Source organism: Rhodopirellula europaea 6C, assembly GCF_000338295.1.
Taxonomy (GTDB): Bacteria; Planctomycetota; Planctomycetia; order Pirellulales; family Pirellulaceae; genus Rhodopirellula; species Rhodopirellula europaea.
In genome coordinates this window covers 1-42,295 of the sequence record NZ_ANMO01000095.1, presented here as the reverse complement: position 1 = coordinate 42,295, position 42,295 = coordinate 1, and the positions used below count along the sequence as shown (strand labels likewise).

Sequence of the window (42,295 nt, the reverse complement as noted above, 5' to 3'; positions counted from 1 at the left end):
GTTTTCGAATGGTCCTAACGCGGTGCGGCTCATTAAATCAACAGGCGCTAGGACGAAATCTAATTCGGGACGTTGGAAGATTCGTTGGTCGTATCCGCGTCCATGCTCAGTTTGCCTCGCAATCCATTTTCTGGGGCTTCGCCTCCCAGAGCTCGAGTGATCAAGGTCACATTGTGATCGATCATTCCCAGGTAGGTGCCTTCGTACGTTCCCTCTTCACCGGCGGCATCCGAGAATAGTTCGCCGCCAATCTTGACCGAGTGCCCACGCGAATTGGCTCCGTCGATCAATGCTTGGATGCTTTTGCCGTTGACGCTCGTTTCGACGAAGACGGCAGGAACCTTCTTTTCAACGATCAAGTCAACCAGTTGATTGATGCGTTGCAAGCCAGCTTCTGAATCAGTCGAAATGCCCTGCACGCCCATCACATCAATCCCGTACGCTCGTCCAAGGTAGCCGAACGCATCGTGCGAGGTGATCAAGATTCGTTGGTCTTCCGGGATGGTCGCGAGGGCGGCTTTGGCATCCTCAGCCAGCAACTGCAATTCTGCTTGATACTTCTTCGAATTGGCTTGGAAGGTGGCTTGATAATCAGGCAGCTCCTGCCCCAAGACAGTCGCAACTTTGTCGGCCGTGAGCGACCAAAGTTCAACGTCGAACCAAACATGCGGATCGGGGTGGCCTGATTGTTCAGAATCTGAAAGGAGTTTGTTCTCGTCCAAGTCTTCGGTCACCGCGATCACTGGTTTTGACTTTCCAACTTTCGCGAACGCGTCGGACATTTTGCCTTCGAGCATCAGCCCCGAATAAAACACTACGTCCGCGTCGATGATCTGAGCCACGTCATCGCGAGTCGTCTTGTAGAGGTGTGGGTCAACACCGGGACCAAGCAGCACGGTGACTTCGATCTTATCGCCGCCGACCGCTTTCACGACATCGCCTACCATCGCCGTCGTCGCGAGAACTTGCAGCTTGTCGCTCTTCGCTTTGCCGGCTGAATGGGTGCATCCTTTGGTTGCTGCAAAAGCGAAGATCAACATTGCTCCGACCATCAACACGATTCCCCAGCGAGACGTTGTGGATCGGTTGGACGCGTGCGCTGAACGCTCGGTGGGAATCGCAGAATTCATTTGGAGGTCTTCTTTCGTTGTTGAAGCCATTGTTCCACCGCGATTCGATTGGATGGAAATGCCATGTTATTCAGTTCGCGTTTGGTTGGAACGCACCATTTGAACTCACTCAGTTCGCTTGGTTCCAATTCAATCTTTGAATTCGTGGGCACTTTGCAAACAAAGAACAAATCAATCACGTCAGCGGTCACGCCAGCGTAGGTGTAATTGTTCGGTCCAGTGGTCAACAGCGACAGTTCAGTCACTTTGAGCTGGGTTTCTTCGGTGACTTCACGACGCAGCGCCTCTTCGATGGACTCGCCTCGATCGACGAAGCCACCAGGCAATCCCCATTGGCCTTTGCCAGGATCGCGCGCCCGGCGGACGAGCAGCAATTCTTGGTCTTCGTTGACAATCAATCCACCAACGGCAGCAACGGGGCCAAAGAAGAATGCGAAACCGCATTCATCGCATCGAAACGGGATCTCGCCGGGATTGTCGTTGGGTGTTTGGCACGATGGACAATACCGAAACGCCTTTTCAATCGGTTCTTGAGAACGCTTTGGCGACGCGGTGCTCTTCTTGCGAACACTTTTGACAGCGGATTTCTTGGCCTTCTTCTCCGCTGATTTCTTCGGTTTCTTGGTGTGTAATTTTCCGACGCTGATCTTGCTTGTCGGGTGTGCCGCGGGATGAGACGCGCGAGTTGATTTGCGAGAAGACTTCTTCGCCGATTTTCGCGAAGCGGACTTCTTCGCAGATTTCTTGACGGTTGCTGCGCTGGGTTTTTTCTTCATGGTTCGACCTCCTCATCGGTCATGGAGAAGGCGACGATGGATTCGGTGTGGTAGTGCGCCGCTCGCAAAACCCCAGCACCGCTGAGACGCGTTCCGAGAGTCCGAAGTTCTTCGATCGAGTGAATTACACCCATCCCAAGTGACTCGACCACGTCGTCGTCTAGTTGGCAGTGCAGCAGCACGTGTCCATCGGCGATCAATTGATTCCACTGACGTGCCAAGGGCGTTGCTGCATCCCAGTTCTTGAACGCTGTGTCTTGGTCCAAATCGTCTGACGCGTTTGGTCGCGGATCCGCATCATCGGATTCCACTTCCTCCTCGTTTGACTCGATCCCGATCGGTGGCTGCCCAAGTTCTCGTAACCAAACTGGGCTGGGGGAAGTGTTGACCTGAGACCAAATGACGATCGTTCCGCCCGGCGTGACGTGACGTCCAGCAGCGATCGCGGCGCGTGCCAGGTTCGCCCAAGTCTGCGAGGTTTCATCTCCGTCCAGAGCGGCGACAACCATTTCAGCGGTCGGTACGGTCTCGCTGATCGCGGATGAAGTGCTCGCGGATTCTTCGCTGTCCCAAGATTCTTGGTCGGCCGTTTCGCCACTGGCGTACAAGTTGGTCAACTCGTGACGCAAGGCATCGGGCGTTCCCGCGATCAATCGACCAAGTTCGCCCGCGGCATCCGCAGAAACCAGCATCATGACTTGCACACCCAACAACCAAGACGCTTCGGATGGTTCGGTTGTCGCACCTGTTTGATAGCGGTGCTGGGTCGCGGCATCGGCGAACAGCGGGAAGATTCCAGTTGGATCAACGTTATTGATCGCATCGCGAGCTCGGGCCGAAAGGATCGGCAACGTGAAATCAGCGTCGACCAAGTCCTTTGCTAAATAGACCGCTTCGGCGTTTTCGTCGGCAACGATGTAACGCAGGCTTTCGCGGCGATGCGGTTCATGGCGAACGACTTCCACCTTCATTGGCTTCAGCGTTTCCTGGCCGTTCTGCACCGCCTCGAGTTCTTCTTGTAGTTGCGATGCCAAAGATTCGTCGGCTTCATGCCACAGCACCACGCTGACCTTCCCCGCGTTGGCCTTGGCCAGCATCGAAAGCACGCCTTGCAAGACGTCCGAGACTCGCGGCACGTTGGGATCAACCGCCAAAGCCACATGGTCACCGGGGACGATGGCTTCGACGACGGTTGGGAAATCCACCGGCGTCTGCAGCATGCTCTCAGCCAGTTTCGCGATCGCCTCGGGCGAACCATTGACAGGTTGTGAACGAGCCGAGAACGACCCCGCCACCGCGGCAGGTCTCAACTCCCACAATTCGCCTTCGACAGCGCCGCGGTAATCCTGGGCTGAGACGACTGGCAACGAAACACGTTTCATGGAACAAGTGGCTAAAATGAACGGGATGACCGATTGGATGAAAGCGACCCACGCGGCGCTGAGATCGAATGCGGTTATCGTATCGAATCGCGGTTCCTTGGGAGACCCCAGCGAAACGCAACCAGACCGCTCTCCTCCTCTTTTCTGGCAATTGCGATGACTCAACTCCTTGCTGAACAACCGCTCGTGGTTTCGATCATGCTGGGGGTTTTGGCCGCGGCATTGATCTACAGTTGGTTGCAGACCGGCAAAAAGGCGTTGGTCATCGCCGGATTGATTTGTGCCGCGTTGATTCCCGTCGCTTGGGTCATCGCGGGAAACTGGGTGACCGATGAGGAACGGATCGAGACTTTGATTTACGACGTCGCCAAAGCCGTCGAAGAGGAACGGTATGACGATGTGGTGGAGCTGATTGGTGCCGACCAAACCAAATCACAAGCCGGAAACGAACTTCAACGCTACGAATTTGAAGTCGCCAAGGTGGGCAACATTCGTTCTATCAAAATGGTCCAGGGATCCGTTCCGCCACAAGCGAATGTGGACATGACGGTGAAGGTAACCGTCAGCGAAAAACGCGGATCGATCAAGAACGTGTCGATCCCGCGACGGCTGATGCTGACGTTCGAAAAGAGCGGTGACCCCAATGCAGCCCATGGTGGTTGGCTGGTGTCGGAATACGCTCACATGCCGGTCATCGGCAAACCCGACGCCTATTCGACGGGGACCTTTTGATGTCGCCCGATCCTGGCAAAACAGACATGCCCCAAACGGCACCTTCGCCGATCGCTCACCCGTATCCCGGCCGATTGATCACGCTGGATGGAATCGACGGTGTTGGGAAATCATCCCAGATCGAAATTCTGGCTGAGCGTCTACGATCCGAAGGCCGCAACGTTCTCTGCGTGCGAGACCCCGGTTCGACCGATCTGGGCATGAAGCTACGAGCGATGTTGCTGGACAGCGATTTGGAAATGCATCGTCGAACGGAGGCGATGCTGTTCATGGCCAGTCGCTGCGAGATGATCGAATCCACCTTGCGATCGGCGCTCGCCGATGGTGTGACGGTGATCAGCGATCGTTTCCTTTTGGCCAACGTGGTCTATCAAAGCGTCGGCGGGGAAGTCGACGCGCAGACGTTGTGGCAACTTGGACGACTCGCGTGCGGCGGGGTTCAGCCGGACGTGACGCTGTTGCTGGATCTACCCGCTGAGATTTCGATGAAACGAGTCGGTGGCGAAGCTGATCGCATGGAATCACGAGGCGTCGATTACATGGCCAAAGTTCGGCAAGCCTTCTTGGACGAATTGCCCAACGCCGGTGGTCACACGCACGTCATCGATGCATCAGGAACGATCGAAGAAGTCGCCGAAACCATCGCAGCGATCGAGCTGTTTTGATTCGACCTGTAGGTCTCTCGTTCCCGCACACCTGAACGGCATCGATCGTTGCAATGGCAGCCGCCGGGCGACGGAACGATTCAGAATGTGGCTAGCATCTTGCATGCTGTTTCTAAATGCGCCGAAGAGGCCGGCTCACAAAACCACGTTCACTTCAGCCGCAGGCCGTTAGGCCCGGTTATCACGGCAGCATGCAAGCCAATCCAACCTTCCAGCCAACCGCGAAATCGCCCACCACTGTCCACGTCAACCGCAACGCTGCTCACAAAATTTTCGCTCGCATGCTTTCACGGTTCAGAGCGTGATGCAGTCCGCCCGCTTCGTCGGCTCGAGATGGCTCGGTCCCCAGGTGAGCTGAGACCGGATTGCAAGCATCAACGAGAACTCATAGGAGCCTGCCCCCTTTGCAGGCTCTGACTGTCTTCTGCGTTTACTGCAGGCAAATCTGTCTCTTAGGGCTCTCTTAGAGCTGCCAACGTTTTTGACGGATTTCTACAGAAGCACTTGAATCACTCGCGTTGCCCTTTGTTTTTGAGCGGTAGAGATCGGTGGCGGTGCCCCCTGCCTTCGATGAAACTGGCCGTTGGCTAGTAGTCCTCCACCTTGGCCAAAGGCCAAGCTCAACATAGCCAGCGGGCAACGCCCCTGGTCTTGTGCCGCGCCACCAGCGTGCTTTGGCCAAAGGCCAAATTCATCCACTCAGGAAGCGTGTATTCCGGGTTGGCGGGAGCGGCTTCGAGTCCGTCAACCGCACGTTGCGGTCGTTTGGCTGTGTCGATGGGTGACGGCGGCATCCCGACCGACGGTCGGCGACGAGTTCGCCGAGCCGGTATGCCACGTGAATCACTGGCCAGTGAGACCACACGCAAAAAGGTGATCTGAGACCAGGGTGTCAAAGAGGGCCAACGCCAAAAGGCACCGCCCGAACACGTGTCGGCCGCGCTCGAGCAAGCCGGTTTTTTACCTGATGCCGTGACCCTTTGAGAGAACCCTAGATAGTGCATCAAAGAGACCTTGGATGCGTTTGGTACTTTTGTTCGACGATCCCCACCGTGGCGAACGCGGGGCCATGAGCAGGAACAGCCCGATCAATCGCCGCATGAATTCGAAAGGGCAGGTGCCTCCCTCGATTAATTCAACCGCCTCCAGCGGAACATTGCCCCCGCTGCGTGGGAGCGGTACGATGGCTCTCCAGCAACTCAAGTGATGCTGGTCAATCGTCCCAAATCACTTACGTGGCATTCCGCGATTTCCCGAATGTCACCCTGCTGAGTAGGGTTGGATCTATAGCTATACCGCACCAATGGAGTGATACATTTGCATGGCTAAGAAGCCTCAGATACAGTCCGGCCCCGAAGCGCCTCCGCCAAAGGATCCGCAGCCCAGTGTTGACCGAATAGACGACTTGGCTCGCCGCGTCCTCATAGGTGACATCCTATTGCCAAAGTTCCAACGCGATTTGGTATGGAAGCGTCAGCAGATTCTTGATCTCCTCGACTCCGTTGCACTGAACTATCCAATTGGAAGCTTGCTACTTTGGCAGAGTCGCCAAGAGTTGCGCAGTGAGAACTGTATTGCGGATTTGGAAATCCAACTCCCGAAGCCGGACTATCCAGTCAACTATCTGCTTGATGGTCAACAGCGTTTGTCAACGATTTGCGGTGCATTGCACTGGCATGGGGACGATCCAAACAGCGTTTGGAACATCGCATACGATCTTCGCCATCGTGATCTCGTTCAACTCGATTCACTGGATGATCCGCCGCAACATTTTGTCCGAATGAACAAGTTGGCCGATGGTGCCGCGTTCTACAAGTATTGCGCAACTCTCGACTCGCTAAGCGCACCGGACAAAGATGCTCTCAAGGAGAACGCAGATTCGCTGTTTAATCGCTTCAAGGACTACAAGGTCGCCACCGTCACGTTGGGTGATATGTCTATCCAAGACGTGGCGCCCATCTTCGAACGCATCAATAGTACCGGTACAAGATTGACGATCGTTGACCTCATGCGAGCTGCAACGTGGAGCCAAGAGTTTGACCTGATTGACTCTATCGACGACGTTCTTGCCGTTCTCACTGCAAAGAATTTTGGTGGCATCGATCGCAAAGTAGTTCTGCGCGTAATGTCCGCCGCTGCTGGCGGCGGATTCTCCGTCGAAAGCATCGACGCGCTTCGCAACTACGACGCAGATTTGCTGAAAGCGGCAATGGACGACTCGCAGGCCGCGTTTGAAAAGGCGGTAGATTTTCTCGTAACGCAGATCTGCATACCGGGCGATTCTGTGGTTCCCTACGCAAACCAAGTTGTCGTACTGGCTGAACTGTTTCGCAAATGTCCCAAGCCCACTGCTGCACAATATGCGGCAATCGCGACTTGGTTCTGGCGTTCGGCGGTCAGCGGGTACTTCTCAGGATGGAACACCGGAAACATGTCTCGCGACAAGGAAGCAGTTGCTGAATTTGTGGCGGGCAATACGGCTGAAATGGCCGTGGTTGCCTACAGACCAAATTACAAAATCTGGCAGCAGAAGGTATTTCGTGCTGATAACGCCCACGCGAAAACGCTCGCCATTATTCTGGCCCATAAGGCACCGGTCGATCTACTGATCGGACAACAAATCGACGTATCCAAATCACTTGCATGGACAAATTCAAAAGAATACCACCACTTCTTCCCACGTGACTATTTGAAATCGGTTGGTGTATCGGCTAGCTTGTCGAACTGCTTGGCAAATATCGTCATGCTGACATCCGTCAGCAACAAACAAATCACTAATCGTCCACCGTCCGATTATCTTAAAGACGTTCAAGCAGCGGCGGGGGCCAATCTTGAGCAATGGCTTGCGTCCAACTTGATTTCCGACGCCGCATTCAAAGCCGCATTGGCAGACGACTACCAGACATTTATTGAAGAACGTTCCCTGACAATTGATGCTCGCGTTTCTCAACTAACTGGTTGGTAACGTCAGTGTAACCATCCATGCACCCGGCGAAGTCGGGCGTTTTAAAATGGGCGGTCTTTCGTCGCCGCCGGGTGGATGGTGTCGGAGCTATGAAAGGGGACGGTTTCATAAACGGACAGATGGAAACACTCAGGCAACGCCGCCCCTTTTGATTTTGCCCAACGGCTTGAAACACAAAACGCCCTTCAAGCGAAGAGGATAGCACCTTCCCTGGCAGGACGCAGCGATTCAGCGTCCTGGGAGCAAGCATTGATTCAAGACCCACCGCATCACGGTGAACCCATGTGTGCCGGCAATGAGATGGTTGCCGATTGTCGGGCGAGGTTCTCTATCTCGGCCCTGTCAGGGCTGGCAGCTGAAGCGGACGACTCGCTCGATGGGGATGACTTCGACTTGCCCGTCAACGTGCGCGATGATGAGATAGTCCGAGCCGAGAACGGCCGACTCAACCTCCAGGTCACTGAACGTCGACACGCCACCGAGACCATCGTCGACCGTGTACTGAACGGTCACCTCGTGAAAGGTGTGACGGTCGGCCAGAGGCAAACCCTTCCAGAACAAACCACACGCCATAAAACCGCAAGCGAAGCTGGCAGCGGCAATGAGAATGAGTTTGCGTCGATCATTCATTTGGATGTTCATCGGCGATCGGAAATGACGTGGGGCACTCAAAAGGGAGCGGGGCAATCGTGAGCCAATCGAAATCGCAATGCCCCGTCCCCTTCGATCTCAAGTAGCTCAATTCTGGTCATGATCAGAGTCGGTCGACATTTCCTTTGGGGCAGTCGTTCTTGGAAGCAAACGAAGCATGGACTCGACCTGCCTGAGCGCTTCTTGCGTTTCGGGATCCGACAACAGTTTGAGTGTCTCGTTCGCCGAACGAAGGGTAGACGGAAGTGACGAGATCCCTTTGGCTACGTCGTCCCCGACAATGTTCGAGTCCTGAAGTGTTTTCTGGAAATCATGAAACAATCGGTACACAAATGATTGACTCAGCTCGACCGTGGTTGTGCCCTGTCCCGTCGCTACGGCCGCACCGTCGATGACCACGTTGTACGATCCCGAAAACTCGAAGCGAATGACTCCCTCACTTGGATGAGGATTGGTCTCAATCGTTGGTTCGTCAGCGTAAGTGGTGGGCGAACAAAGAACGGATGCAAGAACAAGCAATCCGGAAAACATGGAAATGGTGTGTTTCGGCATTTTTAGCAACCTGCATATCGAATGGTGAATCTTGATGTGTTCGCAAACGTCTCTGTTCGAGGAACGTCAAGCACCACGGGGGACGGAGAGTGAGTTGTCCGTTCGAGCGAGCACCTCGCGCCATTCGTCCGTGAATGTCTTTGTTCTGCTCGCCTTTACAAACTGCCAGCCTGTTTCTGTCTTCCACTGGATGCGAAATCCGGCATCTTTGAGAGTCGTGTCCTTTGGAAACCAAAATGCGAGGTAACGCATGCCGATGGACCTTACAGGCTCCGGGGCGAAACAGTAGGCGTTGCTGATTGGATGATAAACGAATCGAAAGACGTTTGTCGTCGAAGGGGATGTCTTCTCGTCGACGCGAAAATGGACCATCGCAGAACAGATGGGGCCAAGGCTCAGAACGAGAAACACGAAAGCCAGTTGAATCGATACGACACACGGCAACAGCAATCTTGCAACTTTGTGATCGCGTTTAAGCAACAACGGGCCGAGGCACAGGAGGCTCGCGAACGCGGCTACAGGAATTGCGAGCGTGCCGGTCAAAGCCAAAAATTGCCCAAGGCTGATGGCGAACGCAATACAGGCTGTTCCCAGGAGTAGAAAGCGGAGGGAGAATTTCGGTCGCATTACGTATTCAACTCCAGTCACCAGAGCGTTAGGCATCACGGGGCACGGCGAGCTGACGATCCATTGCGAAAAACGCCACAACCCGTGCTCCCGTGCATGTCATTGTTCTGCTTTTTCGCTAAGCAGGGCCTTAGTGAGCGAGCTTGAGTCCTGGTTCGCGTGTCGGCCCGTGAACATGATTGCAGTAGCCGCGATCGTAAAGAGCGACCCAACCGTCACTGTAGCCCATGCGGTGTTGTGAGGAACAGCGATATCCTCGGGAAGTGCCGCATAATAGGAAGCCATGCTAAGGTAGCCGTGTAGGACACCAACCAGGCCGATCAGTGCGGGCAAGAAGACGATCCACCGTGTCCTCAGGATTCGGCTTCCTGGTGAGTTCCATAAGTCGTTCATGAACGCGGCAAGAATTGCGAACAGGCCTGCCCCAAATATCATTGCTCCGTAAAGCATCCCTAAGCTATCGACGGTGTCAGCGATGAAAGATGATGGCAGGTGACTTGCTGCTATTTGCAACAGTGAGAAACTGGCGAGTCCACCGAAAGCGGACAGAATCAACAGTCGTGAAAGTCTCATTAGGTGTCCTTGTAAGAAGAGATACTGCGTTGTGGTGCCTTCAGTCAGCAGAGCGGCGGCCGTAACCGGGCGTTGAAGAAAGATTGTCCATTTCAAAACCGCCAAATTTCGCCGCTCCAGTTCACTGTTGGGTTATCAGTTTGCCACGCTCAAGACAGGAGATGGATCGCGATTCGGAATGCGCCATAGCCCAAAAAACATCCAAGAAGGGACGTGAGGATAGCCGAACGCCACCACCCACGCAGCCATCGGCGAAACGCAAGAAAAAGCAAGCCCCCACCGGACGCCATGCCAACGGCTATTGCCGGCGTAATCAATCGGGATGGAAAGTCTTGAACCGAGCCAAACGTCGTGTTCCAAGTCGTGTAAATCCAAAGGAGCGACATTCCAACCAATGAGTAGCCGAGAATCAAGCAAACCACTGCGGGTATGACACGAGTACTATCACGTCGGGCAGCGGGGCTAGCGTCTTGACGCTCGCGATTGAGCCAAAGACCAGTCGTTGATTCCACCTGGAATGGCGTTTCGTAAGGGTTGGTTTCAACCATCAGCATATTTCAGAGGGGAGCGTCTGCCGTAACTGGGCACGAACGGAAGGCTTTGATTTCAGTTGCCGCGTGATTGAGTGCGCCGGTTCACGGATTGGTAATCCCATTGCATGTGCGGTGAGACAGCGCAACAGGAAATGTGGCAGATCAAACTTTTGGTAGAGTGCTACGACTGGCAATATCCCCATCGTTGTCGGTGGGCAGCTTATCACAGCAAGAACGCGGTGGCATGTTGAAGTAGGCCCACGAGGCAAGCACAGACCAAACGACGATCATCGGTGTAAATGTGCGATAAAAAGTCACAACGCCCTTTTGTCCTGCAACATTTTCCGGCATGAAGGCGTCAGCAACAGCTATCGAGGCCACACATGCAAGAACGACGGTAACGCCCACGCAGACGAATGCGATTGCTTGCAGGCGAGTTTTGAATGGATTCATAGTGACTCTCTCTGGGTTTGCAGCCGTTCGGTTCTAGGCGGAAAACGCCACCCGTCACCGGGTCGCGTCGAAAAAGCGTACCATCGTCAAAACGCTTGACACGCGACTCCGGGTACGCGGGATTGTTATTTGTTGTCAGCTGGGTCACCAAAACCGCCACCATGGCCTCTGCACAGTTGGAGGCGCGGGCGTGATGACGTCATACAAATGCGATGCATCGACGTCTGCCATCCGTTTCAGTATTGCGTCGTCTCGTCCGCGATAGTGGATGCACTCGAACTCCGCGCAAGATATTGTCTTGATCATGCAGTCGATCTCGGTTTCGTCAGAAGGTTGCCGAGAGACGTAGCAGTGATGCGAACCGGAAGCGTCAATGTCGTAGGTAAACAGTTCCGGCGCTTCGACCATGGGGACATCGCAGGATGTGCAGCAACCGTCTTCAACATAGAAGTCGCCTGGAACGTTCTTGCGGTGCGGAGTCACCATGTCGCGTTACAAATTGGGTCGAAGTAGCGGGCGGTCAATCACGTACGGAGACGCAGCGATTTAAATCAAATAACGGTACCGACCACCCGGTCGCCACGAGAGATCTTCCATTGTCAAAACGCCCGGCTCGGCGACTCGGGTGCATCGGAAGGTTCGTCGGCGTTGTCATAGTGCGGAAATGCGTACATCGGAATTAACACCGTCTGATTATGGAAGCAAATTCACGCGGCACCGGCATTTCTTCCGCTCCTGATTCTAATGTATCCAACCCTTACCATCGCAAGCCACCCTAATCCAAACACTGGGACGGGAAGAACCATTAGCGCATAGATCGTCGCCGAAATCACTCCCTCCTGCGTCGGACGAAGTAGGTATGGATCACAAACGAACAACAGGGAAACGCAAACGTATGCGATTCGCCAGGCGTAGCCGCGGTCGCATGAAAAATATGTGCCCAGCGTAAGCAAGAACATCCCAACCGAAATCACGCCATGCCCGATGTAAGTGACATCGCTACAAGCTATCAACCAATCACTCTGGGTTGATTGCGGTGAGAGTTCACCGACGTAAAGGCGTAACGCTGGATAGGACAAGACGCAGAAAAAGGAAAACACACCAAGCAGCACAGTATTCCAGCCACGGCGAAGCCACTGGGGCTCCACCGGTTTCGCAGGATCATTGGGCGGCAAATATGGATCTAGATTCAAAGCAACGTTGTTGATGAGGATCGTTGGCGTCACGTGAGTCTGCTCGACGAACGATATGATTGTCCCCGGTTTGTCCGGAGAGAAGTCGGATGGAAGGGGTTTCTCGCCGGTTGCGTTGTCCAGTCTCGGGTTCGTAGTCTCGGATTTATCGCCGGTTGGAAGGAACTTATCGCTGGTTGCGTTTCCCTCACCTAACGTGGTGGTGCAGCACGCTGATGTCAAGCATTTTGTGCGTTTGCGAACCAGTGTTCCCTGGGTGAACGCAACTTTTGCCCGCCAAAAGCTGGTTTTCGATTCGTCAGGGGCAACCGGGCAGGAACAGCAGGCAACCCAAGCAATCAAAGCGACAGCGGAATAGATGCATCCCTGTCGCGGAACGATCCATTGGATCGCAGTGGGCTGCTGACCGAGAAGCCGAACCGAAAGCCCGGCGGATGCCTTGAAGGAGTGCTGAGCGTAGGTAGATCAAGCACCTGGGCGGGGACAGATCACGTGTCCTTGAGCGATCAAGGACGTCCCTTATTTGGGGAAATCTCGATGCGTACCCGTGAGTAGGACTGAGGTGGCCTGGGTTTTGGGGGCCACGCGAGTCCTTAAACTGAAAAGAACTCAAGGAACCTCAGATGCCCAGAAAGACCAAGCCTTCAGCGAATCCTGAACGACGTACTTACACCGACGAATTCAAACGTGATGCAGTTGCCATGTTGCTCGATGGTCACTCAGCGAAATCGATTGTTGAGCGTCTGGGGATCTCCGGAACGAACCTTCTTTACCGCTGGAAGAATCAACAGGTCGAGTCGGCCGGGCCGGTTGGCGAGGTGCTCGATAGCCGCGTCGTCGAACTCGAGGCAGAGCTGCGACGGGTCGAGCGTGAACGCGATGTTTTAAAAAAAGCTTTGATCATTTTCGGCCGAAACGAGTGAGCCAGCTCTACTCCGCCGCGCTGAGCATCATTCGCGATGGCACTGCATCGCAGCGAGAAGTCGGCGAGATCCTCGGTTTCTTGCGATCCGCGTTTCAGCGATTTCAAAGCGAACCTCCAAGCCAAAGAGAACAGAGCGACATGGATGTCCTGCCGATGGTGATCACCACGTTTCATCGACACCGCAGACGCTACGGTGCCCGACGGATCGCTGCAGACTTGAAACTACAAGGAGTTGCAATCGGACGTGAAAGGGTCGCCAAACTACTGCGAATTGCGGGGCTATCGGCGTTGCAGCCAAAATCGTTCAAGCCGCGAACGACCGAAAGTCGACACACCCTGGGCTACAATGAGAACTTGTTGCTTGAGCGGCCTGAGCCAACGAGCGTCAATCGTTTGTGGGTAGGCGACATCACCTACATTCCGATCGTGCGAACTGGATACGCTTACATGGCGACCCTCATGGATCGCTTTTCCAGACGGATCATCGGCTGGTCTTTGGAAATGAATATGACCGATAGCCTCGTGATCAAGACGCTCCAAAAGGCGATTCGAAGTCGACAGCCTTCAAGAGATCTCATCCACCACACCGATCGCGGCGGTCAGTACGCAAGCAAGAAATACCGAGCGATCATCAGGCGCAGTTCGATGCGTCAAAGCATGAGCCGAGCTGGTGACTGCTACGACAACGCGTTTATGGAATCTTGCTTTGGAACGATCAAGACGGAGTTGCAAATGACCGAGTATGAAAGCTATCGCGAGGCGTTGAGTGAACTCACAGAGTTCATTGCCTACTACAACACATCGCGACTTCATTCATCGCTCGGCTATCTTTCGCCGACCAGATTCGAATCAACCGTCCCCTGCTAAAATAAGAGGACGCGTGGCCCCCAAAACCCAGGCCACCTCAGACTTGCCCGAAAGGTGGGGCGGAATGCGGCAACGTATGCCCGTGCAAAGAGATGTCAGCAGAGGGCCCCATCGATCGATTGCTGAAGGCTCCGTAGCGACCCACGAAGACTATAGCTTGAGCTCTGGGGGAGATACCGCGCACCACACTCCCTTTTCGTCAGCGGTAGTCATTCCATCGCGATTGCGGTGACGCTTAACTGAATGCGAATGGTCTCGCGCTGGTCGGATGGCAATCGGTTGTCCAAGTGTTCAAAATCGCGAGTCTCGTCGATGAGTGTTACGGTTTCGCCCTCGGAAATCTTTGCAAAGCTTCGGGATGCACCCGGGTTTTCGCTTCTTGATGTGTAGGAGCCAATGCTAGCAGGATAGATCTCCTTGATTGGCTTCCGTATTGTTTCCCTGACGGCTCTACGACCTATCCCTCTGCCACTTGTCGGATCATACCCCAGTTTCGTCGTGATGATTAGATCCTCCTCAAACTGCTCCTCCGGAGATACGGGGTCAGGCAAAAGGAGGACAAGGGAGCCGAACGCGTCCTTGCTCGAGTCCGTTGAACGGTTCTTCGTGTAAAATGACTGCGAGGATTCTAAGTAGTTTCGTTGAAAGACAATTCGACTCCTCCGATTTTTTCCTTTTGGCCGATGGGAAATCGTTACTTCCCACGTCCAAGGTACGCCAGTCACTTCGAAAGCCCATGCGTCCAATCCTAGGTCCGCTAGGATAGTCTCGGCGTCCAGATTGCGTCTAACCGTCAGCTGTGCTCCGGATTGCTCCGGGTCCTTTGACAGTCGCTGGTTCTGCGGAATTTGGCTTGTCTCAACCGGTCCCGAAGATTCTCCGCAACCACAAGTCATTATCGCTAGAAACGCGAGCGACGAAATGGTTTTTGGGAGAGATCGCATGCGTGAAAGCTTCCTGTTGTTCACTGGGTAGCGACCGCGATGACCGATGTCGCGGCCAAAAAACTCACCGTCAGGAAGCGGCCTAACCGCGACTTCAGTGCATCGCATTGTTCGCCATAATCGTAAGTCGATATGCCAGTCGACGTCAATGCGTTGATATTATCCTGGGCATTAAGCGACAATAGTTATCCAGCGGATTCATTCAGATCAGTGTATTCCCACGCAATCCGAAACGTACCGTTCTCACTTGATTTATCTCTGTCTAACAGATAAACCACATCGTGATTGTTAAGCTCGGTTGGTGGATCTTTAAAACTGATTCGAACCAAGTAGCGATCGTTAAGATCTGACATGACCGTAATAGCTTTTAACCGCTCTAAGTCATAGTCATCGGTTTCACCGTGTGTTGCTGGTTTCCAACGGTCTCCGACAGTGCCCAGCCAATAGCGTCGATAAATGGTTTCTTTCTCCGACAACGCGGGCCAAAATGAGTCTTCGTCTGCGCTGGGATATTTTCTGTTTACCAAGCTGATGTCGCGGTAATAGTGAAGCACCAGCCTCGCAATAGCTATTGCGGTCTCGTCTTTCGAGATGAACGTTGACAGAAGTCTCTCAATGGAGTGTTGCGGGTTCGAGCTCATGAGATTTCAGGTGGCGAACGGCGGTCATCACGGGGGACGGACAAAAGACTTGTAAGCATACGAGAAAACGGACCACCCGTTCTCCCGTGCAATTCATGGTTCGTCGTCATTTCCAGGTTGATACTTTGCTGACCGTTTAGTTTGCCAATTTGAGCATTTCGGTTGCTCGGGCTTGGGAAAGCGACATTCGCATCGCGGGCATTGGCCGGTCAGCTGAGTGGATGTGAATCCGTGATCGCATTGTGGACAGACATACTTACTCGCGTACATCCGCTCGATTGCGCATTGCATTCTCCGGTCGTGTGTCGAAAACGTGTCAGCGAACAGGCCAGCAGCCGGTCCGAGCGTCAGTCCGACTAGCAATATCAACATCGCCGTGTACTCGCTCTGGCAATAGCTTGCCGCAAGTCCCGCAATACAGACGCTCATGGCCGTGCATGCGACCAAGGGCGTTCGCATCTTGTTCCAGGCCAGGATGGCTAAGAGGAGTACAATCCCATATCGAATCCAGAACGCAAACGTGGTTGAAGGCAATATTTGACTAGCGAGGTTCATGTTGGCGCAACCAAACGTTGAGCGTGTGAAGCATCTCAGGAATTGCGATTCGATTGAAGACAGATCGACGAACGGTGGACATGAACGAGTACGCGCGGTTGATTTTCCATATGTGATGACTCGATCGCGTACTTCGGTCCATGTCATGGTTCTGCCGACTACGATACCCAGCTGACACCGTTTGATCGCACAATCCACCGGCCATTTTCGCGTCTAGCTACGTAAAAAAAGCCGCCCCCGTCCAACGGCCCACGCACAACGCCAGTTGTGATGTTGACTGTGTCCTTGTCTTTGAATCTCATCGACATAACGCGTGGATCGAGGGATTGGTGAGTCTTGAAATACTTGACGATTGCAGCTACGTCAGTTGGCTCAATGCGAGAATCAACGTCGAACTCTCGATTATCTAGCTTGCCGATTGCCGCTTTTCTTTGCTCTGCCGTTACAGCCGGATGACGGCGTTTCGCCATCTTCTCCCAGTCCAAGAGCGCTTCCATTACAACACGCCTGACACGAGCTTCCTCGTCGGCCGTCAATTTCGACATATCGATGTCACGAAAGGGCGGTGGGTCGTTTCGGTCGCGATCGCTGCACTGCTCTGATTGCAACTCTTGAAACCGCGAGAAAAGATCACCTAGTTCAGGGAATCGTTCCTCCGCGATTGCCGTGAAGGAAAAGCTAGCGACCATGCACGATAGAAGTGAAACGCAAATTTTCATGGCAGAACGTTAACGACCACGTGGCCGCCGCGAAAGACTCACCACCTCAATAAATTCAACTCGGCGGCTCACGTGCATCGTCTGGTTCGCCGCATTCTAATGGAACAACTCAGAGGGGGAAGTCAGGCGTCTCGGCAACTATAGTCACATCGTTGTCGGCAGCAAAAATCCCACGGATTGCACGGTGAAGTCTATCAACCTCCTCAGTTGTGTCGACAAACCTGAATCGGGCCCAACTCCATTTTTTGCCTCGAGGCGTTTGCACCGTGACGCACAGATCAAGATCATCCGTATCATCGATCCGCAAGCCGTATATCCCAACACCGCAGGAAAATGGAAGCGCCGCGATCGTCATCCACCACCCCCAGTCTTCGCACACTACCTGAGTTGCTTGGTAGCCAAGCTGACCCAATTCATCTCTCAAATATTCAGCGCACGCCTTTCCGTACATGCCCTCGTTGATCAGTTCATCGGCCTCACCGGGCAGCACCCGAAGTTTTGTCGATCGAACGTGCAGAAACGGATTTGATCCCATGAAGTGGGTTTCAGTGCTGGCCTGTCGGCGAACGTCTACGATCAGCCGGCGGCGACGAAAGATCTTCCATTGTCAAAACGCCCGACTTCGCCGCTCGGTTGCATCGTTTGGTTCCCCGCGTTTCCGTTAACGGCAACCACGTTCGATCATTGTGAGTCAATCCAATCGAAGAAGCAACCAATTAGAAGCGGCAAAGTTGATGGACCACCGGCGGCACAGAATTGATCGTTCTCGATGTAGTACGCCGTCCAAGTTCGTTTTGCACCGGAGGTGCCATTCTCGACCATTGCCAGTTTACGCCCAGAGTATTCGGTGCCGGATAGGTCGATCCGCAGCGACCAGCCTGGATTGTCGAGTGTCTCGATGCGCACTCCGTACGAATGTTCCCAATCGCCGTTGCAGTGATTGTCGTACCAGTCCTGTAGTCGCGTAAGTGCGTCGGGCATCAGCTTGTAGTGACGTAGGCGCTCAATTCAGTCGGGGAACGATTGAGTTCACCTGCTTAGCAACGAAAAAAATTTTACCTTGCTAGCCGGCGTGACGCTAAGCGGGTGCAACGACTTGGTTGTACTGTGCCGCCGGGGCCTGTGCTACGTGGACCCGCCATCGCCTTCGTGTTTTATCGGTGGCGCGTCCTGTTTCTCTGGACCAAGGCAGCGTTCTGGAGAGCCCACCGCGTGCCGCGATTGGACCTTCGGTAGCGTCGGTGGCGATGTTCGGTTGTGTCGAAGAACGCTTCATGCGATCTGTCCAAGGTTTCTCGTAACAAACGCGGAGCTGGGAGGGGAACGTCCCGGCTGAAAGGAATGATGGCTGACCAGCAGAGAGCCGCACGCCGGACAGCGACAAGCCTCGTCCATCCCTGCCGCATCACAAAGCTCCTGCCAAGTCTTGGCTTCCTGCACACTGCCATCGTATCCGCTGCCCAGTGCTTGATGCGCCTGAACCAGGTCAGAATGCTGATTGCCGCTGTACAGGCCAAAGCCTCGCACGCACTGGTAGCGACGCGGCGGGACATGCTCCAGCCAACGCATCAAGAAGGTGTCAGTTGGCAAAGAAGTCACACCTTGTCGTTTGCCATCGCCACCTTCGAGTTCACTGAGCCGGTACCGAAAGACAACCCGCCCATCACCTTCTTGAAGCAACCTGGAATTGCCGATGGGGCCGCCTCGCAAATAGCGTGCGAGATAAGTCACCACGCTGGCTCCGCCTTCGTATGCGTCAAACACTTTGACGTTCCACGCTTCGCTCAATCGATACAGCAACGCATACAGCTGGTTGATCGTCCAACCTGGAGGGAGCTTGATCTTGCCGTTTCGAAAGGCTTCTTTGAGCAGTGCCTTGAACTTCCCTCGGAACTTGGTCATCAGCACCTTGCGGGGCAGCAGGCACTTCTTTTTGGCTACGATCCAGGTTCCGTTTTCCGTCAGTCCGCCGGCGGTGACCAGGACATGCAGATGCACGTGCACGTCCAGTTTCTGGTTCCAGGTGTGCAGTGCGGCAAGGATGCCCGGTCTCGCACCCATATAGTCAACAGAGCCGAGCAACTGCATCAGTGACTGCGACGCGGCTTGGAAGAACACGTCGGCGAAGGCCCGCTTGTTGAATCGCCAGATGGGGTTGAGCGAATGCGGGATGGTGAAGATGAGGTGGTGATGGGGGACCGGCAGCAAGCGTGCTTTCCAGCCATCGAGCCACTTCTCGCGAGCGAGCCACGCGCACTTGGGGCAGCATCGGTGCGAGCACGAGTTGTAGGCGACCTGGTGGAAGTGCCCATGCGGGCAACTGTTGACGTGGCCTCCCATCTCGCGAGTGCGACAATGGGTGATGCACCACGCGGCCCGGTGCATATCACCACTGAGGGCACGTGACTTCGCAAGCCTCGGGAAGTGCTTTCGCATCAACTGTTGCAGGTCGAGAGGCACGGTCACAACCTATAAGAAAACTCGACGCTCAGGAACTTATACCACAGGCCAGTACAACGATATGCTTATCCCCGGTTGGTCCGGAGGTAAGTCGGATGGATGGGTGTTCTCACCGGTTGCGTTGTCCCGTCTCAGGTTCGCAGTCTCGGACTTATCGCTGGTTGGGAGGGACTTATCGCTGGTTGCGCTGCCCTCACCTAACGTGGTGGTGCAGCACGCCGATGTCAAGCAATTTTTGCGTTTGGGAACCTGTGCTCGCTGGGCGAACGCAACCTTTGCCAGCCAAAAGCTGGTTTTTGATTCGTCAGGGGCAACCGGGCAGAGTCCCAGGGGCGAATCAACTGGCTTCGATGAAACTGGCCGTTGGCCAGTCGTCCACCTTGGCCAATGGCCAAGCTCAACATAGCCAGCGGGCAACGCCACTGGTCTTGTGTTACGCCACCCGCACGCTTTGGCCAAAGGCCAAATTCATCCACTTCATCGGGCCTAGCGTATCCGTGATCAATCGCCTCACTCGGGAAACGTGTAGTCCGGGTTGGTTGGATCGAAATCGAGGTCGGTCAACGCCGGATTGATGACCAGATCGTGGTACTCGTACGATTCGATCAGGGGCGGCGTTTCGCCTTCGGACTCTGGCCAACCAAAGCTGCGGAAGCTGACGATCAGTTTCTGCTCTTCGTCGATCACGACTTCGGCCAACGAAAAGTCATCGGGTTGATCGGTGGGTTTCGAACGTTGGATTTGCAACAGCGTCAGCGATTTTCCGTCGAAGTCATGCCCTTCTGTGCGAGTCACGCGGACGTCGGGGTTATCGATGTCGCGTGAGCCACGTTCGATCAGCTTGCGAACCAAGTTGGTCAGCCCCAGTTCGGTGATTGGGTAGCGCTGACCCCGCATCGCCAGAAAGTTGGTTGGATCCAGTTTGGCGGTCATCATGCTGCCGATGAAACCTGCTTCGCGAACCAGCAGTTGTCCATCGTTTTGATCTTCGATCCAAATCACCTCCCGTCCTTTCGCGGACTCGGGTGTTTCGAATCGCAAGTAAGCACGCAGGCCTTGGCCGGGCTCGCCACCAACGTGTCGCGTTCGGATCTTCATGAACATCTCCGACGGTTCTTGCAGAACGCCGTTGCGGTCTTGTTCGTGTTTGATCATTCGCGTCGTGTAGCCGTCGACGTTGTCGATCAAGTGCTGGAGTGATTCCTCCGCCAGTTTCAAGACATCCTCCATGGGGACATCCGACGAAGCGATGTTCGTTTGGCCGTCTGATGTTTCACCTGATGCCGTTTGCTTGGATCCGACGACGGTCGGTGGAGTTGCCACGGAGGATGGTGATTGCTTGCCTCTGAGTATCCACCCCAAACCAATCCCGATTACTAAACACGATAGTCCAACCAAAAGCGATCGGCCTGGGCCGCGGGAAGGAGCGTTGGCATCGGACTCGGTTGATGCGGCAGAGTTGGACGCGGCAGAGTTCGGAGAAGATTCAGTGACCATGAGATCAGGAATTTGTGGAGGGCAAGAAAAAACCTCCCTGGATCCACCCGGCAAACGGGCCGGCCCAGAGAGGTTTGAAAGCAGTGTCGATTTCAATCATCTGGCGAGCAGGCGATCGAAACGAAAATCACTCAGAAGCCTTGGTTCATCTTGGCTTGCTGAGCTTGTCGAGCGGCCGCACCGATGGCTTGCAGCATGCCATCACCGATGACGAAGCGGCTGATTTGACCATTGGCAATGGCTTCGGAAACGATTCGCAGTTCGCCCGCGTCATCGGCTCGTGAAAGAGCGTCGATCATGGCGGCGATCGCGTCGTTGTTTTCGACCGATTGAGCGAACTGAAGGATCGGCATCAGGTTGACTTGAATTTGCATCAACGTGTTGCCTGATGGAGCCACTGGAGTGGCTTCTGAATCGATCAATTGTTTCATCAAAGGCAGGCTGTCGTCACCCAGTGCAACGTAGATTGCTTTGGGGCCCGTTCCGATGTGAACGCGAACTTGTTCGCCAAAGATCTTGCGAACTTCGTCTTCGTCAGCGGGCACGTCGGCTTCCACCAAGTGCATGTTGACGCCTTTGTAGTTGTTGACGTCGAACTCGAAACGAGGTGCGTCGCCACGGCCTTGGACTTTTGCAGCGACGTCTTTGACGATGCTAGCTGCTTCTCCGCCATCGGATACAAACGCACCCAGAGCGAATTGAAGTTTGTTGGCGTCGGTCAGCAACAGAGCACCGAAGTCCGATTTGCCTTCTTTGGCCGAATCCATCATCAGTTCCACCACACGGCGGATCATGTCCGTCGCTTCGGCTTGCTCGGATTCACTCAGCTTGTCGGTTTGGCTCAAGGCCGAACCCAACATTTGCATCGCGCCGTCGACGCTGGTTTGTGCTTGTTCAAGAGCTTCGGGGCCGATCGAGCTGGCGAAGTGAACATAGCCAGCCGCATCGTCGCGAACGACGCTGCTGTAAGCCGATGGAATGGGCTTTTGTCCGTCGTACATGCGAGCCAGCTTGGAACCTGGGACGGCGGTGAATTCCGTTTCCAACAACACGCGACGATTGGCGGAATCGATGTCGATTCCAATCATCAGTTCTTTGGTTTGATCGATGACTTGTTCGAGTTGTTCGATCGATTGGGCAGCGTATTCCATTGCGGCTTCGTCGCCGTTTTGTTGCTGCTTCATCGCTTGGTCAAATCCTTGGCGAATTTGTCCAATCAAAGCGTCGCGCATTGGCGGTGGGACTTGTTGAACGTCCAACCGAACCGCGATGTCGTATTCAGCTCCCATTTCGCTGATCAGGGCCGATGGGTCGGCGGGAGCACGGTCCAAAACGGCGCGGTTGCGAGCCAGGACTGCCCAGTTACCAACCTGGCGAATGAACACTGTGTTGGCACCGATGGCGATCACCATTGTGCCGTCGTCCAGCTCGTCGGCAGGACCGACTTGAGCTTCCATGCGTTTGAGCACGGTTTTGACATTCGATGTTGGCAGCAAGGCGATGGGTTCGGGTGCACCGTCAATCAATGGCACGACAATGCCAACGGGCTGGGATGTGTCGAGACCTTGTGTGAAGGTTCCGGCCATCATGGCGAACATACCGCCCAATTGTGGTTGGCCGATCGCACCACTGAAGTAGTTCAGGTCGCGAGTCAATTGATCAATGCTGCCCAGCGTGACCACGACGACTGGTTCAGTGGATTGTCCCGCAACGGCACTGCCGCCACCGGGAATCAGTTTTTCTTGAGCCGTCACCGAAGTGAACGGTGATGCGATACCCGCAATAGCGACCAGAGCGGCCAACGCGAACGTGGCAACTCGGGAAACGCCTGGGCGGGCGGGTTGGAAACGGGCGTACGACAATCTCACGGGTGCGTCCTTTGTCGGATCAAATTGGAAATTGAAAGGCAAGAGCTTCAACTGTAAGGCCGTGTCATCTCAAGAACAGGGCGCCTACGAAGAAAGGTACCCAGGCGGATTCGCCGAAGTTTCAGCAATGTTGGCAATTTAGGCGAGATTCTTTTCGGATAATTTCGCGTCGCCGTGGCTGCCCGGATCGTCGACTCCCGCCGCGATCTCGGCTTCGTCGTCCGCTTCCTCCTGGATTTCCCGCTCCAATCGAGCGATCGCGAGCCGGATCAATCGCGTTTCCCGACGAGCGACCGCCAATTCAGCTTGCAGCCGTTCGATTTGGCGTTTCTTGTCGGTTTTGAACAGCCGCGTTGCGACGCCCAAGATCACCAGGGCCCGAAACCCTTTTAGAGCGGTGCCTCGCAAGCGATAGGCCCGCGCGAGCTTTGCAATTTGCGGGATTTTCGCGAGCTTCGCCAACCGGGTTCCGCGAACCGCTTGCATCGATCGCAAGAAAGAGAAAAACGGCAGCAAGATGATCGCGAGATCGACCCAGTTCTGGCGGATGTAGTGGATCTTTTTCTCGGCGATGGAAACCATCAGGATGAATTCAGCCGCGAAAGCGAACCAGATCACGCCGGTGCCGACGTGCAATGCGATTCGCAGCCATTGATGCTGAGCGACTTGTTCTTTGAGAAAGAATTCCGTGACCAACACGGGCAAGATCAGCAACGCGATGCCAATCATGGGAACGCTGAAGTGTTGAGCTAAACGGCGACGCAGTCGTTTGTTGGTGCGTTGCCATGACATGACCGGCAACCAAAGCTGACCGTGCATTTCGTAGCTGCGAGCACACATCCGCAGCGACGGGCAAATGCAGAACATCAACGTGAAGAAGTGAAACCATCGCATCGAGCGAGACTTCGGCCGGATGATCCAGTGATAGATGGATTCGATGATCACGATCGGCCAAATGGCAGCCATCGAAAGAATGGCGAGTCGTTCGAACCACATCCCTAAGTAGGTGGAATCAACCCGGAGGACGTAATCTTCCGCGTGAGCTTGGGTGGTCGTTTCGCGAAGATTGGGGACGTCGACCCACATCACAATCAAGATCGCTTGGCACACCAAGAACCACACGGAAATCGCAAACATCCACGGCGCCGTGATGCGTGCGATTTTGGTGTGAATGGGGGAGTGCAAATGCGAGGTCATGAAGTGCGGATGCCACCAGCGAAGACTTGCCATACGGAACTGGCGGCCTCGACATCATTTTTCGCGGCCGCTGCACGACCATAAACGATTCGGTTGTAAGCATCGACGACCTGGATCGCAGATTGACCCAGCGTGGGGAATTGCACCGCGACTCGTCGAACAAATTCGGACGGAGTTTCATCCGGCGATCGTTCGACACCCTGTTCGCGGCACCAAGCTTCCAAGGCTTGGAAAGTCACCACCACCACCTTGCGCGGATCGGGATCGCCCACCGGATTGCGGAACGATGAGAACGGTCGCGGCGGCGTCTCGGGTTGGAGCTTCTTCGGGGAAGGTTGTTGCGCGGTCGTTTCTCGATCTTCCTCCGCAAACAGGCTGTCCCACCACGCCATGATGGCGTCCAAGTTGCGAAAGATGAAAATCGCGATGAATGCAAACAAACCAAGGAAGATCAACCATTTCAGCATTCCCGCGATGGTGCTGAACACGCCACTCAGTGGAGGCGAACGGTCCGGTGGCGGCTTGGACCGAGCCGAAAGTGGTTCCTTCTGCTGATTCGAGTTCTGGTTTTGGTTCTCTGATGGCGGCCGGGACTGCTCGTTGTTTTGTTTCGATTGATCAGATTCTTGCTTGGATTGTTCAGCGGATTCGTTCTTGGACGATTGAAATTCGTTCGCCGAGTCGGATTCAGCGTTCGAGGAATCTTGTTCGCCGCTTTTCGAATCATCGCCTGCGGAGTTGGATGCGTCCGATTTGGATGCGTCCGATTTGGATTCGCTTCCTGGACTCGAATCGGAAGAGGATTCGTTTGCTGATTGAGGGGACTGGTTTTGCTGCGATTGGCTTTGCGACGGTTGGCTGTTTTGCTCGGTCTTTGTTTGTTGTTGGTTGCCTGAGTTCTTGGAGTCGCTGGACGTCGATTGACTTTTAGAGTTGTTCTTTTCACCGCCAGCAGGTTGATCGCTGCCGGGGTCTTGTCCTTTTCCCTGTTTCTTTCCGCCAGGGTCACTTCCTGCCGGTCCGTCTTCGCGATTGCCCTTTTGCCCGCCCGCTTTTGCCCCGGATTGAGTTTCGCCGCTGGGCGATCCGTCCGGACCGGTCTCAGATGATTTGGCGTCGTTTTCGTCACTGATCTCCGCTCCTTCATCACCCCAGCCATATTCGCTGGCGGACAACGGCGATCGGTTGGTGAGGAACTCAGGTGCCTTTAGCGACGCAATTGCTTTGCCGGGCAGTGGAGCGACGTAGGCGATCATCAAAATCAGCCCGATGATGACGATGCCGCCGGCGAGCCAAGCGATCGTTGCATCCAGAGGCATTTCCGTTTGGCGTTGCCGCAGATAACGACGAAGGTTCAGAAACGATGTCACGACCAACAGCGACAACGCAGAGAACAGATACAGCGTCAGCAGGATTCTGGCGAGGTTCCACGATTTGGAATCACCGCCAAGAAAGAACTGGCCCAGGCCAAACAGCGGCAATGCACCGAGTGCCAACCACAACACCGTTCGACCAGGTTGATGGCCGGCGGCAGGATTCTTTTTGGTCCGTTTGGATTTGGCCGACGCATCTGTGTCGTCCGATTTCGGTTTGGATGGTGAGGCCGCGGTTTGGTGTTGCTGCCGCCGAAGCTTGAGAAACGACAAACCACTGTCGACCAAACCTTGGCCACTGCTGTCGATGGAATCATCCACGATTGTGCAATCGTGAACGATTTTGTCGGCCAAATATCCGACGATCCACACGATCCCAATCGAAAAGATCGGGTCACCGACGTACGCGACCAAGACGTAGACCGTCGCGAGACCGAGCGCGATCGCGTACAGAGACGAGTACTGACGGTCATTTTCGATGGTGATTCGAGCGACCGCGGTGGCTCCCATCGAGTACATCAGCATCGTCCACACCAACGCGCCCGAGTATCCACCCGAATACAGGACGATGCACAAGAAGCTCGCCAGGCTGAACAGCATCACGAAGATCAGCACCGGCGCGATCGCGATGGCGGCGTAGTCGGCGGCGGTGTGATGCAGTCGGCTCAAGAAGATGCCGTTTTGCTAGCTGGCCTGCCCGTGCGCGGCGTCACCGGCTTCGTTGGGATGCGATTGTTTCCATCGCCGCATGGCAGGTTCAATCGTACTCATTGGAACCCAACGCTGCCGAGTCTTTGAGCTCTGCACCAGCGTTTCGGGAGAGATTTTCCCCCGGTCGATGCGAAGCAATAACTCGGGTTCGCTAATTGGACCGATCCGTTTTGTCGTATGAAACCATCCGTGGCTCATGTAATACCATTGGGCACTCATATGCTCCTCCACTGGGTTGCGGAACTCCCTTTATCTTAGTGATTTTGTCACATCGATTACAGCTGATTTCGGGGTGATTCTTACGCGTCAAGGGTGGTGAGTATGCCTCTATGGGGGCGATTTTTGCGTGCGCCCAGCCACCGAAAACCGTCTTGTGACAACGGTGATGAAACCAGTACTTTGGCGTTGGACGGTCCAAGGTGGATGCCGTTGATACCCGCCGAATCAACCACTCAGATTGGTGGTGGTTTTCACGAAAACTGGTTTTTAAGTGATGGGGCAAGGCGAAACGAACGCTCGAACGACATGGCGGAACGACTTTGGTCGCGACGTGTGGCGACCTTTCTGCGATCCTTTCGCAATCGCGGTTTGGCGATGTTTGGTTGGTTTCGTGGTTTGCAGTTTTGGCGTGACAGACGCCCTCGCGCAAACCAGCGAAAAAATCGTCGTTTTGCCGCGTTTTGGCACTCCTTCGTGTGAATTGAATGAGTCAGTCATACGATTCCGAATCGAAAGCGAAGTGGACTCGACGGATGACGAATCCACCTCCGTCGACGGCCCCGTTGGTCAATTGACTTTGTCGGGACGACTGGACATCCGATCCGCCGACACAAATGACTTGATCGGGCAAGTTGCCATTTCGCCAGACACGGTTTCAGAACCGATCACGATCACCCAACCAGGAATCTATGACGTGCAAATGCGCGTCCCACGAGATCATTCCGGTTGGCAACGTTGGCTGCGATTGGATTCGCTGACCGAAAGCGACGCGACTGATGTTGTTCGCAGTTGGACAGTCGTTGCCTTGCCCGAGAACAAGCCCACAGAAGCAGCATCCAACAAAAGCAACGTCGGCAAAAGCAACGCTGGCAAGCTTGCCGCGAAGAAGATTCCGACGCGTCAAGTGATGACGCATGTCGATGTGCCCACGTTGCGATCATGGTGCTCAACCGCGACAGCGGAAGCGTCCGAAGAGGAACGCTCGCTGTTGAGTTGGAAATGGCGAAGTGAAGGTGCACCGCTTTCTCAAGACGCAATGATCTGGCAAGCACGTTTGAAGTGCGTGAAACGGGAAATCAAAGCTATCCGTGAACAGGGCGTGGATGGTATTGTGTTGCCGATCGCAACCGTATCGCCGAGCGATCCATCAGAAACAGAGACAAACGATTTTCATCCGACGGACGACGCGTTGCTCGTTCGTTTAGCCGCCGAAGAAATGGTCCAAGCGGACGGCCAGGTTTGGCTGGAACCACCGCGTTTGCCATGTGGTGCGCCGGTGGACGAACTGGTGGGAATTTGGAATCAGTTTTGGGGTGATGGCCGAGCGACAGGTTTTGTCGTGCGATGGCAATCGGACACGATTCATTGCCGGCAATGTGGGCATCATCATGGAACCGATGCCTTGCTGCCGATCATCGCCGACTTGAATGATCAGCATTTGATCTTGGTCGAGAACGCGACCGCGGATTCTTCTTCGACCGAGGATGCAAATCAAATCGCCGCGGAAGTTCCTTCGCTGCAACAAGCACTCACTGAGATTCGCAGTTCCCAATCGGAGCGGGCGATCGGACAAGTTTGGCTTCTGCGAGATCAGCGACGACAGCCCCCACCGCGTTTGAGCAGTCACTTCCAAGTCGTTGATGGTGGAGCCTTCGGTCCAGCGGACGCGGTTTGGTTGGGGCATCGAAAATCCGCAACGACAGAGCTGTCCTCCTCTTTCAGTCACGATGCAGCGTTGACGGAAGAGATGGACGAGCAATGGATCCGATGGTGGGACGGAGTTTCAGCATCGGGCAAGCAATCCAGCGTTTTGTCAGCATCACGATTCGTGCTGGCGGATCTGGAAATGCTCGACACATCCAGCGGAGTTGCCGCATGTCATGCATGGAAAAACTGGAGCGATGAGCTGTCGTTGGTTTCCGCCGAAGCGTCCGCAGGCAAACAGAAATCGATCGATGGTTTGGTGACAGTAGCGACGCATTCCGCCAGCCAATCGTTGGTACTGGTCAATCGTGCACCGTGGTCAATGAGCATCACGCTCACCACAACGGAAGCAACGAATTGGTCAAAAGATGCGGGTGACGATGCCGGTCGTCTGACGCTGACGGTGCCCGAGCAAACACCGCTGGGAGCGAGATTGAAATTGCCACCAGGTCAGATGGTGATTTGCCGGAGCGAGTCGCCGCTGCCTCGCAATTTGGCGTGGACGGGTTACGTATCCGACCCCGCCACGATGATTCCGCGAATCACCGAACAAGTCACGATGGTGGTCGAGCATGTTGGTTTGCTGAGTGAGCTGGATCGGTTGCCTCGATCATTGAACGTCACCCCTGAAGCAAACGATACTCAGGGCGCGCCCGCGAGATCTTCCATTGATCGTTGGAATCCCGGTCGTGTGATTCAAGCCAGCACCACTTTGTTGCGTTCGCCAAAGCCATCGGCGCCGCAGCCCAAACTCAAGACCCCCGAGTCCTTGCTCACCAACGGTGGTTTCGAACAAAAAAGTCTGACGGATGCGAGTACGCGGTTGGGCATTCCCAATTGGATGCACGCTCAGCATCCCGCCGATGCGGTCAAACTCGATCCTCGATCCGCGTTCCGTGGCGAACAAAGCGTTCGATTGGCTGCGCGTGATTCGTCGGGAACTCAGGCTTGGTTGATCAGCAAAAACATTGCCACTCCAAACGCCGGACGCGTCGCGATCTCGATGGCACTAAGAGGTTTTCGCGAACCGAGCAAAGAAGTTGCCAAGCCGAGCGAGAGCACTTCGCCGATTGGCAATCCGGTTTCGCGGAATTCCGCGTGGGCTCAAGCAAACCAGCCCGGAACCGGCAATTTAGCTCGCACAAATGCGAATGAGAAACAATCCAACACGCTGACGTTGCGGGTCGCTTTGGAAGGCTCGCTCGACGGACAACCATGCCGTCATTCTCGCGAGGTCGAGGTGCCGGTCGATGGCAAGTGGCAAGACTCAACCGTGGTCCTGGAGTGGTTGAACATCGATGTTGAGAACACGCGGGACTTGCGAGTGACGATCGACAATTTGTCGGACGGAATCATTTGGGTGGATGACGTTTTTGTGACGGACTGGTTCGCCAGCCGTTCCGAACGAGCTGAGATTCAAAGCTTGGCTTATCTGGCTGTCCAAGGATTGCAGCGTGATGACATCAAAGCACCCGCCCAGCTGTTGAACCAGTTTTGGGCCAAGCAGTTGCTTCAATTTGCCAAGCGTCGATCGACGGATCCCCGACGCGCTGAGGTGAACCGACCTTTGGTTGAGCCGGGGTTCAGCGGAGCGACCGCGACAACGGTTTCGGCCACCCCCCGCACGTTCGGAGCCGCCGACCGTGGAGCATCTTTGGCGGCGGTCAACACAGCGGGTTTGTCAGCGACTTCACCATTGTTCAATAACATGCCGGCCCAAAAACCGGATGGTGAACGCCCCCCCGTTGAACCGGCGAATTCGCCACCTGTGGTGGATTCGCCCATGCAGAACAATGGTGTAACCGACAGAATTCGCAACTGGTTACCGCAGTCGTTAAGATTTTGAGTCCTACTTGATCAGTCGAACGCCCTTCCGAGGTTTGGCTTATGTCCCAATCGCATCGATCAGAAACTGCGAACGCTAAGAAGAGCAGTCGGTCATCCCTTCGTTTTTGGGGGCGACTCGTCGCCGTGGTGTTAGCCGTGACTTTGGTCGTTGGCGGGATGGTGAGTTATTGGGCCGTGTGGCAATCGCGACAGGTGCCTGATTTCTACAAGCGGGCGTTCAATCAATCTGATCAAGCGATGCAGGTCGCCAGGAATCAGCTGCAGTTCGATGTCGAACAATTGCAGTCTGATCTTTCGCGACGTGGTTCTTGGAACGCTTCGTTCAGCGAAGACGAAATCAACGCTTGGTTGTCCGATCAGTTGCCGGAACGTTTTGATCGATTGTCAAAACGTGGCGTTCGCGAACCAGCCATTGCGATCGAAGACGGACAAATTCTGGCTGCCGTTCGTTATCAGTCATCACGTTGGGACACGGTGGTGTCTTGCCGGTTGTCGGTGGAGATGACCGAAGAACCCAACCTGCTGGCCATTCACTTGTCAGATCTCAAAGCTGGCGCGCTTCCGCTGCCACTCGAACCGTTTGTTCGTCGTATCAGTCGTGAGGCCGCTCTGGGGGATTTGGATATTCGTTGGGACTTCACCGAGGATGGACCGATCGCTTTGGTGCATATCCCACCAGAAGACCCGCACTACGCCTTTGCACCCTTGGTCATCGAGCTGGTGAGTTTGACCGCCGGACGCTTGCGATTGTCTGGCCAAGCCGGCCAATTGGCGCAGGATTTCTACTCACCTCGTGGTCCACTGCATCGGTTTGTGTCGTTTCGCAAACAGACACAACCTTCGAATGAAACAGAAAACGAAACCACCAAATCGCAAAGCAAACCGACGGATGGTCGTTCAGCTTCCGCAGACGTCGAGCTTGAACAAAGCTCCGACGAAGAGCTCATGACAAGCGACCGGGGCTTCGATCAGCGTCACGCTGATTCTGGTGCCTCGGGAACGAAGGCATCCGGTCAACGTTGGATGGTCAGAAAGCCATCCCACACAACGCCCGCCATCTTGCGGACTCGTTCAGACGAATCGCTGTCGCAGTTCCAGTGATCACGCTGGAAGGTGAGTTGGAACTTTTGCATCTTGCTTGACGAGACTGAGTCGACGACCCGTTCCAATTCGACACTCGTGCGGAACACAGCCCGTTCCGCGGCGGTCTCCAGTGCGGCAGTGACCACTCGATGCGTTCCGCGTGCGATCTGAGTGACGCTGCCTCGATTGTTGGAAATGGGACCTTCGTAATCCAAGTATCGACGGCGATGGTCCGGCAACCAAGTCATCGGAATCTGATGATCGGTTCTCAGTTTCGCAAAGTTCAGGTCGATGACCGGAGTCGCGAACGTCCATAGCTCGCCACCGTCTGTAACTTCGAACATCCAATCAAGGTGATCACCACGAGAGACGGTGTCGTTCGTCAATGAATGTTCGGTCGCGGGTTGTGGAACACGGTGATGCAACACGACGCATCGCAACGGGATTGCTGTGTCCGATCGTGTTGAGCTTTCCGTGGAGGGGCTCACGACAACGGAGGCAATTGGTGACCCATCTTTTCGCGTTTCGTTTCCAAGTAGCGAACGTTGTGTTCGTTGGTTGGTGGAACGATCGGCACTTGGTCAACAACTTTCAGGTCAAAGCCACGAAGATTGAACGCTTTCGTTTTCTTCGGGTTGTTTGTGAGCAAGCGGACCTCCGACAAACCGAGGTCTTTTAGGATTTGCAGTCCGACGCCGTAGTCACGCATGTCGGCTTTGAATCCGAGTGCGTGGTTGGCTTCGACGGTGTCCATGCCTTTGTCTTGCAATGCGTAGGCACGAATCTTTTGTGCCAAACCAATTCCGCGACCTTCCTGCGGCAAGTAGATCAACGCACCACGGCCTTCGCGGCTGATCATGTCCAATGCCATGTGAAGTTGGTCGCCGCAATCGCAACGCAGCGACTGGATCAAATCGCCGGTGAAGCAACTGCTGTGCATTCGAACCAGTGGTGGTGTGCCGGGAGCGGTCAGGTCACCAAACACGATCGCGATTGGTTCTTGTGCTTCGTAGTTGACTTCGTAAACGATGATTTCAAAGTCGCCGTATCGGGTCGGCAATTCCGACGTGGCGGCGCGGCTGACGAGTTTCTCGCTGACGCGTCGATGTGCGATCAAGTGTTCGATGCTGATGATCTTCAGATCGTGTTGTTTGGCCAGTCGAGCCAGGTCGTCGCGGGAGGCGCGGTCGCCGGTTTCGTTCAGCACCTCGCACAGAACACCAACGGGAGCCAGCCCGGCCATGCGAGAGAGGTCGATCGCGGCTTCGGTGTGTCCGGCGCGACGCAGCACGCCGCCTTCTTTGGCCAGCAACGGGTACACGTGACCGGGACGCACGAAGTCTTCTTGGGTGGCTTCTGAGTCGGTCAAACGACGGATGGTCTCGCTGCGTTCCGCCGCCGTGATTCCCGTTTTCGCCGTTGCGATGTCGATCGGCGTCATGAAAGCCGTCTGCAGCGGGGCGTTGTTTTGCGGCACGACTGGGGTCAATTCCAAGCGTTTGCAGACTTCCGGCAGGACCGAAACACACAACTGTCCACGCCCACCGAGGATGAAATTGATTAACTCCGGCGTGGCTTTTTCGCCCGCACAAATGAAGTCACCTTCGTTTTCACGGTCTTCCGCGTCGATCACGATGATGACTTCGCCTCGCGCAATGGCTTCGACGGCTTCGGGAATCGTGTTCAACTCAATCGAGGATGACATATTGGGCAGATCAGGTCGGCGATGGGGGGAAGGTGGAAGCCACTGCGTCGAAATGGCAATGACTCGGCAATGGACCTAGCTCTATTATACGTGTTGTGCAAACCTCGCCTACGGACCCAAATATGACGCAGATGACTTCTTCAATCCGTCGCTCGACCTCATTGGTGCATTTACGGGGGGCCGTCCCACGGAAGTGCTCGATGCGGAAACTTCTGCTGGCTCAAGTGGGTGGCTTGGTTGCCTGGGGATTGGTTCTGGCATCCACTCCGGCTTGGTCCGCGGATGGTGGAAATGCGGATCCCGTGGCTGAAGCCGCCACCGAAAAGAACACGACCGACCCGGTACCCGCCGTTCAAACCAGCGACGCAGTGGAAGACCCGGGCCAGTCCGTCGAAGTGCGGCAATTTCTCGATCTTCGATACAGCGAGTCAGACGGAACCGCCGGATTGTTTGACTTGCACATTCCGGTATCTGACCAGCACACGATCACGACCAGCGATGCCGGTGAAGTCATCGTGGAAGGTGAGCCTCGGCCGGCGGTGTTGATGATTCACGGTGGCGGTTGGGCGATCGGTGACAAGTGGACTCTGCGAGCGTATTGCGATCGGCTGGCCCAGTTGGGCTTTATCGTGGTCAACATGAATTATCGATTGGCACCACAGCACCAATTCCCTCGGCAGGTTGACGATGTTCGGCAGGTCCTGCTGCAATTGGTGGAGCATGCTGACGATTGGAAAATCGATTTGAGCCGCGTTGGCATGTTTGGCTATTCCGCGGGAGGCCACCTGTCGGCGTTGATTGGAGTGTTGGGAAACGAAGAACGCTCCACGCAAATGCTGGCCAGCGAGTGGCCACGCGACGACCCACGCTGGGAACTCTTGCCACCCATCGCCGCGGTGTGTGCCGGTGGTCCTCCGTGTGACTTCCGAATCGTTCCCGATGACAACGCGGGGTTGAGCTACTTTTTGGGTGGCACACCGCGGGAAGTCCCGAACAACTACGTGGCAGCTTCGCCGACCGCGCACGTGTCACCGGGCGATCCGCCGACGCAGTTGATTCACGGCGAAAAGGATTTGTTGGTGCCGATTGAGAACAGCGAAAAATTCGCGGCTGCGTTGATGGAAGCTGGTGTCGCGGTCTCGCTGACTGTGGTTGAGAACCAAGGGCACATGATGACCTTGTTTCATCCGAAGACGAAACAACACATTAAAGACTTCTTCACCAAACACCTTCTGCAGCGTTAGTTTGCCAATCGGCAAAGTTGTCTTATCCGAGTTGGTTGTGATCAGCCCAAGACGGCCAAGGCAACGGCCAGGGTCAGCAACGCCGCGCCGGACAAACGCGTCAACAGGAGTTTGCCGCTGAGGTTGGCTTCGTCACCGCCCCAAATTTTCGCGGCCGCATAAGCGAGCAGCACACCCCATAGGCCACGAAGCGAATAGACAACGTTGAGTCGCGCCGCATCGCCGAACAGCGAGACCGCGATGGTGATGCAGAACGCTTGGCTGGCCAGCAAAATGACGGCCGGAACCATCAGCTTCCAGTTGCCGTTGGAAACGACCGGTTTCCAACGAACCCAAGGCAAAGCCAGCAACGACAAACCCGCGACGATCACGAACACGGCAGGCAGGAACCGTGTTGATCCCCAATCGGGAGACCAGCGTTGGACCAAGATGTCAAACGTGGCGTAGCAGCACGCCGCCGAAAGAGCGAGCAGAATCGTCAGTCCGATTCGCCTTGGGTGATGTTGTCCCGTCCACTGGATCAGAGCGATGCCGGTCGCGGCCAGCAACGCCGCACCCCATATCGCACTGGGGACTCCGTTGGCCGATGACAATGCAAGCAGGCAGGTGACAAAGACGACCTTCACGCCGAACACCGGCGTTGCGATCGACACGTCCCCGACTTCCACGGCGGTGAACGTCAATAGCAACCCCATCATGAACAGCACTGCCACGATGGCGGGTTGCCACCAATTCAGCCAATACGTCTCCGGTCCGTCGAACAACCACAGCAAGGACATCAAACCGGCGCTGCCCATGTTCACGCAGAACAACAACGCGACTTGGCCCACGCCATCGGGGCGGACGTCGGATCGGCTGACTCGTTTGACAAAGATCAGGCCGCACACGAAGAGGATGCTGGCCAGCAAAGGAAGTAATAGGTGCATGGCGGAAACGATACCGCTCGTCGCCCCGACGCGATAGTTGAAACGCGGGGCTGAGCTCTTGATTCGATCGCATGGATGTGGCAGGTCACCATATCGCTGACCTTCAGTTTCAAGTGCGTCCTGTTTGGGCGAAATTTGCCGGCGTTCTTGTGCTGTCGAGATTCCCGACGAGAATTCAGGGGGATGGTATCCGCTCCTGTGATATTGGCCTAAGAATCGCACGGTGTTAATCATTGGCCGCGAAGCGAATTGCAGGTATTCCCTGACTTGCTGCGACTTCCTAAATTTTCGTTCTGCTCAAACACTTCGTATGGAAAAGAACACCGACCTGACCAGCGACGATCAACGCACCCGGGATGACACCGGTGCGGATTCGGAAGCGACCGTTGTGGTCGGGGAGTCATCGTTTTTGCTCAGTGCAATCGACGCACCCCAAATTTGGTCCGCTCGTCAGATTCAGGGGCATGTTGGCGGCTACGAATTGGTGCGAGAGATTGGCCGCGGCGGGTTTGGAATCGTTTACCTCGCGCATGATCAGAAACTCAAACGTGATGTGGCGATCAAAATTGCTCGTCCCGAAGTTGTCCGTGACAAGGTTGCGGTTCGGCGATTTCAGGAGGAAGCTCAATCTGCCGCTCGCTTGGATCATCCCGGCATCATTTCGATCTACGACTGTGGTGTACAAGACGATTTGCACTACTACGTGATGCCCTATCTGACCGGGCAACACTTGGGCGATTGGTTGGCTGGGCTATCTGCTCCGATGTCTGAATCGCAAGCGGCCGAGTTGATGATTCAGATTGCAAACGCCGTTCAGTATGGTCATGAGTCGGGGATCATCCATCGAGATCTCAAGCCGCAGAACATCCTGATGCAGCAAACCTCCAGCGGCGAATTGCGAAAGCCAGTGGTGTTAGATTTTGGGTTGTGTGCACACACGGATTCGACCGTCGCCACGACGACTCGAATCGCGGGCACGCCTCGCTACATTGCGCCTGAACAAGCCATGTTTGGCAATCGTCAAATCACACCGAAGAGCGATATCTATTCGCTCGGCGTGATGCTGTATCAGATGCTGACGGGGACCACGCCTTTAGCACCGGAAAGTTTTGCCGAAGCGGTCCTGATGCTGCATCACACTTCAATCGAAGGTCCGCAAAAACATCGACCGAATTTGTCCAATGCGATGCAGGCGATCTGTTTGAAGTGTCTGAGACGTGATCCGGATCTGCGTTATGAATCAGCCTCAGCTTTAGCCGCCGATTTACAACGTTTGATCGATGGTGAACCCATTGAGGCGAAGAGTCCCGGACTGATGGAACGTTTTGGGTACGAGCTGTACCATGGATCCCTGGCGAAGGTTTTTGGTTGGGCCGTCATCGGCATCAACTTCTTTATTTGGGCTTGGGCCGCGATCGGCGCGATCTTCGTTTGGCAGCGACATTTGCATGTCCCCGGTCTGGCGGAGTCGCTGCCGGAGTTCATCTTCTTTGTCGTGTTGGTGGTCATGCCTTTCCACCTGCTGGGTGCTCACGCCGGATACATGATGATTTGCAAGACCAAAAACTATCGATGGTTGGCATTCATGAGCGCCATCTCGTTGGTTTGGTCCATAGTTCAGGCGACCAACTTGTTCAGCGACGGGACCACGCTGAGACTCTACGAGGGGAGAGTGGTGGCGACGACCCTCGTGTTTCTGGTGATTGCGCCCGCGTTCTTTGCTCAAAGCTGCATGCTCGCTGCGGGAGCCTGGACCGCTTGGCGTCGAAATCGAGCTAGCGTTTGATGGAAAACTCGATTTCGTTCTGGCCATACTTCTTGCCGTGAACGTCCTCCATCGTCAAACGCAACCGATAGCTTCCCGGTTCCAAGGACTCAGGCAAGTACATCTGGTAGGCGATGAAGTAGTCACGAAGTTTGTTCTTTGAAAGCTGTTTGTCGACGGGCAACGATTGGCTAGCGACTCTGCGTCCTGAATCGTCAAGCAGATCGTAGCTGCCCTGCAACATGGTTTCGAAGCCTTCTTTGCCGGCATCGCTGCTCCGCTTGGCCACAAAGTTCTCAATCTCGCAGTACAAGATGACTTGTTGACCGGGATCAAACTGCCGTTTCGGAAACGGTTTGACTTGGCCGTACGCTTCGATCTCGGTGCAGAATTCCAAGGCGCGAACATCAAGTGAATCGGTAGCCGCCGCGAGGAACTCGGTCGCTTGACGAATTTGCGGAAGTGCCGAGCTGAAGCGTCGCGATGAAACGGGGTGCCCATTCGGATCGATGATGGTCCAAAGGCCGAGCAATTGATGACGCAGGTACTCTTGTTCTTGCGTGGTCAAACCTTCCAGTTTGTCGACCGCACGATCTGGGTCACCGGACAGAACCATCAAGTGACGCTTGATGATTTGGCGGCGTTGTTTCTGAGCCTCTGATTCGTTTGGTTCGGCTTGTCCCAGTCGCTTCAGCAGAGCGTCATAAAGTTCGGAGTCGCTGAGCGATTCAACGTTTGCCGCTGGAGCAACCGCGGACGATGCTGGCGTCTTGGGCAGTTCGGTTGCCGAGACTTGTTGGACTTTGACGACGTTGCCATTGTCGGTCGTTGTTTCAATGTGGTCCGACAGAGTGTGTGTGGCTTCCGGTGTGGCAGCGGTCTTGTCAGAGAAGTTCCATGACGCGGGTGCCTCGGACTGTGACGATGAGTCCTCGGTGTCGTTCATGCTGAACGACTCTTCGTCGAAGATGTCTTCGAGAACTTGATCGGTGAAGTTGAACTCAGAGATTGGCTGAGCTGCTTGGGCCACGTTGTTGGTCGCAGATTCCAATGGTGATGCGGGTGCACCGGGTTCGTTTGCTGCGATTGTGTCGGACGCGGGCTCGAGGGAAGTCTTGGGATGGTACTCCGCCGCGATCCGTTGTGGTGTCAGGCCTCGGTCGACCACTTCGTCGGGAAGTGCTGGCAGCGAATCCAATGACGCTTCCAAAATGTCATCGATGCTGGCGGGTTGGTTGGTTGGTTTTGCCTTCTTGTAAGACATCGCCATCAGACGGCGGATCGCTTCACGCTGCACTTCAGGAGGGTGATTCTTCAGCGCGTCTTGGATCATGCTGACGTCAACGCCCGCATAAGTGTCCGGTGAGCTGGCTTCTTTCGCGGCGGGGTGGTTCTTCGGTTGAGCGGCTCGGTTCGCGTTTGCGATTGACGGTGAATCGCTGACGTAACTGACCTGCCGAGTTGCAGCGCCGAGTTGATTTGACGACATGTCGTCTGAACCGGGTGCCGGGGCGGTCGCCTGCCTGGACTCAGGTTGCGCAGTGTTTGCATTGGGCGCGGATGTCGATCCCGAATCTTTTCGTGTGATCGGAGTCTTCGCGGTTGCGAGTCGTTGCGGGACTTCTTCCAGGAGCGTCTCGGGTGTCGCGTCTTCGCCCGAGATGAAAATGTCCGATGGTCCCTGATTGGCGTGCCTTTCGAGACTGGACCTGCCGTTCAGCGGTGAGAACAATCGCGAACGATGGCATCCCAGGCTGGTGAGTCCGGCGGCCAACAAGGCAACAGCCAATCCCGAGCGTGTCAGCGACGATGGTCGCAAGGACCATTCGGTGAACGTGTGCGGGAGGAGGAGACGTGGCGAGGACATGACGAACCTGGCATCGGAGACGGGGGACAATCGACCGGCCAGACGCTACGAAATGAATGCCGTCGGGAACAACGTCAATTTGAATGAGCAATTCTTCAAGGATTCCTTGAAAATCCAGCGATTCCCTGAATTCTCCCCCCAATCGAGCTTGTCCATTTGAAGCATGTCGGTAGGATTCAGCGAAGATCGTTGATCGATTGTGGACGCACCCGACCCTCGCGTTGTTGCTAGCAAATGGTCAACGTCGGAGCCTATGCCGACGGATGGGCATGATGGATGAGCATTTCACGTGAACATGTTTCCTTGCTGCTCCCCTCAGGAGGGGATCGAATGAACAGTCGAGTGTTGTTGGTAGCGTTTGTCTTTTTGGGTGCAGCCCTTGGTTCGTCTGCGAAAGCGGATTGGACTCAGACTGTGTTTCCAGTGAAAAAGCACGACTTCGGGACCGTCGCGGTAGCGTCGAAGACGGAATTTCGATTCCCGGTCGTCAACACGTTCACTTCGGATCTTCACATCCGGTCTGTCCGTGAGAGCTGTGGTTGCACCACGGCGATCATCGAAACCGCGACGATTGCTCCCGGCCAATCGGGTTCCATCTTGGCTCGGTTCAACACCCCCACGTTTCGCGGCAAAAAAGGCGCGACGTTGACGGTCGTGATCGACAAACCTTTCTACAGCGAAATCCAATTGCGAGTGGATGGTTACATCCGCAGCGACATGGTGTTTCACCCCGGTGCAATTGAATTGGGAACGATCAACCAAGGCGAACCGAAATCGGGATCGACCAAGTTGTTCTACGCCGGCCGAAGCGATTGGCAGGTTGTTGACGTCCGATCGAACACACCTTGGTTGGTTCCATCCTTCAAACAAACCGAACGCGGTGCCGGCAAAGCCAACTACGAATTGTCTGTCCAAGTTCGCGAAGACGCTCCCGAAGGCTACTTCCAAGACGAGCTGATTGTTCAAACCAACGACCGCAGCATGCCGAACGTTCCTTTGCGTGTGATCGGCACCGTCGAATCGGCTCTGTCGATCGCCCCGCAATCCATCGCCGTCGGAACAATCAAACAGGGAGACAGTGTCTCGCAACGTTTGGCTATCCGAGGTCGCAAGCCATTCGCGATCGAGTCGATCGAATGCGAAGGTTGGAAAGTGGAATTCTCGGCCAGCGAAGATGAGCGAATGATCCACATGGTCGACCTGACATTGACCGCTGACTCCGCTCGAGGCAATCAACGAGTTCCCATGGTGATTCGCACTCGTGGCGAAAACGCCGTGACCGCGAAAGCCATCGTGACGGCGAACATCGCCGCAGAACAAGTCGCTCAGGCTCAGTAGCAGCGCAAGCTCGAGAAATGTCGGGCCCGTCAGCTGCGAAGCAAAACAAAAAGCCTGCGATCGGAAAGTTTCGATCGCAGGCTTTTTTCATGCGTTCAACGAACGTCTTGCCAAGAACCGTCCGCGAGTCATCACTCGGTTGTTGCCCCAGCTTCGACGGGCAGCAGTTGCACGGCGTCCAGGATTACGAACCCGGACGTGTCAGCATTCGTGATACGGATGATGGTCTCGGTCTCGGCCGATAGAGCAACGGTGCCGATGGAGCGGAAGTGTTTTCCGGATGGCATCGGGATGGTCTGGTCCACGTGGAAGGACACTTGTTCGTCACCGCTGGAGATCGTGAGAGGAACGTTCTTTGATCGGCTCTCGTGAGCCGAGTATGCCATCAACACTTGATACCGTCCTGACTTGGGGACTCTGAAGTGAAACGTGGCGGTCGTGTTCCCGTCGCCCTTCGCTCGAGAGTCTTTCTCGCCGCAGTAGAGATAGCCCGTTCCGATGTGAGGTTTGAAGTTTGTCGAGCGTGACCAGTGGCCGGTTCGTTTCGCTTGCGAATCATCGAGCACGATTCCCGGCAACGAATTTTTGTCGATTGACTCGCTCTGAGTCGCGGGTTCTGGCACTTCTGGAAGTTGCAAAACCTGACCTTGTTCGATGAGACGCTTGCGAAGCTTTTCGTAAGCCAGATCCTGGACAGGCAAATCCGCATCCGCCGCTAGCGCCGCGGCGACACCGGCGCCTTGGCCGATTGCCATCCAAGCTCCTTCGATTCGCAATGATGAGATCCCGACGTGCGTGCAAGATAGCGCGACCGGCACCAACAGGTTGTCGCACTGTTCCTTACGCGGCAGGATCGATCGGTAGGGAACATGATAGGCGTAGCCTTGTTTGGGATTCGTTCTTCGGACGGGAAAGATTGTCCCTTCATTGATCACGCCACCGCCTGGAAGTGCAATCCGTTGGCAATCATGCGAGTCGATTGGAAACGACGAGATCGCGATCGGATCCACTTTCTCAGGAGTTTCGAGGATGTCCTTTTGGCTGATGACATACTGCCCCTTCATTCTGCGAGATTCGCGGACGTAGAGGGCAGGCGAGAAGTGGTCGTGACTGGCGAATTCGTCTTTGCATAGTCCGAGCTTCGCGTATCGTTCCCGCATCGACTTTGGTACGGCAGGGTCGGTGGTCAGAAAGTGATAGAACTCAAGCGTGTACTGTTTATGTGCTTCCCAGATCTCTTTTCGTCCAGCTTCATCGGCGGCGTGCCAGTCGTTTCCACCGCCAATCAAACCGATGGAAAATTGACCGCCGATTGAGTTGTTTCCGTCGAGTTTGTTCCCGGGCAGCGGATACAGGTCGAAGCCGATACGAGTTTCACCAGCTTGGATCGCCCGACGGACAATCTCGAACCTGGCCGGGTCGTAGTTGGTTGGTTTGGGCATCGGAACCCGGTTGTCAGCTTCCTTGGTCAGGCACAGCCGAAAGCTGTAGGTCATGACATTCTTGTCACCGACGTTTTCATCACCGATATCAGTCGCGGTGATCAGCGGAAGCGGTTTGCCTTGATCGTCGAAGCCGTTGATGTTCATTCTCGGCTTTGGCGTTTGTTTGCCTGCTAAAGACTCGCTGTATTCCTCGCGTCCTTCTCTGCCGATGGTCCAATCGACTCCCGCGGCGGCCATCAGATCGCCTTCGTAGGTGCCGTCCACGAAGACCTTGGCAGTGAAGATTTCATTCGCCGTGCTCAATGAAGTGATGCGTGGCCCATCCTTCGTGACCGATTGCAGAGCACGCTTTGTCTGGACCGTGACCCCGGCTTCGTCCAGCATTTGCATGGTCACGCGCATGGCCACATGTGGTTCGAACGTCCACCGCGATTGGTCTTTCTTGGCCGGGTTGTACGGTGCTGGCAAACCACGGTCGGTGTAATCCTTCACGATGCGTGTGTGCCACTCATCAAACAACCCTATCAGCGTGCTGCGAACCATTTGGTTGGAGTCGCAGTGACTCAAGCCACCCGTGTTCAAACCGCCAACATGATCGGTCGGTTCGAGCAAGATGACCGAGGCTCCCTCGCGAGCGGCAGCGATCGCGGCACAGAATCCGCCGGGAGTCGAGCCGTAGACGATCACATCTGCCGACGTTTCATGCGAAGGTTTGCCGTTGGTTTCCGGCTTGGCTGCTTGGGCGGGAAACGTTGCGAGGAGCGTTTGGAAGCCAATCGCAGCGACAGCGAGGAAAATTCGGAAATCAGGAAGCGGATCTGGGCGGTTTGACATGGGGCTTTCCTTGGGGCAGGCTCGCTTCGAGCTGGTCTCAGGACTTTGTGCTCGGTTCGGAATGGATCCAGAGCCGAATTCCTGGGGAACACGCGTGACCAGTCACGGAGCGACGGTTAGGTGCGGTTCATGAAATGTAGCACCGGATGGAGCCGTCGGTGGCACGCCTCGGGTTTTCAATTCGACGGGCTTGGAAGCCCATCGTACGGCGAGCACGAGCACGAGCACGAGCACGAGCACGAGCACGAGCACGAGCACGAGCACGAGCACGAGCACGAGCACGAGCACGAGCACGAGCACGAGCACGAGCACGAGCACGAGCACGAGC

At 55.2% G+C, this 42,295-nt stretch carries 33 protein-coding genes; 10 read left to right on the top strand and 23 right to left on the bottom strand.

What is annotated here, in order from left to right:
• Positions 1-59: 59 nt before the first annotated feature.
• From RE6C_RS08370 to RE6C_RS08360, 3 genes are read right to left on the bottom strand one after another with little or no spacing between them, the layout of a single operon-like run.
• Positions 60-1,130, bottom strand: coding sequence for a metal ABC transporter solute-binding protein, Zn/Mn family (locus RE6C_RS08370; RefSeq protein ID WP_008655593.1), 1,071 nt, complete (start codon positions 1,128-1,130; stop codon positions 60-62).
• Entirely contained in the window at positions 1,127-1,906 is a 780-nt protein-coding gene (locus tag RE6C_RS08365) for an NUDIX hydrolase (protein ID WP_008655592.1), read from the bottom strand. The genes RE6C_RS08370 and RE6C_RS08365 overlap by 4 nt, the downstream gene beginning before the upstream one ends.
• Positions 1,903-3,288, bottom strand: coding sequence for a hypothetical protein (locus tag RE6C_RS08360; RefSeq protein ID WP_008655591.1), 1,386 nt, complete (start codon positions 3,286-3,288; stop codon positions 1,903-1,905). The genes RE6C_RS08365 and RE6C_RS08360 overlap by 4 nt, the downstream gene beginning before the upstream one ends.
• 156 nt (positions 3,289-3,444) lie before the next feature.
• Here RE6C_RS08360 and RE6C_RS08355 point away from each other — a divergent pair, with 156 nt between their 5' ends.
• The 3 genes from RE6C_RS08355 (at position 3,445) to RE6C_RS08340 (ending at position 7,650) form a co-directional block, all read left to right on the top strand.
• Positions 3,445-4,020 carry a hypothetical protein gene (locus RE6C_RS08355; protein WP_008655589.1) on the top strand — a complete coding sequence of 192 codons (576 nt, stop codon included), beginning with the start codon at positions 3,445-3,447 and terminating at the stop codon, positions 4,018-4,020.
• Positions 4,020-4,685 (top strand): dTMP kinase, encoded by a 666-nt coding sequence (gene tmk, locus RE6C_RS08350; RefSeq protein ID WP_008655588.1) that lies wholly within the window; start codon positions 4,020-4,022, stop codon positions 4,683-4,685. Before RE6C_RS08355 ends, tmk begins: the two co-directional genes overlap by 1 nt.
• A 1,321-nt stretch (positions 4,686-6,006) precedes the next feature.
• Complete coding sequence (locus RE6C_RS08340; RefSeq protein WP_008655585.1) at positions 6,007-7,650, top strand: GmrSD restriction endonuclease domain-containing protein; 1,644 nt, start codon at positions 6,007-6,009, stop codon at positions 7,648-7,650.
• Positions 7,651-7,992: 342 nt separating this feature from the next.
• Here RE6C_RS08340 and RE6C_RS08335 read toward each other — a convergent pair whose 3' ends face one another.
• From RE6C_RS08335 to RE6C_RS08310, 4 genes are all read right to left on the bottom strand, one after another.
• On the bottom strand, positions 7,993-8,280 hold the full coding sequence (locus RE6C_RS08335) for a hypothetical protein (protein WP_236616155.1): 288 nt from the start codon (positions 8,278-8,280) through the stop codon (positions 7,993-7,995).
• 1,299 nt (positions 8,281-9,579) lie between these two features.
• A complete protein-coding gene (locus RE6C_RS08320; RefSeq protein WP_236618034.1) occupies positions 9,580-10,158 on the bottom strand; it encodes a hypothetical protein in 579 nt (192 codons plus the stop codon).
• A 590-nt stretch (positions 10,159-10,748) separates the two neighbouring features.
• The gene (locus RE6C_RS31505) at positions 10,749-11,039 is read right to left on the bottom strand and encodes a hypothetical protein (protein WP_144054701.1); all 291 of its coding nucleotides are present in this window, start codon (positions 11,037-11,039) and stop codon (positions 10,749-10,751) included.
• Positions 11,040-11,183: 144 nt separating this feature from the next.
• The gene (locus RE6C_RS08310; protein WP_008655576.1) at positions 11,184-11,525 is read right to left on the bottom strand and encodes a ferredoxin; all 342 of its coding nucleotides are present in this window, start codon (positions 11,523-11,525) and stop codon (positions 11,184-11,186) included.
• A gap of 1,330 nt (positions 11,526-12,855) precedes the next feature.
• On the opposite strand from RE6C_RS08310, the gene RE6C_RS08305 reads away from it, so the two are divergent.
• Complete coding sequence (locus RE6C_RS08305; protein WP_008655570.1) at positions 12,856-13,155, top strand: transposase; 300 nt, start codon at positions 12,856-12,858, stop codon at positions 13,153-13,155.
• On the top strand, positions 13,152-14,024 hold the full coding sequence (locus RE6C_RS08300) for an IS3 family transposase (RefSeq protein ID WP_008655568.1): 873 nt from the start codon (positions 13,152-13,154) through the stop codon (positions 14,022-14,024). Before RE6C_RS08305 ends, RE6C_RS08300 begins: the two co-directional genes overlap by 4 nt.
• Before the next feature lie 1,129 nt (positions 14,025-15,153).
• On the opposite strand, the gene RE6C_RS08290 is transcribed toward RE6C_RS08300, so the two are convergent.
• The 10 genes from RE6C_RS08290 to RE6C_RS08240 form a co-directional block, all read right to left on the bottom strand.
• Positions 15,154-15,609: a hypothetical protein gene (locus RE6C_RS08290; RefSeq protein WP_039961581.1), complete on the bottom strand. Its 456-nt coding sequence runs from the start codon at positions 15,607-15,609 to the stop codon at positions 15,154-15,156.
• 713 nt (positions 15,610-16,322) lie between these two features.
• Positions 16,323-16,709, bottom strand: coding sequence for a hypothetical protein (locus tag RE6C_RS08285; RefSeq protein WP_144054699.1), 387 nt, complete (start codon positions 16,707-16,709; stop codon positions 16,323-16,325).
• Positions 16,710-16,992: 283 nt separating this feature from the next.
• Positions 16,993-17,418 carry a hypothetical protein gene (locus tag RE6C_RS08280; RefSeq protein ID WP_008655561.1) on the bottom strand — a complete coding sequence of 142 codons (426 nt, stop codon included), beginning with the start codon at positions 17,416-17,418 and terminating at the stop codon, positions 16,993-16,995.
• A 146-nt stretch (positions 17,419-17,564) separates the two neighbouring features.
• Positions 17,565-17,864 carry an immunity 53 family protein gene (locus tag RE6C_RS08275; protein WP_039961578.1) on the bottom strand — a complete coding sequence of 100 codons (300 nt, stop codon included), beginning with the start codon at positions 17,862-17,864 and terminating at the stop codon, positions 17,565-17,567.
• A gap of 291 nt (positions 17,865-18,155) precedes the next feature.
• On the bottom strand, positions 18,156-19,343 hold the full coding sequence (locus tag RE6C_RS08270; RefSeq protein ID WP_236618033.1) for an IS91 family transposase: 1,188 nt from the start codon (positions 19,341-19,343) through the stop codon (positions 18,156-18,158).
• A 510-nt stretch (positions 19,344-19,853) separates the two neighbouring features.
• The gene (locus RE6C_RS08260) at positions 19,854-20,840 is read right to left on the bottom strand and encodes a DUF1571 domain-containing protein (protein ID WP_008655556.1); all 987 of its coding nucleotides are present in this window, start codon (positions 20,838-20,840) and stop codon (positions 19,854-19,856) included.
• Positions 20,841-20,971: 131 nt separating this feature from the next.
• Positions 20,972-22,759, bottom strand: a complete 1,788-nt coding sequence (locus RE6C_RS08255; RefSeq protein ID WP_008655555.1) for a hypothetical protein — start codon at positions 22,757-22,759, stop codon at positions 20,972-20,974.
• 87 nt (positions 22,760-22,846) lie between these two features.
• On the bottom strand, positions 22,847-23,905 hold the full coding sequence (locus RE6C_RS08250) for a hypothetical protein (protein WP_008655553.1): 1,059 nt from the start codon (positions 23,903-23,905) through the stop codon (positions 22,847-22,849).
• The gene (locus RE6C_RS08245; protein ID WP_008655550.1) at positions 23,902-25,947 is read right to left on the bottom strand and encodes a DUF4129 domain-containing protein; all 2,046 of its coding nucleotides are present in this window, start codon (positions 25,945-25,947) and stop codon (positions 23,902-23,904) included. The genes RE6C_RS08250 and RE6C_RS08245 overlap by 4 nt, the downstream gene beginning before the upstream one ends.
• A gap of 15 nt (positions 25,948-25,962) precedes the next feature.
• The gene (locus RE6C_RS08240; protein ID WP_007324422.1) at positions 25,963-26,187 is read right to left on the bottom strand and encodes a hypothetical protein; all 225 of its coding nucleotides are present in this window, start codon (positions 26,185-26,187) and stop codon (positions 25,963-25,965) included.
• 430 nt (positions 26,188-26,617) lie between these two features.
• Here RE6C_RS08240 and RE6C_RS08230 point away from each other — a divergent pair, with 430 nt between their 5' ends.
• Positions 26,618-29,758 (top strand): hypothetical protein, encoded by a 3,141-nt coding sequence (locus tag RE6C_RS08230; protein ID WP_236618030.1) that lies wholly within the window; start codon positions 26,618-26,620, stop codon positions 29,756-29,758.
• Positions 29,759-29,799: 41 nt separating this feature from the next.
• Positions 29,800-30,861 carry a hypothetical protein gene (locus tag RE6C_RS08225; protein WP_008655544.1) on the top strand — a complete coding sequence of 354 codons (1,062 nt, stop codon included), beginning with the start codon at positions 29,800-29,802 and terminating at the stop codon, positions 30,859-30,861.
• Here the strand turns inward: RE6C_RS08225 and RE6C_RS08220 are convergent.
• Together RE6C_RS08220 and RE6C_RS08215 are read right to left on the bottom strand one after the other, a co-directional pair.
• Positions 30,774-31,229, bottom strand: a complete 456-nt coding sequence (locus RE6C_RS08220; RefSeq protein ID WP_236618029.1) for a hypothetical protein — start codon at positions 31,227-31,229, stop codon at positions 30,774-30,776. The genes RE6C_RS08225 and RE6C_RS08220 overlap by 88 nt on opposite strands.
• 98 nt (positions 31,230-31,327) lie before the next feature.
• The gene (locus RE6C_RS08215; RefSeq protein ID WP_008655542.1) at positions 31,328-32,548 is read right to left on the bottom strand and encodes a bifunctional 3,4-dihydroxy-2-butanone-4-phosphate synthase/GTP cyclohydrolase II; all 1,221 of its coding nucleotides are present in this window, start codon (positions 32,546-32,548) and stop codon (positions 31,328-31,330) included.
• 200 nt (positions 32,549-32,748) lie between these two features.
• Between RE6C_RS08215 and RE6C_RS08210 the strand changes: the two genes are divergently transcribed.
• Positions 32,749-33,792, top strand: coding sequence for an alpha/beta hydrolase (locus RE6C_RS08210; RefSeq protein ID WP_008655540.1), 1,044 nt, complete (start codon positions 32,749-32,751; stop codon positions 33,790-33,792).
• Positions 33,793-33,833: 41 nt separating this feature from the next.
• Here RE6C_RS08210 and RE6C_RS08205 read toward each other — a convergent pair whose 3' ends face one another.
• Complete coding sequence (locus RE6C_RS08205; RefSeq protein WP_039961586.1) at positions 33,834-34,718, bottom strand: DMT family transporter; 885 nt, start codon at positions 34,716-34,718, stop codon at positions 33,834-33,836.
• Between the two features lie 310 nt (positions 34,719-35,028).
• Here RE6C_RS08205 and RE6C_RS08200 point away from each other — a divergent pair, with 310 nt between their 5' ends.
• Positions 35,029-36,504, top strand: a complete 1,476-nt coding sequence (locus RE6C_RS08200) for a serine/threonine-protein kinase (RefSeq protein ID WP_008655537.1) — start codon at positions 35,029-35,031, stop codon at positions 36,502-36,504.
• Here RE6C_RS08200 and RE6C_RS08195 read toward each other — a convergent pair.
• Entirely contained in the window at positions 36,494-38,302 is a 1,809-nt protein-coding gene (locus RE6C_RS08195; protein ID WP_039961584.1) for a hypothetical protein, read from the bottom strand. The genes RE6C_RS08200 and RE6C_RS08195 overlap by 11 nt on opposite strands.
• A gap of 378 nt (positions 38,303-38,680) precedes the next feature.
• On the opposite strand from RE6C_RS08195, the gene RE6C_RS08190 reads away from it, so the two are divergent.
• Positions 38,681-39,688, top strand: a complete 1,008-nt coding sequence (locus RE6C_RS08190) for a DUF1573 domain-containing protein (protein WP_008655535.1) — start codon at positions 38,681-38,683, stop codon at positions 39,686-39,688.
• A 131-nt stretch (positions 39,689-39,819) separates the two neighbouring features.
• Here RE6C_RS08190 and RE6C_RS08185 read toward each other — a convergent pair whose 3' ends face one another.
• Both RE6C_RS08185 and RE6C_RS32425 read right to left on the bottom strand, forming a co-directional pair.
• A complete protein-coding gene (locus RE6C_RS08185) occupies positions 39,820-41,967 on the bottom strand; it encodes an FAD-dependent oxidoreductase (RefSeq protein WP_008655531.1) in 2,148 nt (715 codons plus the stop codon).
• Positions 41,968-42,069: 102 nt separating this feature from the next.
• The coding region (locus RE6C_RS32425) for a hypothetical protein (RefSeq protein ID WP_201766873.1) at positions 42,070-42,295 on the bottom strand (226 nt) is incomplete at its 5' end.

What these genes read in the sequence shown, in the direction of transcription:
- RE6C_RS08200 (WP_008655537.1), top strand. Translation starts at nt 35,029, where the DNA reads ATGGAAAAGAACACCGACCTGACCAGCGACGATCAACGCACCCGGGAT.
- RE6C_RS08305 (WP_008655570.1), top strand. Translation starts at nt 12,856, where the DNA reads ATGCCCAGAAAGACCAAGCCTTCAGCGAATCCTGAACGACGTACTTAC.
- RE6C_RS08280 (WP_008655561.1), bottom strand. Translation starts at nt 17,418, where the DNA reads ATGGGATCAAATCCGTTTCTGCACGTTCGATCGACAAAACTTCGGGTG.
- RE6C_RS08370 (WP_008655593.1), bottom strand. Translation starts at nt 1,130, where the DNA reads ATGAATTCTGCGATTCCCACCGAGCGTTCAGCGCACGCGTCCAACCGA.
- RE6C_RS08365 (WP_008655592.1), bottom strand. Translation starts at nt 1,906, where the DNA reads ATGAAGAAAAAACCCAGCGCAGCAACCGTCAAGAAATCTGCGAAGAAG.
- RE6C_RS08360 (WP_008655591.1), bottom strand. Translation starts at nt 3,288, where the DNA reads ATGAAACGTGTTTCGTTGCCAGTCGTCTCAGCCCAGGATTACCGCGGC.
- RE6C_RS08275 (WP_039961578.1), bottom strand. Translation starts at nt 17,864, where the DNA reads ATGCCCGACGCACTTACGCGACTACAGGACTGGTACGACAATCACTGC.
- RE6C_RS31505 (WP_144054701.1), bottom strand. Translation starts at nt 11,039, where the DNA reads ATGAATCCATTCAAAACTCGCCTGCAAGCAATCGCATTCGTCTGCGTG.
- RE6C_RS08290 (WP_039961581.1), bottom strand. Translation starts at nt 15,609, where the DNA reads ATGAGCTCGAACCCGCAACACTCCATTGAGAGACTTCTGTCAACGTTC.
- RE6C_RS08225 (WP_008655544.1), top strand. Translation starts at nt 29,800, where the DNA reads ATGTCCCAATCGCATCGATCAGAAACTGCGAACGCTAAGAAGAGCAGT.
- RE6C_RS08335 (WP_236616155.1), bottom strand. Translation starts at nt 8,280, where the DNA reads ATGAATGATCGACGCAAACTCATTCTCATTGCCGCTGCCAGCTTCGCT.
- RE6C_RS08310 (WP_008655576.1), bottom strand. Translation starts at nt 11,525, where the DNA reads ATGGTGACTCCGCACCGCAAGAACGTTCCAGGCGACTTCTATGTTGAA.
- RE6C_RS08215 (WP_008655542.1), bottom strand. Translation starts at nt 32,548, where the DNA reads ATGTCATCCTCGATTGAGTTGAACACGATTCCCGAAGCCGTCGAAGCC.
- RE6C_RS08240 (WP_007324422.1), bottom strand. Translation starts at nt 26,187, where the DNA reads ATGAGCCACGGATGGTTTCATACGACAAAACGGATCGGTCCAATTAGC.
- RE6C_RS08355 (WP_008655589.1), top strand. Translation starts at nt 3,445, where the DNA reads ATGACTCAACTCCTTGCTGAACAACCGCTCGTGGTTTCGATCATGCTG.
- RE6C_RS08210 (WP_008655540.1), top strand. Translation starts at nt 32,749, where the DNA reads ATGCGGAAACTTCTGCTGGCTCAAGTGGGTGGCTTGGTTGCCTGGGGA.
- RE6C_RS08285 (WP_144054699.1), bottom strand. Translation starts at nt 16,709, where the DNA reads ATGTCGAAATTGACGGCCGACGAGGAAGCTCGTGTCAGGCGTGTTGTA.
- tmk (WP_008655588.1), top strand. Translation starts at nt 4,020, where the DNA reads ATGTCGCCCGATCCTGGCAAAACAGACATGCCCCAAACGGCACCTTCG.
- RE6C_RS08205 (WP_039961586.1), bottom strand. Translation starts at nt 34,718, where the DNA reads ATGCACCTATTACTTCCTTTGCTGGCCAGCATCCTCTTCGTGTGCGGC.
- RE6C_RS08250 (WP_008655553.1), bottom strand. Translation starts at nt 23,905, where the DNA reads ATGACCTCGCATTTGCACTCCCCCATTCACACCAAAATCGCACGCATC.
- RE6C_RS08340 (WP_008655585.1), top strand. Translation starts at nt 6,007, where the DNA reads ATGGCTAAGAAGCCTCAGATACAGTCCGGCCCCGAAGCGCCTCCGCCA.
- RE6C_RS08185 (WP_008655531.1), bottom strand. Translation starts at nt 41,967, where the DNA reads ATGTCAAACCGCCCAGATCCGCTTCCTGATTTCCGAATTTTCCTCGCT.
- RE6C_RS08260 (WP_008655556.1), bottom strand. Translation starts at nt 20,840, where the DNA reads ATGGTCACTGAATCTTCTCCGAACTCTGCCGCGTCCAACTCTGCCGCA.
- RE6C_RS08190 (WP_008655535.1), top strand. Translation starts at nt 38,681, where the DNA reads ATGAACAGTCGAGTGTTGTTGGTAGCGTTTGTCTTTTTGGGTGCAGCC.